The following is a 54,201-nucleotide window of genomic DNA, read 5'->3' as shown; positions in this document are numbered from 1 at the left end:
GAGGAACGTGGGCATGCCCCTGACCGGCACGAAGGCGTTCGAGATGAACGTCAGCGGGAAGAGCCAGATCAGGCCGCCGGAGGTGGCGGCTTCCGGGGTGCGCACCGACAGGCCGATGAGCGCGCCGATCCACGAGAACGCGTAGCCGAGCAGGAGCAGCAGGGCGAATCCCGCGAGCACCTTGGCGAAGTTCTCGTGCGTGCGCCAGCCGACGAGCAGGGCGACGACCGCGAGCACGACCAGCGTGAGAGCGGTCTGCACCAGGTCGGCGAGGGTGCGGCCGGTGAGCACCGCGCCGCGGGCCATCGGCAGCGAGCGGAAGCGGTCGATGAGGCCCTTGTGCATGTCGTCCGCGATGCCCGCGCCGGCGCCCGCCGTGGCGAACGTGACGGTCTGGGCGAAGATGCCCGCCATCAGGAACTCGCGGTACGCCTGGGCGTTCCCGGGGGGTGCGCCGGGGATGTTGATGGACCCGCCGAAGACGTACGTGAACAGCACCACGAACATGATCGGCTGGATCAGGCCGAAGATGACCATCTCCGGTATGCGGCTCATGCGGATCAGGTTGCGCTTGGCGACGACCAGGGAGTCCCTGATCGACTGGCCGATGCCACCGGATCCGGCGGGGGCCAGGCTCGGCACGGTGTCGGTCACGGCGCTCACTTGGCCGCCTCCTTCTGGGACTTGGCCTGGGACGCGGCCTCCTGGGATCCGGCCCCGTCCCCGTCGTCCTCCTCCTTCTCCGCGGCGTGGCCGGTGAGGGAGATGAAGACGTCGTCGAGGGTGGGGCGGCGCAGACCGATGTCGTCGATCTCGACGCCGCGCTGGTCGAGCTCGCGGATGACCTCGGCGAGCAGCTTGGCGCCGCCGACCACCGGGGCGATGAGTTTGCGGGTGTGCTCCTCGACCGCCGGGGCCGCGCCGTCCTTGGAGAAGGCGCGCAGCACCTCCGCCGCGATCGGCAGCTGTTCCCGGCCGTGCACGACGATCTCGACGCGCTCCCCGCCGGTCCGGGCCTTGAGCTCGTCCGACGTGCCGCGCGCGATGACGCGGCCGTGGTCGACGACGCAGATGTCGTGCGCCAGGTTGTCGGCCTCTTCCAGGTACTGGGTGGTGAGCAGGAGGGTCGTGCCGCTGCCCACGAGGTCCCGGATCACGTCCCACAGGGCCTGGCGGTTACGGGGGTCGAGGCCCGTCGTCGGCTCGTCCATGAACATCACGGGTGGCCTGACCACCAGGGCGGCGGCGAGGTCGAGGCGGCGGCGCATGCCTCCGGAGTACGTCTTCGCCTGGCGGTCGGCGGCGTCCGTGAGGTTGAACTGCTCCAGCAGCTCACCGGCCCGCTTCTTCGCGTCCCGCGCACTCATCTGGTAGAGCTGGCCGACCATCTGGAGGTTCTCCCGGCCGGTCAAGTACTCGTCCACCGCGGCGAATTGGCCCGACAGGCCGATGGAGCGGCGCACGCGGTTGGGATGCTTCAGGACGTCGATGCCGGCGACGAGAGCCGTGCCGCTGTCGGGCGTGAGGAGCGTGGTCAGACAGCGGACCGTCGTCGTCTTCCCCGCGCCGTTCGGCCCGAGGAGGCCGAGGACCGTGCCCTCCGGGACATCGATGTCGACGCCGTCGAGCGCTTTGACGTCACCGAAGGTCTTCACCAGACCTTCCGCGTAGATGGCGCCTGGCATGAGAGTTCTCCCAGCAGTTGGGTCACTTCTGAGGAAAAGCTTAGATTTGTCCGCCTCTGCCCGCCCGGCGGCAGCCCGCCCGACGCGACTCACCATAACGCGATGTATCGCGTCTCACAAGAGATTTTCCCCGAGGTGCGGGGCCCTCGGGGAGCCGCCCGCCCCGGGGAGCCGCCGCCCCTGCGCCCTGTCAGTCCATGACCGTGTAGCCGGACTTCCGCAGCGCCGTGCTCACTTCCGTGCAGTGCACGGGCCCCTTCGTCTCCAGCTGGAGCTCGACCTCGACCTCCGTGAGCCCGAGCCGCGGATCGGTCCTGACGTGGCTGATGTCGATGACGTTGGCGTCCACCTCGGACAGCACCCCGAGCAGCGTCGCCAGGGCGCCCGGCCGGTCCGTCAGGCGCAGCCGCAGCGACAGGTAGCGGCCCGCCGCGGCCATGCCGTGGCGCAGGATGCGCTGCATCAGGAGCGGGTCCACGTTGCCGCCCGACAGGAGCGCGACCACCGGGCCCTCGAAGCCGTGCGGATCGCTCAGGAGGGCCGCCACCGGGCTCGCACCCGCCGGCTCGACCACCAGCTTGGCCCGCTCCAGGCAGAGCAGCAGCGCACCGGACAGCGCGTCCTCGGAGACGGTGACGACGCCGTCGAGCAGCTCCTCGATGATCTCGAACGGGACGTCGCCGGGGCGGCCCACCTTGATGCCGTCCGCCATCGTCGAGGGGTTCACGACCGACACCGGGTGCCCGGCCGCGAGCGAGGGCGGGTAGGCGGCCGCGCCCCTGGCCTGCACGCCGATCACGCGCACGTCCGGGCGCAGCGTCTTCACGGCGACAGCGATCCCCGCGGCGAGCCCGCCGCCCCCGACGCCCACGAGCAGCGTGCGCACCTCCGGGCACTGCTCCAGGATTTCAAGGCCGACCGTGCCCTGGCCCGCGATGATGTCCGGGTGGTCGAAGGGGTGGATGAAGACGGCGCCCGTCTTCTCCGCGTACTCCTCGGCGGCGGCCAGCGTCTCGTCGACCACCTGACCGTGCAGCCGGACCTCGGCGCCGTAGTCGCGCGTCGCCGCGACCTTGGGCAGCGGGGCGCCTGCGGGCATGAAGACCGTGGCGCGCACGCCGAGCAGCGAGGAGGCGAGGGCGACGCCCTGCGCGTGGTTGCCCGCGCTCGCCGCGACCACGCCCGCGGCCCGCTCCTCCGGCATCAGGCCGGCGATCCGCACGTACGCGCCGCGCAGCTTGAACGAGCCGGTCCGCTGGAGGTTCTCGCACTTCAGGTGCACGGGGGCGCCCACCAGCTGGGACAGGTGGTGGCTGTTCGCCATGGCGGTGATCCGGGCCACGCCCGAGAGCATCTTCTGGGCACCGCGCACATCGTCGAGGGTCACCTTCGGCAAGGAGTCACGTGTGCGGTAGCTCATGACGGCAAGTCTCCCAGTTCACGCCGGGTGGCTCCTCCCGGGACCACGGGTCGAGACTGGTTTGTGCAGCGCAGGTACGGGCGGCGCCCCGGCCGCGTACCCTGTCCCCCACACCGACGCCCCTCTCCATGAAGCGAGCCCACGGCCATGCCCACAACTCCGGACATGACGACCGCCAGTGACACCGGCCTTCTCGACACCCTGCAGCACCAGGTGGCAGTTTTCGCCCGCCGTGCCGAGCAGACCCGCCTCGGCGGCGTCGGCCAGGTCCGCAACTCCATGGACCGCGCGGCATATCTGCTGCTCAACCGCCTGGACAAGGAAGGCCCGATGGGCGTCAAGGCGCTCGCCGCGAGCATGGGCATCGACTCCTCGACGGTGACCCGCCAGGTCGCGCCGCTGGTCGACACCGGTCTCGTCAAGCGCACCTCGCACCCGGAGGACGGGCGGGCGGTGGTGCTCCAGCTGTCGCCGCGCGGCCAGGCGCGCCTGGACGAGGTGCGTTCGTCGCGGCGCTCGCTCATGGCGGAGCTGACGGAGGACTGGGAGCCGGAGGAGCGCGAGAGCTTCTGCGCGCTCCTCACGCGCTTCAACTCCGCTCTCTCCGCACGCCAGTCCGCCCACGGGGCGGCGGTCGTGGAGCCCCAGGCCGACTGAGGCGCAGGTCGCCCCCTCCCGTAACTGAAGCCGGGATTCCGCTCGTTGCCCGCCCGCACCGCGGAGAATCAGCCACCTCCCGCCTCTTGACCCTGCCCCGCGGCTGGCCTCAGATGAGACCGAAGTCCCCTTCGGGAGGCGCGGTGCGCAGACGGCAGGCGTCCCAGAACGCCCGCCGTGCCCGGGAGTTCGAGGCGTTCGTCGCGGGCGCGGCAGGGCGGCTCCTGCATGCCGCGACGCTCCTCACCGCGGAGCCGCCGGACGCCAACCCACGCGCGCGGGCCCTCCTGACGGGCGCGCTCGCCCACACGTACGCGAGCTGGGACCGGCTGCGCGGCGAGGACCCGTACGACCGGGCCCGCCAGCAGCTGGCCATCCGGTTCCTGCGGGCCGCGTGGCGGATGCACCGGGGCCACGGCGGGATCCTGGCGCGACTCTCCCCCCAGGAGCGGCTCATTCTCGTGCTGCGGCTCTACGAAGGGGTGGCCGAGGAACAGACCGCGGCGCTCCTCGCACTGCCCACCGAGCGCGTCTCGGCCGTCTGCGCCCGCGCGACGGCCACCGTCCTGCACCCGCCGCGCGGCCCGGCGCCGAGCCGGGCCCTGGGCGAGGCGGCGCCGTCATGAGGGTTCCGGTGCGGGAAGAGAGCGTTCCGGTGCGGGAAGAGAGTGTTCCGGTGCGGGAGGCGGTGACCTCATGAGTCAGCACGAGCGCAAGGAGAGCGCGGTCCGCCGCATCCTGGACGCCGCCCCGCCCTCCGTGCCGCCCGAGCTCTACGAAGAGGCGGTGCGGCGCGGAGGGCGCATCCTGCGGCGCCGGACGCTGCTGCGGCGCGTCCTGTGGCTGCTGCTGTTCGCCGCCTCCGTGGCGTTCATCGTGTGGGCGGCGGCGGTGCACCCCTGGGTGGAGCCGCCGTCGGACACGACTCCACCCGTGACGGGCTGGTAACGCCCTTCTGCGGCAGCGGCGTTACGGATGTCAGCCCAGGGCCTGCTGCAGGTCGGCGATCAGGTCGTCGGCCGACTCGATGCCCACGGAGAGGCGCACGAGGTCGGCGGGGACCTCCAGGGCCGAGCCCGCCACCGAGGCGTGCGTCATGCGGCCCGGGTGCTCGATCAGGGACTCCACGCCGCCGAGGGACTCCCCGAGGGTGAACAGCTGCGCCTTGTTGCAGACCTCCACGGCGGCCTCCTCGCCGCCCTCGACCTGGAAGGACACCATGCCGCCGAACGCCCGCATCTGCTTGGCGGCGATCTCGTGGCCGGGGTGCTCCGGGAGGCCCGGGTAGAGGACGTTCGTCACGCGCGCGTGCCGGGAGAGCAGCTCGGCGACCTTCGTGGCGTTCTCGCTGTGCCGGTCCATGCGCACGGCGAGGGTCTTGATGCCGCGCAGCACCAGCCAGGCGTCGAAGGGCCCGGCGACCGCGCCCATCGCGTTCTGGTGGAACGCCAACTCCTCGCCCAGGGACGGGTCGTCGACGACGAGGGCGCCGCCCACGACATCGGAGTGCCCGCCCATGTACTTCGTCATGGAGTGCACGACGACGTCGGCGCCGAGCGCCAGGGGCTGCTGGAGGTAGGGGCTGGCGAAGGTGTTGTCGACGACGAGGCGGGCCCCGGCGTCCTTGGCGATCTGCGCGACCGCGGCGATGTCGGTGATGCCGAGCAGCGGGTTGGAGGGGGTCTCCACCCAGATCGCCTTCGTACGGGGGGTCACGGCGGCCCGGACCGAGGCGGGGTCGGAGGTGTCGGCCACGGACCACTCCACACCCCAGCGCGAGACGACCTTCGCGAAGAGCCGGAACGTGCCGCCGTACGCGTCGTTGGGGATGACCACGTGGTCACCGGGGCTGAGCAGCGTACGCAGGAGGCAGTCCTCGGCGGCGAGTCCGGAGGCGAAGGCGAGCCCACGGGTGCCCCCCTCCAGGGCGGCGAGGTTCTCCTCCAGGGCGGTGCGGGTGGGATTGGCGCTGCGGCTGTACTCGTAGCCGCCGCGCAGTCCGCCGACGCCGTCCTGCTTGTACGTCGACACCTGGTAGATGGGCGGAACGACGGCGCCGGTCAGCGGGTCGGCGGTGTTGCCCGCGTGGATGGCGACGGTCTCGAAGCTCTGGCCGGGGTGCGAGCTCTGGCTGCGGTGCGTATCGGTCATGCGGCCAGAGCGTAATGCGGCGGGGGTGCCCCGCGCCGGGCGAGGCGGCGGAAGGGCGGGCTCCGCGGGCGCAGGTTGGCCAATTGTCGGAGCAGTCTGGTTCGCTTGGAGGCATGGAGATTCTCTGGGTCCTGATGGCGGTGCTTCTGATGGGGGCGGCACTCGGCCCGTTCCTGCTGCGCAGGCGCGGGATCCGGCGGGTCGCCCCGGGCTCCCCGGACGCGGCGGACCCGGCGAACTACGGCTTCACACGCCAGGAGGACCTCGACATCCGCGTCCCCGGCCCGGACGACGACCTCCTCGAGGTCCTCTCCCTGGTCCAGCGCACCCAGGACTGGCGGGCCGCCTCCCAGCTGCTCGCGGGCACCGAGGTCCACGGCGAGCGCCGCTGGCAGCGCGTCCAGGCGTTCGCGGGCGCGGCCTCCCTGGAGCTCCAGCAGCGTCCCGGCGGGGTCAGCGACACCCCCGGCGGGCAGTGGCTGCGGGTCTGGCGGGCCGAGGCGCCCAAGGACGCCGGGGGCGCGGCGGTGCACGCGGAGTTCCTGGTCCAGCAGGCGTGGCGCACGTCGACGCGCGGGACGGACGAGTTCCGCATCATCCTGGAGGAGGCGAAGGAAGCCTGCTCCCAGGCCGCCCTCCTCTCCCCCGGCGACCCCATCCCGTACATCATCGAACTCTCCATCGCGCGCGGACTGGCGTACTCCCGCGAGGAGTTCGAGCAGCTGTGGCTGAAGATCCTCGACCGCGCGCCCGCGCACATGGGCGCGCATCTGGCGGCGCTGCACTACTGGTGCGAGAAGTGGCACGGCTCGCGCGACCTCGCGTACAACTTCGCGGAGGCGGCCGCGGCCCGCGCCCCGCAGGGCTCGCTCCTCGCCGCCCTCCCCCTCTTCGCGGTCCACGAGCACCTTCCGGAGGTGAACCTGGTCCGCGGCTTCTACCAGAGCGAGGTCGTGACGAAGGCGGTCGAGGGCGCCCTCTACGCGGTCCACTCCGCCCGCGCCGACGACCCGGTCCTCCCCCACGTACGCCACCTCCTGGTCCTCTTCCTTGTCCGCAGCGAGCGCTGGGCGGAGGCCATGAACCAGCTGCTCCAGGTGGACGGCCACGTCGGCGCGCTCCCCTGGACCCTCTCGGAGGACCCGGCGGCGGAGTACGCGGTCTACCGGGCCCTGGCGGTCGGCGGCTACGAGGCGAACGGGGGCAGCCCGGCGACGCTGCCGCACTGACGCCGTGGGCGGCACGCCCCTGGACGGCACGCCCTGGAATGCCCGCCACCCCCCAAACGTTGAAGTCCGTGCACGCAGTGCAACGCCAAGCACACCAAGCACACCAAGCAAAGCCGCCCCCTCCGGAGGACACCCGATGCTCATCGGCCGCCGCAGCCCGCAGCTCCCCACCCAGGAGGAGGCCCTGAAGGGCCGCCCCACCCCCGAGTTCGAGGTGCCCTCCCGCCACACCGTGCTCGGCAACGCACTCCTCGGCCCCTACCCCGACGGCCTGGAGGTCGCGGACTTCGCCCTCGGCTGCTTCTGGGGCGCCGAGCGCAAGTTCTGGCAGACGGAGGGCGTCTGGACGACGTACGTCGGCTACCAGGGCGGCTACACGGAGAACCCCTCGTACGAGGAGGTCTGCTCCGGCGTGACGGCCCACGCGGAGGCGGTCCGCGTGGTCTTCGACCCGACCCGCGTCTCCTACCCGGAGCTCCTGAAGCTCTTCTGGGAGTCCCACGACCCCACGCAGGGCTTCCGCCAGGGCAACGACGTGGGCACGCAGTACCGCTCCGCGATCTACACCCACTCCCCCGCCCAGCAGGCCGCCGCGGAGTCCTCCCGCGACGCCTACCAGAAGGTCCTCACGGCCTCGGGCCACGGCGAGATCACCACGGCCGTCCTCCCCGCCGAAGACCGCCCCTTCTGGCCGGCGGAGCCGTACCACCAGCAGTATTTGGACAAGAATCCGGCGGGGTACTGCGGGATCGGCGGGACGGGGGTCTCCTGCCCGATCGGTGTGGCGCCCGCCGACGGATGAGGAACTCAAGTTCTCCAGAGGTCGACGCTCTCGCCCGCCGGGCGCTCGACGCGCTGGACGAGCGCTACAGGAACGTCACAACAGCCGATGGGGGCGCCGAACTCGCCCAGTACTGGCGCCCCTTGGCGGAAGGCCGTGAGGGCCGTTGGTGGTGGCTGCGCAGGCCGGCGACGCTGCCGACGGGTTGGTGACGAGACCACTGCCCGCGCTTCGCACCCGGTGTCCCCGCAGCCGGCCAGGGGCGCCAGTTGAAGGCACGGCGCATGGTCAGCCGACGCCAGGTACGCACATCACGCCTGCCGCTGCTGCGCCCCCGCCCGGCTCGCGTCCGTCCCCCAGCTGGAGAGCAGCCGCAGCGCCTCCGCCGAGGAGGAGTCCGGCTCCGCGTGGTACGTGATCAGGGACTGGTCGTGGTCGTCGGGCAGGCGCAGCGTCTCGAAGGAGAGCACCAGCTCGCCCACCAGGCCGTGGTGCATCCGCTTCACCCCGTGCCCCTTCTCCCGCACGTCGTGGGTGGCCCACAGCGACCTGAACTCCTCGCTCTTGAGCGACAGTTCGCCGACGAGCGCGGCCAGCTGCGGGTCGTTCGGGTAGCAGCCCGCGTCCATCCGCAGATGGCTGACGATGTCCGACGCCTTCTTGTCCCAGTCCACGAACAGGTCCCGCATGGCCGGGTCGAGGAAGCAGAGCCGCGCCCAGTTCCGCTCCTGTGCGGGCAGCGCGCCCCAGTCGCCGAAGAGCGCCGCCGCGAGCCGGTTCCACGCGAGGATGTCCGCGCGCCGCCCCACCACGTACGCCGGGACGCCCTCCATCGCGTCGAGCAGCTGCCGCAGCGCGGGCCGCACCTGCTGCTGCGGGCGCACCTGCTTCTTCTTCTTGTGCTGCGGCGGCTTCGCCAGATGCGTGAGGTGCGCGTGCTCGGCGTCGGTCAGCCGCAGCGCCCGGGCGATCGCGTCCAGGACCTCCACCGAGACATTGCGGCCGTTGCCCTGCTCGAGCCGGGTGTAGTACGCCACCGAGACCCCGGCGAGCTGGGCCAGCTCCTCGCGGCGCAGGCCCGGGACCCTGCGGTGCCTGCCGAAGTCCGGGAGCCCGACGTCCGAGGGCTTCAGGCGGGCCCGGCGGGTGCGCAGGAACTCGCTGAGCTCGGCACGGCGGTCCAGGGTTCCCGGGGGCGCGGGAGCGCCGGGGCTTCCCGCGGTGCCCGGGTTCTCGGTGGGCTTCATGACTTCCAGTATCCAAGGTCGTACGCCGTCGAACCTGACCCCACCAGTAGTAGGACCGCTGGTCGTAGGCAGAACGGAGACCTGGGTGGCGGCCCGCCGAATCGGCAGCCTGGAGGCATGAGCGCAGCTACGGACAGCACCACCACGAACAGCACGAACGCCGCCGTCAGCGCGGACGGCACCCGCGTCGCCGCCTGGGCCGCCCCCTCCGCCAAGGCCCCGCTGGAGCGCACCACCATCCCGCGCCGCCCGGTCGGCGCCACGGACGTACGCATCGAGATCAAGTACGCCGGGATCTGCCACTCCGACATCCACCAGGCCCAGGACGGCTGGGGCGAGGGCATCTACCCGATGGTCCCCGGCCACGAGATCGCCGGTGTCGTGACGGAGGTCGGCCCCGCCGTCACCAAGTTCGCCGTCGGCGACCGCGTGGGCGTCGGCTGCCTCGTCGACTCCTGCCGCGAGTGCGACAACTGCAAGGCGGGCTTCGAGCAGCACTGCACCGGCGGCAACGTCGGCACGTACAACGCCATCGGCAAGGACGGCGAACCCACCTACGGCGGCTACTCCACGCACGTCGTCGTGGACGAGGCGTTCACGGTCCGCATCCCCGACGCCCTCTCCCTGGACGTCGCCGCACCGCTCCTGTGCGCGGGCATCACCACGTACTCCCCGCTCAAGCGCTGGGGCGCCGCCCCCGGCAAGAAGGTCGCCGTGATCGGCCTGGGCGGCCTCGGCCACATGGCCGTCAAGATCGCGCACGCCATGGGCGCCGAGGTCACCGTCCTCTCCCAGTCGCTGCGCAAGAAGGACGACGGCCTGAAGCTGGGCGCCGACCACTACTACGCGACCAGCGACCCGCAGACCTTCGAGGAGCTCGCCGGCTCCTTCGACGTGATCGTCTCCACGGTCTCCGCACCGCTGGACTTCGGCGCGTACCTGGGCCTGCTCGGGACGCGCGGCACCCTGGTGAACGTCGGCGCCCCCGAGGAGCCGGTCTCCCTCAACCTCTTCTCGCTCATCGGTGGCAACAAGACCCTCGCCGGTTCGGCGATCGGCGGCATCGCCGAGACCCAGGAGATGCTGGACTTCTGCGCCGAGCACGGCCTCGGCTCCGAGATCGAGCTGATCCGCGCGGACCAGATCAACGAGGCGTACGAGCGGGTCCTCGCCAGCGACGTCCGCTACCGCTTCGTGATCGACGCGGCGACGATCGGCTGATCCTTCCTGATGGCTTGTTCCGGCCTCCGACCAGGGGTCTAGGACGCGCGGAGCAAAGGGCGGGGACCGTTGGGAGGATGGCAACTCCCGGTCCCCGCCCTAGCGTTGTCCGTGCACCACAAGCAGCAGCAGTAGCAAGCAGTGGCCGCCGAAGGAGGCACGCACCATGTCCGTCGAGCTGAACCACACCATCGTCGCCGCCCACGACAAGAAGGCGTCGGCACACTTCGCCGCCGACCTGCTGGGCCTCGAAGTCGCCCCGCAGTACGGCCCGTTCCTGCCGGTCGTCACCGCGAACGGGGTCGCCCTCGACTACATGGAGGTGTCCGCCGACGAGCCGATCACGCCGCAGCACTACGCGTTCATCGTCGCGGACGAGGAGTTCGACGCGATCTTCGGCCGCATCAAGGACGCGGGCCTGACGTACTGGGCCGACCCCATGCACACGCGCGTGAACGAGATCAACACGAACGACGGCGGCCGGGGCGTGTACTGGGACGACCCGAACGGCCACGTCCTGGAGATCATCACGAAGCCGTACGGCAGCGGTTCCTGACCCCTTCCGCCGGAAGCCCGGTCATCGGGGTTTCGCCGGGGGCGGAACCCTGATCACTGCCGTACGGGAGCCATGGCTCCTACCCTGAGAGGGTGACAAGCCACGCGCCGTACCAGTCGGACTCGCCGGACCGAGCCGCCCGGATCATCCCCCTGCGCCCGGCCACGGGCCCGCACCGCCTGACCCGGAAGCCCCAGAAGCTCGGGCAGCCCGGGCGGCACGGGCAGCACGGGCAGCCCGCTGAGCCCTCGGGGGATGAGGCCAAGAAGCCTTCGAGGGAACCGCTGTGGCGGGACCTGGTGGGCGACGTCCTGCGCCGTGAACGGAAGGCGCAGAAGCGGACGTTGAAGGAGGTGGCCGAGGCCGCCCGCATCTCGATGCCGTACCTCTCGGAGGTCGAGCGCGGCCTCAAGGAGGCGTCTTCCGAGGTCCTGGCGGCCGCGGCCCAGGCGCTCGGCCTGAGCCTGGCCGACCTCCTGGGCCTGGTCCAGGGCGACTTGGTGAGCCTGACGCAGGCGCGGTACGACCGCCGCGACCGTGCGGCGGCCCCGCGTACGTCGGTGACCCGCACGTCGCTCTCGCGCACCCCGGCCTCCCGCACCTCGGTCTCGCCCACCTCCGTGTCCCGCACACCCGTGTCCCGCTCCCGTCAGGGAGAGGTCAGGCTCTCGCTGGTGGCGTGACGACGGTGGCTCTCAGGCGGCATACGTGCCGGCGGCGACCCCGCCCCCCAACTGCCGCCTGCTGAGCACCTGGTCGGCGACCCCGTACGCCACCGCTTCCTCGGCGGTCAGGATCTTGTCCCGGTCCATGTCGGCGCGCAGCGTCCCGGTGTCGTGCCCGGTGTGCCGTCCGAGCACCTCCTCGACCTGGGCCCGGATCCGCATCATCTCCTTGGCCTGGAGGCTGAGGTCGGACGCGGTGCCCTGTGACCCCCCGCTCGCGGGCTGCCCGAGCAGCACCCGCGCGTGTTCGAGCACGAACCGCCGCCCCGGGTCGCCCCCGGCGAGCAGCACGGCCGCGGTGGAGGCGGCCTGCCCCACGCAGAAGGTGGAGATGGGGGCGCTGATGAAGGACATCGTGTCGTAGATGGCCATCAGTGAAGTGAAGGAGCCACCGGGCGAGTTGATGTAGATGGCGATCTCGCGCTCGGGGCTCTCGGACTCCAGATGCAGCAGCTGGGCGATGACGACGTTGGCGACGCCGTCGTCGATCTCGGTCCCGAGGAAGATGATCCGCTCGTTCAGGAGCCGGCTGAAGACGTCGTAGGACCGCTCGCCCTGCGGGGTGCGCTCGACGACGTTGGGAATGGTGTAACTGCCCATGGCTCTCAGACCCCCAGTCCGATACGCGGCTTGTTCCCCGCCGCGGGCCGCACGTCGGCCAGCGACTCGACGACCCGGTCGACCATCCCGTACTCCTTTGCCTGCTCGGCCGTGAACCACCGGTCGCGGTCCCCGTCCCGCGAAATGGTCTCGGCCGTCTGGCCGGTGTGCTCGGCGGTGATCCGCTCGATGGTCGTCTTCGCGAACTCCAGGTTCTCCGCCTGAATGGCGATGTCGGCGGTCGTCCCGCCGATCCCCCCGGACGGCTGGTGCATCATGATCCGCGCGTTGGGCAGCGCGAACCGCTTCCCCGCGGTCCCCACGGTGAGCAGGAACTGCCCCATGCTGGCGGCGAATCCCATGGCCAGGGTGGACACGTCGTTCGGGATGAGCCGCATGGTGTCGTAGATCGCGAGGCCCGCGGTCACGGACCCGCCCGGGCTGTTGATGTACAGGCTGATGTCGGTCCGCGGATCCTCGGCGGACAGCAGCAGCATCTGCGCGCACACCCGGTTCGCGGACACCTCGTCGACCTGGGTGCCGAGGAACACGATGCGCTGGGCGAGCAGTTGGGCCGCGAGATGATCGTCGAACCGAGAGGGCGCCGTGTCCCCTTCCTCGGCCCGCGGGCCGGACCCGCGTCCCCAGCCGCGGTCTTCGTTCAGTGGAGCCATCGCTACGGACCTCCTCCGCGCAGTGGGGCGGCACTGTCACCGCCACCGTCCCCACCACTGTCGACGCGGAGCGCCGCCACCGTAAGGGATCTCTGCCGGGGGCAGATCTGCTGTGGGCAGACCGGGCGGAGTGGGCGGAGTGGGCGGAGGAGCACCGGCGCCCGGCCCGGCCCGGCACCGGCGCTCAGAGCCCGTCCGGGCGGCCCGACAGCCACCCCCGGTACCGCTCGCGCAGCCGGTCCCGCTCCCCGGGCGTGGCGAGGATGACGTCGGCGCCACCGTCGTACGGATGGTGGATGCGGCGCAGCCCCGTGTCCGTGACGAACACCCTGGCGAGGGTGTCATCGGCGACGGCGCGCAACAACCCGTCGGCACAGCCGCGCCGCCAGGGCCGCCGGTCGGCGTACAGGCGCGTGTACGTGTGGAACTCGGGGTCGGGATCGCTCTCGTCCGCCTCGGTCCACCAGCGGACACCGCCGGGATGGAGCGACTCCCGCGCCGAGGCGTGCCCGGCGGCTCCGGCGGGCGTGGACGCCCAGTCCGCGGTCACGACGAACACGGCCTGCCCCGCGAAGAGTTCGTCGAGTACGTCGTTGTACCGCCCGAGCACGACCGCGTACTCGTCCTCCGACTCCGGATACCGCTTCGCCCCGGGAAGACTGTGGAACCGCACCCAGCGCTCCGCGTACGTCGTGCGGAAGGTGTGGGCGACGGGGGGCGCGGAGGGGTGCCGGGCCCGCCACAACTCCCTTTCTAGCACGGCGGATTCGCCTCAGCACATGCCTGCCGGTGACGCTCCCGCACCACGTCGAGGAAGACCGAGCGCAGGTCGTCTCTCGTGCTGCCGCGAGTCTTGACGGCGTGGCAGTTCGGGCACAGGGCGATCATCTGGCTCGGGTGGTCGCGGCCGTCGCCCGCGATGTCGACGATGTGGTCGACCTCCAGAATCGGGCCGCCGGTGTCCGTCACGTCGTCGGGCTGACCGCCGCACCCCGGGTTCTCGCAGAGCCCTTCACTGCGGATGAGCACCGCCCGCCGGGCCGACCCCGACCGGATGGGGTCTCGGGAGACGCCCGCACGCCGACGTCCGCGCTGAGACTCCTCGCGGCGCTCCACGAGACTGCACAGTCGTTCATACTGTGCGGCCGAGGCGACCGGATCCACCGCGGAAGAAGCCGTGGAAGTACTCTCCGGACCACCGTGCAGGTCATCGGCGACCGACTCCTCGTACAGGCCGACCGCCTGGAGGAGCGGAGTCTCGTCGAGGCCGTCGAAGAATCGCTCCGTGATCGCCTGAATCACGGCGACGCGGGCCTGCCCGGAGACTCGCATGAGTTCGTGCACCGGCTCGACCAGGCCGCCGGCCGGCTGCTGTGCGGCGAACCAGCGACGAGGCACGGCATCGCCGTGCGCGGGCGGGACGGTCCCCTCGTAGTCGTGGAGCGACCACAGCCCGGCGTGGTACAGCGCCAGGACCGGGTAGTCGGGCCGGGGCCGCTCGCCCCGGAGGCCGCATCGCTCCAGCAGCCCGCTCAGGGATGTGCTCGTCTCCCTCCAGGACAGGGTGCGGGGCTCGCTGCGCAGCGCTCGTCCGATCGCCCACAGGAGGGCGATCGGCTGGTAGAGGCGGGGGCCGCCCTCCGCGTGAGCGACGCGGAGGTGGGCGATGCGGTCGACCAGACCGTCGGGGTCCGCTTCGGTGACCGCCCTCTGGGACACCACCTGGAACCCGAGCGCACCGAGCAGCTTCGCCGCGTGATCACGGCCACCGGAAAACTCCGAGGCCGCGAGCGGAGCCTGCCCGGCAAGGTGGCCATGGGCGGCTCCGACGACGGCTTTGGAGTCATAGAAGCGATCGTCGACGACCAGCAGATACGCACGAGACGCCTTGAAGCCGTACCGGCGCAGAAAGACGTCCCGGCCGAGCCGGTCGAACTCCTCGACGGCCCTCAGCACTTCCTGTCTGCCTATGTCGCCCAGCGCCATGCCACCCACGATAAACGGGCCACCGCCCGCCCTCAGGACTCAGTCCCGCACCCCCAAGTCCTCCCGCATCAACCTCCGCATCCCCGCCAGCGGCACCTCCGCCGCCTTGAGGTCGAGCAGCGCGGCCTGCGCCGACTCGCCCTCCCTCGGGACGCCCCGGTCGATCCGCTTGGCCACCGCGTCCATGCCCGCGAGGACCTTGTTCAGCTCGCGCGAGGCCGCGAGGATCCGCTCCGGGACGATCATCTGGGCCTCGGCGTAGCGGTCCCGGAAGTCCCGGCGGGCCTCTTCGAGGTGGGTGCGGTCCTCGTCGGTGTAGACGCCGTCGCGGAGGCGGTGCAGGGCGTCCTTGAGGAGGGTGTGGAACAGCTCGGAGGCGCGGTTCATCGCCGTGTACGCGGCCCTGCGCTCCTCGAACGTCCGCCGCCGCTCGGCGAGTTGCGCCTCGGCGGCCCGCTCCCGCGCGTTGAAGCGCTGCGGCAGCAGGGCACCGAGCAGCGCGCCGCCCACCCCTGCCGCCGCGGTGATCGCGGCCGCTATCGCTTCTGCCATACGGGGACCCTAGCGGCGCCCGCCACCCACACCTCGCCCACACCTCCCCCGCACCAGGGCCGACCCGCACCAGGGCCGACCCGCACCACGTCCGGACCCACACCCCGGCCGGAGTGAGCACTCACTCCACTCTTGACGGAGTGAGTGCTCACTCCGTAGCGTGGACGCATGACGCCGAAAGCAGAGACGAACCCAGCGAAGGAAGAACCCCGGCGGCGGGCTCCCGGCATGAGCCCCGAGCAGCGCCGCGCGATGATCGTCGCCGCCGCGCTGCCCCTCGTCGCCGAGTACGGCGGCGCCGTCACCACCGGGCAGATCGCGCGGGCCGCCGGGATCGGGGAGGCCACGATCTTCCGGGCGTTCAAGGACAAGGACGAGGTCCTGGACGCCGTGGTGGCGGCGGCCGTGAGTCCGGAGCACGTGGTGCGCGAGCTCGCTTCCGTACCGCTCGACCAGCCGCTCCGGGAGCGCCTCACCGAGGCCGCCGAAGCCCTGCGGGCCCACCTCGAGCGCATGGGCGCCGTCGTCGGCGGGCTGCACGCCTCAGGGCGCCGCCGCGGCCGCGCCGACCGCGAGGAGCCGCCGCGCGACAACCGCCGGGAGTTCGGCCGGGCCTTGCGCGACGGCCTCGCCGACCTCCTCGAACCCGACCGCGACGCCCTCCGCCTGCCCCCCGAGAAGATCGCGGGCATCTTCCTCGGCATGCTCTTCACCCAACTCCCCGGCAGCAGCGACGAGTTGGACCCGGCCACCGCGGATCTCATCGACGTACTCCTGGACGGGTCGCTGAAGAGGCTGGAGGCCACCGCGTGACCGTTTCCCTCAACCACACCATCGTCCCGGCCCGCGACCACCGGGCCGCCGCCCGCTTCTTCGCCGATGTCATGGGCCTCGAAGCGCTGCCGCCCGCCGGCCGGAACGGGCACTTCGCACCGGTCCGCGTCAATGAGTCCCTGACGCTCGACTTCATGGCGACGGGCGCCGACGTCGACGGGCACCATCTCGCCTTCGACGTCGACCCAGGCACGTTCGACGGCATCCTGGAGCGCGTCCGGCGCCTCGGCGTCCCGTACGGGAGCTCCCCGCTCGAACCCGACAACGGCCGCATCGACCATCCCCTGTGCCCCCGCGGCCTGTTCTTCACCGACGACGCCCACAACCTCTTCGAGGTCATGTCGCCCGCGTAGGACCCGCGCAGGACCCGCGTGGGACCCGCGCAGGAAGGGAGTTCAGGCCGCTACGGCTGGTACGGGGGCGCCGCGCCCCAGTTCCACGCCGGGACCGGCTGGTCCGTGGGGCGGGTCGCGTCGGGGCCCGAGAAGCAGACCGCCAGACGGGTGCCCCACTCCACGTAGGCGACGAAGGCCGAGCGGAACTCCGCGTCCGTCGGGAGGCCCGCCTCGTCCGCCGCGTCCTGGATCAGGTTGACCCAGCGGCGGCGCTGCGGCTCCGTGATGGACTTGCCGAAGTGCTGGGCGACCATGTGCGCGTGGCCGCCGCTGCCGCCACTGCCGCCGTGACCGTCCGAGTAGGCCGTGGGGCCGCCGAAGACCTCGCCCAGCCACAGGGCGACGTGCTCGGCGTGCTCGGGCGGGAGGTCCGCGAAGAGCGGGGAGAGCAGGTCGTCCCGCAGGACCTTCTCGTAGAAGATCCCGGTGAGCCGCGTGAAGGACTCCGCGCCGCCCGCCCAGGCGTACAGCGTCGGCGTGGACGCGCCCGTGCCGCGCACCGCCGTCGGCGTGTAGTGGCGCATCTCCTCGATGTTCTCGACGTACGGGCGGATGTGCGCGAAGAACTCCTTGAAGCGCTCCGAGCCCCGGAAGCCCTCCATGTGGTCCTTGGTGGAGGTCCAGGTGATGCGCAGGACGTAGTGCTCGAAGTCCTCCTCGCAGCGCGTCAGTTCATAGTCGACGCACTCCGGCGCCGCGGCCAGCGGCACCGCGGCATGCGTGTAGGCGGCCAGGAACTCGGCGGAGCGCTCCGCGGGGATGCGGTAGCGGATGTACTCGACGGTGCGCGGGGGCGTGGTGGTCATGGGGCGTCGGTGTCCTCTTCCGTGGAAGGCGGAGCGGGAGGCGGGCTGAGGGGAGGAGCCGGTGCGCTGTTCGCTCCCCAGTCCCACAGCGCCTGCAGGACCGGGCCCAGCTCGCGGCCCCTGGGCGTGAGTTCGTACGTGACCGTGGAGGGCCAGCCGGGGGTACGGGTGCGCCGGGCCACTCCGGCCGAAACCAGCTGGGCCAGCCGCTCCGCGAGCACCTTGTCCGACAACTCCGTTAGGGCGGAGGCCAGTTCGCTGTACGCATAGGCGCCGCCCCGCAGCATTTCGCGCACCACGAGCGTCGTCCAGCGCCCGCGCAGCACCGCCAGGGTCACCTCGACCGGGCAGCCGGGGTCGGGGGCCGTGACCCGCGCCCGGGGATCGTCGGGCAATCCCGGATCGGGCAGCCTCTGAGCCCCGTGAGCCCCGTGAGCCCCGTGAGGCTCGTGAGACCCGTGAGGCTCGTGAGCCCCGTAAGGCTCGTAAGACCCGTGGCTCACCGTTCGGTGAGCCGCGACGGTCCCTCCTACCGTGGCCCCCATGTCTGTTCCCACGCCTACGCCTACGCCCACGCCCACGCCCACGCCTTCCACTGTCCCGCCTGCCCTTCCCGCTCTGCCCACCCGCCCCGAAGACGTCCCCGCCGCGTTCGCCGAGCGCTTCAACAGCGGCGACCCGCGCGCCGTGCGTGAACTGTACGAGGACCACGCCGCCTTCGTTCCCGAGTCGGGGGACGCCGTGCACGGCGGCGCGCGCATCGCCGAGGCGAACGCGCCCTTCCTCGGCCTCGGCCTGCCGATCTCCGTGCGCCCCCGGCAGGTGCACGTCGCCGGTGACGTCGCGCTCCTCGTCGTCGACTGGGAGATCGCGGGTGCCGTGCGCGCCACCGCCACGGACGTGGCTCGGCGCGGCGCCGACGGGTACTGGCGATATGTGATCGACAGTCCCTTCGGAGTCGCCGCCGCACCGCCGCCTTCGGACGGTCAACCCTCTCCGCCGGAGGGCTACTTGCCGTAGTACGCCCCGCCGCCAGCGCCACCGCCACAGCCGCCGCGACGGCCGCCCCGCCCGCTGTCCTCACTTGTCTGCGCAACTCTCCCCCTGGAGACGAGATTTCGGGGATCTCCCCTGCATCTGCCCGCTGCAGGAAGTGAGTTCCGCTCAGTACTGAGGAGATGGTGACGTGCCCGTCAGCGAGGCGTCCGGCCCCGCGAGCCGCCCCTCCCGGACCGTCACGACCCGCGGCACCCGGCGGGCGATCGCGCGGTCGTCCGTGACCAGCACATAGGTCAGTCCGTGCTCCCGCCAGGCGCCGTCGAGCAGCTCCATGACCTCGTCGCGCGCGGCCGGGTCGAGATCGCCGGCGGGCTCGTCGGCGAGCAGCACCTTCGGGCGCTTGACCAGCGCGCGGGCGATCGCAACCCTCCGCTGCTGACCATCCGTGAGCTCGGCGGGCAGCCGGCGGCGGCGCGCCGCGAGACCCACCGACTCCAGGGCGTCGGCGGCCCGTTCGCGGCGGGCGGCGGGCCCGAGGCCGAGCGGCACGAGCGCCGTCTCGACGTTCTCCTCGGCGCTGAGCGTGGGGACGAGCCCGAAGGACCGGAGGACGAACCCGATCGACTCGGCGCGCACCCGGCTGAGCCGGGCCTCGGGCAGCGCGGCCAGGTCGGTCCCGTCGAGTTCGACGCGGCCCGCCGTGGGCCGGTCGAGCCCGCCGAGCACCTGGAGGAGCGTGGACTTGCCGCCTCCGGCCGGGCCCTGGACGACGAGCCGGTCGCCGTCGCCGACGACCAGGTCCACGCCCGCGAGCGCGTCGACCGTGCCCTCGCCCCGGCGGTACTGCTTGGTGACGCCGCTGAGCTGGTACATGGCCGCGAAGGTAGGAGAGCGCGATGACGAAGGCTTAAGGCGGTGCTGAGAGCGCCATGAGAAACGCGAGCGGCCCGCATCTCCACCGAGATGCGGGCCGCTGCCTACGTCCTACGGAAGCCGCAGCGTACGTCGTACGGAAAGCCGCAGCGTACGTCCTGCGGAAAACAGCCGGCCTAGACGGCCGAACCCGCCTTCCACTGCGCCCAGTCCATGTTCCAGCCGTTCAGGCCGTTGTCCGGGGCGACGGTCTTGTCGCCGGTGTTGCGGATGTCGACGACGTCACCGGTGATGGAGTTGTCGTAGAACCAGGCACCCGGCGTGTTCTTGTCGCCCGCGCCCTTGGCGTCCTGGAGGCCGACGCAGCCGTGGCTGGTGTTGGCCGTGCCGAAGATGCCCTTGCCCCAGTAGTTGCCGTGGATGAAGGTGCCGGAGTTCGACAGGCGCATGGCGTGCGGGACGTCCTTGATGTCGTACTCGCCCTTGCCGTCGTCGTCGGTGAAGCCCACCGTCGCGCCGTTCATCCGGGTCTCCTTGAACTTCTCGGAGATCACCATCTGGCCCTTGTACGTCTTGTTCTCGGGCGAACCGGCGGAGATCGGGATGGTCTTGACGACCTTGCCGTCCCGCGTGACCTTCATGGTCTTGGTCTTGGCGTCGACGATCGAGACCTGGTTGCGCCCGATCTTGAAGGTGACGGTCTTCTCTTGGACGCCGGTGACCCCGTCGGCCCCCTCGACGCCGTCGAGGTCCAGCTTCAGCGTGACCGTGGAGTTGCTCTTCCAGTACTCCTGGGGCCGGATGTCCAGGCGGTTGTTGCCGAACCAGTGGCCGACGACTTCCTGGTTGCTGGTGGAGCTGACCTTGATGTGGGACTGAACGTCCTTCTTGTTGGTGATCGCCTTGTCGAAGTTGATCGACACCGGCATACCCACGCCGACGGTCGAGCCGTCCTCCGGGGTGAAGTTCGCGATGAAGCTGTTGGCCTGCGAGACGGTCGTGAACGACGAGTTCTCGTGCGCCTTGCGGCCGTCGGAGTCCTTGGCGGTGGCGACGATGGTGTACTTCGTTGCCCGCTCCAGCTGCTTGGCGGGCTTCCAGCTCTTCTTGTCGCCGGATATCTGCCCGGAGACGACGGTCCCGGCGTCGGTCTTCATCGTGACGTCGGTCAGGGTGCCGTCGCTCACGGTGACCTTGGCGTCACTGTTGATGCTCGCGTTGTCGGAGCCGTTCTTCGGCGAGATCTTGATCTGCGCGGCGGAGGTCTTCTTGGCCGCGGCCTCGTCGACCTGGTTCTGCGACTCCTTGCCGCCGGAACCGCCGTCGTCGCCGTCGCTGCTGCAGGCCGAGAGCACCAGGACGCCGCCGACCAGGGCGGACACGGCCGCTATCCCCTTGTGCCGACCGGTGCGCCGAACGCGCGGGCGCCTACTGTCCGTCATCACACGCTTCTCCATCGTTGCCGAATCCCCAACCCCGAGAGTCCCCGCAACCCCGCATAACGCATTGCCGGATCATCCCGTTCCATTACTGCCGAAGATGTGGGGAACGCCACGTCGTGCGATGCCCCGGTGACGGCCGTGCACCCCTGAGACGACGGAACCCCAGGCGCCGGTTGCCGCACCTGGGGTCACGTCCACCTCACGGGCGACTCAGACCGACCCCGAGCGCACTCCCCGCGCCTCTTCCTGCTCTTCGGCCTCTTCTGCTTCTTCCGCTTCTTCTGCTTCGCGTACGTCTTCTGCGTACCCCATTGCGTCTTCGTCTCCCTCATCATCCTCGTCGGGATCCCAGTCGGGCGAATCAGGGTCGTAGTCGATCAGTTCGCTGCTCCAGGACGCCTGGGTGAGCTCCACCCCCGGGATGTCGCTCACCAGGTCGAAGGGGTCGACGAGATAGGCGAGCGCCTCGGCCTCGTCCTCCTTCACGGCGGCCTCGGCGTGGACGCGCTCCTCGGCGGGCATGTGCTCGTCCTCGCCGATCCGCCGCAGGGCGGCGCCGGTCACCCCGCCTCCGCCGCCGCCCTCGCGCACCTCGACGACCATTTCGACGCGCAGCCGCACAAACCGTGACGTGTCTTCTCCAGTCATGCCCCGGAGCGTAGGGCCCACGTGAGCCGCGACTTTCCCGCGACCCGCGCCTTTCACTAGCATCAGCCCTCACGGTCAATTCGCCAGCGCCACAAGGGGGATCCATCTCCGTGACCGCACGCCGATCGCTGCTCACCACCGCCGCCGCCGGGGCCCTCCTGGCAGCGATGTGGTTCGTCCCGTCCGCCAACGCGACGGCGACGCACCCGTCCGCACAGCACGAGCAGCGCGTACGCACGGTGGCGGCCGCTTCGGACGACGCCCCGGACGCCCCGGACGCCCCGGACGAGGCTTCGGGCCGGGCCGCCCACGAGCGGAGCGAGCAGACCGCGACCGCGCCGGACGGCCGCCTCGCCGACACCGGCACGGGCGTCGACACCACCCCGTACGTGATCGGCGGCACGGCGTTCCTGGGCCTGGGCGCGGGGTTCGTGGCGTTCTCGGTGCGCCGGGACCGGACCGGGCCGGCAACTGCCCGCTGACCGGCGCCACTTGAACTCACCCGCCATGCCCCCGGCTCCGGCCCCGTCCACACCCCCGCCCCCGTCCCGGGCCGCCCGGCGCCGCCGTATCGCCCTGGGCGCCGCGGTCGTCGCCCTCGCGGCGGCCGCCGCCATCGCCTACGAGTACGCGGCCTCGCCCGCCCGCGACCTCAAGGCAGCCCCGCGCGCCCACTCCGCCGCGTGCGCCCGGCTCGCCGCCGCCTTCCCCGACCGGCTCGCCGACGCGGACCGCGACTCCACCGACGTAGCGGGCGCCGCCGTGTGGGGCGACGGCGCGGTCACCGTCCGCTGCGGCCTGCCCACGCCCCTGCCCACCGGCGACCCCTGCTCCGAGGTCGACGGCGTGGACTGGGTCTGGCGCGCCCGGCAGGACGAGCCGGACAGCAGGCTCCTGATCACATACGGGCGCTCACCGGCCGTCGAGGTCCGCGTGGACACCCGGCACGCGGCCCCCGACGCCGTCCTGATCGACCTGAGCCGCCTGGTCAAGCCGATCCGCCAGGTCCGCGAGTGCCTCTAGGGCCTGTCCGGCGGATCAGGCCGCAGATGTGCGTGCCAGACCCCGCGACCGCGGCAGGATCCGCCGGACAGGTCCTAGCGCCCCGCGCGTGCGGCTAGAAGTTGTTCTTCAGCGCCCGCAGCCCCGCCTTGTCCCACTTCGTGTACTCCCCCGCGTGCGCCTTCGTCCGCGCCACGCTCCCGCCCTTGCCCATCGCGTAGCCGCCGTTGGGCGAGCACAGCACCGGCAGGTCCTTGCTGCTGTTCGTCGCGCACTCGTACTTGTCGGCCGTCCTGTTCGCGTCGCGCCCGTCCACGTTCGGGTGGTCGAGGCCGACCGCGTGCCCCAGCTCGTGGCTCACCAGGTTGGAGAACCGCCACGGGTCGATCTTGTAGATCTCCGGCATCCAGTACTCGCTGTCGATCCAGATCCAGCCGCCCCACGCGCTGTGGTTGGCGCTCGCCGCGCACGGCCAGGTCCGGGACATGCCGCGCTTGTGACCGGGGTACGGGCGCCAGCGCAGGCCCACCACGATGACGTGGCGCTCGGCGCTCGCGCAGGAGCTCTCCGCGCGGTGATAGCCCTTGGCCACCGTGAACTTGGTGCCCGTGATCTCGGTCAGCTGTGCCGCCGAGCGCTTGAGGTCCCTCCGCAGCTGTGCCTCCGCCGCCTTGTTCCGCGCCGGGGTGAGCCGGTTGGACGAGGTGGGCTTCACCAGCTTGATGACGTACGGGTCGGGGCTCAGCGACTGGATGCCCTGGTCGGTCAGGATCTTCCACCCGGTGCCCCGGTACACGTCCGGTTCGGCGTGGGCCGGGAATCCGACCACCGCGGCGAGACCGACGGCGGCGGCGGACGCGGCAAGCACGCGGGTGCTCTTCTTCACGGTGACTGGCTCCTCAGTCCGGGGGACACGACCGCCCCATCATCCCGGCCCGCCCCAACAACTCCCCAACACCCCATCCCTCAAAGGAGGAAGAGGCCCTCACCTCCGCTCGAACACCACGTCCCGAGCCGTCCCCAGCGCCGTCGCCACCGCGCCGAGCACCACCGCGTCCTCCCCCAACTCCCCCGGCACGATGCGCGGCCGCAGCGGCGTCAGCTCCCGCAGCGCCGCCCGCATGGGGTCGAGCAGCAGGTCCACGCTGTGGCCGACGCCGCCGCCGAGCACGACCAGATCGGGGTCGAGCACGGCGCTCGCCGCCGCCACCGTGTGGGCGATGCGCTCCGCCTCCAGGCCCACCGCCTTGACCGCCGCCGCGTCCCCGGCCCGCGCGGCCTCGAACACGGCCTTCGCGGTCAACTGGCCGCCCACGAGCCCGAACCGGCGCGCGGACTCCACCACCGCGACCCCCGAGACCGCGTCCTCCAGGGTGTCGGGCCCCGTCCCCCGCCCGCCCCAGGGCAGCAGCCCGATCTCCCCCGCACCCCCGTGCGCCCCCGTGAACAGGCGCCCCGCGCTCACCACGCCCATCCCGAGCCCGGTGCCGATCATGATGTACGCGAAGAGGCGGCTGCCCGCGCCCACCCCGAAGGCGTACTCGCCGAGCGCCGCGAGGTTCGCGTCGTTGTGCACCTCCAGGGGGACGCCGAGCCGCTCGCTCATCCCGTCGAAAAGGCCCGCGCGGCCCCAGCCGGGCAGGTGGTTGGCGTAGCGGACCCGGCGCCGCTCCGGGTCGTAGACGCCGGGCGTGCCGACCACCGCGTGCGCGACCCGCCCCCCGGGGACGCCGGACTCGTCGGTCACCCGGCGGCAGGTGTCGACCACGAGGTCGGCGAGGGCCGCGGACGTACGGGCCTTGTTGCGCACGTCGGCCCGGCTCACCACGTCCCCGTCCAGGTCCGCGAGGGCCACCCGCAGCCAGCCCCGCCCGATGTCCACCCCGAGGGCGTACCCGGCCGCCGGGTCGGGGGCGTACAGGACGGCGACGCGGCCGCGCTCGGGGGCGTGCGTGCCGGCCTCGCGGACCAGCCCCGCGGCCTCCAGTGCGGCGAGCGCGCTCGACACCGTCGGCTTCGACAGGCCGGTGTCGCGGGCGAGTTGGGCGCGGGACGCGGGCCCCGCGGCGCGCAGGCGGTCGAGCAGCAGCCGCTCGTTGGTGTCCCGCAGCCGCCGCCGGTTCCAGGTTCGCTGCTCCGCGCCGCCGCGGGCGCCGTGGTCATTGCCGGGCATCGGCCCATTCTCGTACGTCATTCACGCCCTCTTGACGCACATAGTAAGTCTCCTTAACTTTATCGCCCAGGCGTCGCCGGCCACCCCTTCCCCCGCCTCTGGAGGCCCCATGTCCGCACCCGGAAAGCCTCCTTCCTCCGCGGAGAAGGGCAGCGGCTTCGTCCGCCGGGTGGGGCCCTTCCAGGCCACCGCCATCAACATGAGCCAGATGTGCGGCATCGGCCCCTTCGTCACGATCCCGCTGATGGTCGCCGCGTTCGGCGGTCCGCAGGCCGTCATCGGCTTTCTCGCGGGCGCGCTGCTCGCGCTCGCCGACGGGCTCATCTGGGCCGAGCTGGGCTCCTCGATGCCGGGCTCCGGCGGGAGTTACGTCTATCTGCGGCAGGCGTTCCAGTACCGGACGGGCCGCCTCATGCCGTTCCTCTTCGTGTGGACGGCGATGCTGTTCATCCCGCTCGCGATGTCCACCGGGATCGTCGGCTTCGTGCAGTATCTGGGCTATCTGGCCCCGGACCTGGGGCAGACGTCCGGCGATCTGATCGGGCTCGGCGTGATCGCGCTCGTGGTCGCGCTGCTGTGGCGGGGCGTCGAGCACATCGCGCGCCTGTCCACCGCGATGTGGGTCGTCATGATCGCCTCGGTGAGCCTCGTCATCCTCGCGGCGTTCACGCACTTCAGCGCGGACCGGGCCTTCACCTACCCCGCGCACGCCTTCGAGCTGACCAGCAACCACTTCTGGATCGGCTTCGCCGGGGGCCTGACCATCGGCATCTACGACTACCTCGGCTACAACACCGCCGCCTACATGGGCGCCGAGGTCAGGAATCCGGGCCGCACGCTGCCCCGCTCCATCATCTTCTCGATCCTCGGCATCATGGCGATCTATCTGCTCCTTCAGATCGGCACGCTCGGCGTCATCGACTGGCAGCGGATGACCGACCCGGGCGACATCGCCTCGACCTCCGTGGCCTCGGCGGTCCTCGAAGAGACCTGGGGCAAGGGCGCCGCCGACGTGGTCACGGTGCTCATCCTGATCACCGCCTTCGCCTCGGTCTTCGCGGGCCTGCTCGGCGGCTCCCGGGTGCCCTACGACGCGGCGCGCGACCGCGTCTTCTTCCGCCCGTACGCGAAGCTGCACCCCCGCCACCGCTTCCCGATGCTGGGGCTCGCGACGATGGGCGTGGTGACGGCGGTCGGCTTCCTCATCGGGCGGCACACCGACCTCGCCACCCTGATCCAGCTCCTGACCACCGTCATGGTGATCGTCCAGGCCCTCGCCCAGATCGTCGCCGTGACCGTGCTGCGCCGCCGCCAGCCCACCCTCCGCCGCCCCTACCGGATGTGGCTGTACCCGCTGCCGAGCCTGGTCGCCCTCGTCGGCTGGCTCGTCATCTACGGGTACGCCGACAAGAACTCGCCGGGCCGCCACCCCATCGAGTGGTCCCTGGCCTGGGTGGCGCTCGGCTGCGCGGCGTTCGCGGTGTGGGCGCGGTTCGAGAAGGTGTGGCCGTTCGGGCCCAAGGAGATCAGCGAGGACTTCCTCGAGCCCGAACCGCCCACGGAGAAGGCGGGCAGCCCCGCCTAGGGCCCGCCCGCCGAGAAGGCGGGCGGCACCCGGCTCCTCCTAGGCCAGCGGACCCGTCACCGGCTCAACCGCCGCGACCAGGGCGCCCGTTCGCACGAACTCCTCCGCCTGCGCGAGGTCGGGCGCGAGGAAGCGGTCCGGGCCAGGACCCTCGACGCCCGCCTTGCGCACCGCTTCGAGCACGGCGCGGGTCGCGGGGGCCGGGGTCAGGGCGGGCGACTGGCAGCGCAGCTCGACGGCGCGCGTGGCCGCGTACAGCTCGACGGCCACGATCCGGGTCAGGTTGGCGACGGCCGTGCGCAGCTTGCGGGCGGCGGACCAGCCCATCGAGACGTGGTCCTCCTGCATCGCGGAGGACGGGATGGAGTCGGCGGAGGCGGGCACCGCGAGCCGCTTCATCTCGCTCACCAGGGCGGCCTGCGTGTACTGGGCGATCATCAGGCCCGAGTCGACACCGGCGTCGTCGGCGAGGAACGGCGGCAGCCCGTGCGAACGGTTCTTGTCGAGCAGCCGGTCGGTGCGGCGCTCGGCGATCGAGCCCAGGTCCGCCGCGGCGATCGCGAGGAAGTCCAGGACGTACGCGACCGGGGCGCCGTGGAAGTTGCCGTTGGACTCGACGCGGCCGTCGGGCAGCACGACGGGGTTGTCCACGGCGGCGGCCAGCTCGCGCTCGGCGACCAGGCGGGCGTGCGCCATGGTGTCCCGGCCCGCGCCCGCGACCTGCGGGGCACAGCGCACCGAGTACGCGTCCTGGACGCGCGGCGCGTCGTCCTGGTGGTGGCCCGTGAGACCCGAACCGGCAAGGACGGCAAGCATGTTGGCGGCCGAGTCGGCCTGCCCCGGGTGCGGGCGGATGGCGTGCAGCTCGGGCGCGAGGACCTTGTCGGTGCCGAGCAGGGCCTCCAGGGAGAGGGCCGCGGTGATGTCGGCGGACTTGTAGAGGGTGTCGAGGTCGGCGAGCGCCATGACCAGCATGCCGAGCATGCCGTCGGTGCCGTTGAGGAGCGCGAGCCCCTCCTTCTCGCGCAGCTCGACGGGGGTGATGCCGTGCGCCGCGAGCAGCTCCCCGGCGGGCCGGACCTCTCCGTTCGGACCCTCCGCGTCGCCCTCGCCCATGAGCGTGAGCGCGCAGTGGCTGAGCGGGGCGAGGTCGCCGGAGCAGCCGAGCGAGCCGTACTCGTGGACGACCGGGGTGATCCCGGCGTTGAGGACGTCGGCCATGGTCTGCGCGACCTCGGGGCGCACTCCGGTGTGCCCCGAACAGACGGTCTTGAGACGCAGGAACATCAGCGCGCGCACCACCTCGCGCTCGACGCGCGGCCCCATCCCGGCGGCGTGCGAGCGCACGATGTTGCGCTGCAGCTGTGCCCGCAGGTCGGGGCCGATGTGCCGGGTGGCGAGGGCGCCGAAGCCGGTCGAGACGCCGTAGACCGGCTCGGGCTTGGCGGCCAGGGCGTCGACGATCTCGCGCGCGGCGGCGAGGCCGGAGCGGGCCTCGTCCGTCAGCTCGATGCGCGCGTTGTCGCGGGCGACGGCGATGACGTCGGCCGCGGTCGTCCCGGTCGTCCCAAGGGCCACAGTGTGCATATCCATATTCAGCAGCGTACGGATTGAATCGGTGCGTGTCACGGGTGGGTTGGGTTCGGACCTCTTACCGGTGAGGGCCTGGCGGTGGGGCGGGGTGGGGACGCGGCGGTATGTCCGTCCTCGAAACGCCTCGGGCGCCGAACGAGTACACAAGTACTGGCCTGGGTGGGGTGCTGTACTGCGGGCGGACATACCGCCGCGTCCCCACCCCTTGCGCCGTCGCCCGTCTGCAGGCCGTCTCCCTTCGGTCCCGGGGTGTGTGTCTTTTAGCCCGTCCGGCGTTTGAGGACGAGGCGCGTTCAGCGCCGATGGGGGGTCTGGGGGCGCAGCCCCCGGGTGGGCGCCCCCAGGGGCGACGGAGTCGCCGTATCGGGAAGGGGCGGGATTGGGGAAAAGCCCCCGGCAGGGGCGACCCGCACCCTCACAACGCCCCCCGCCCCCGGAACCGCCTCCGCTCCCCCTCACCACCCCGCTCCGACGCCGCGTCCGCGAGCCGGACCACGGGGTCGCTCTCCCCGCCCTGCCCCTCCCGCCCCGCGACCACCGGCTTGACCGAGCGGGCCGCCTTCGCCCGGTACTGCGCCGCATCCGCGAGCCGGAACAGCCGGCGAGCGGACCGCACCGCCCCGATCGGGTCGTCCGTCGACGCCACCCCGCACGCGACCCCCTCACCCAGCTCCAACTCGGCCGCCCGCACGCACAGTTCATCGGCGACCCGCACCACCTCGTCGGCCGAGGGCCCCACCGAGAGCAGACAGAACTCGTCGCCGCCGAGCCGTGCGGCCACCGTCCCGGGCAGCATCGCCCCGCACAGTGAGAGCACCGAGCCGAACCGTTCGAGCAGCCGGTCGCCGACGGCGTGGCCGAGGGTGTCGTTGACCCGCTTCAGCCCGTTGACGTCGCAGATGACGAGGGAGACGGGGACGCCGTCCTGCCGGTGCCGCTCCACCGCCTCGTCCAGGCGCAGATCGACGGCGCGGCGGTTGGCGAGCCCTGTCAGGGCGTCCGTGAAGGCGAGCCGACGGGCCTCTTCGAGCCGCTCGGTCTGCGCGATCCCGGCGGCGACGACGGCCGCGAGCACGGTCGCGAAGTCGGCGTCCGCGCGGTCGAAGACGGGCGCCCCCACGGGCCGCGCCACATAGAGCTCGCCCCAGGCCCGGCCGTGCAGCACGATGGGCGCGACCACGCAGCAGCCGCGGCCGCGGCGGCGCAGGGCGGCCACGCGCTGATGGCAGTACCCGGCGGAGCCGACACCCCCCGGCCCCCGCGCGGTCTCGACCCACGCGTGCGGCTCGCCGCCCCCGGCCCAGCGCTCGTGCAGGAACTCGGTGATCTCCGGGAACTGGTGCACCGGATAGGACTCCGCCTCGGGGAACTCGTCCTCCCCCTCGGCCCGTTCGCCCACGTTCACCAGGACCCGGAGCCGCCCCAGGTCCCGCTCCCACACGGACAGCGCGGCGAAGCTCCCCGCGAGGGCGTGCCGGGCACCCTGCGCGGCCGCGCGCCAGGACTCCCGTGGAGTGTGCGCGGCGGCCATCCCCTGCGCCAGCTCCACGACGGCCCGCAGCCGGACATCCTCACCCATTACCCCAGGTTAGGAGGTTTACGGAGATTTAGGGCACTCGGTCTACTCCCCCGGCCACTGCGGCGTGCGCTTCTCGTTGAAGGCGGCGACGCCCTCCGCCCGGTCGCCGGAGAAGGCCACGGAACGCCACGCGGCGTCCTCGACCTCAAGGCCCGCCCGCAGGTCGAGCCCGTGCCCGAGCCGCAGCGCACGCTTGGCCGCGCGCAGCCCGACCGGGGAGTTCGCGGCCATCCGGGCGGCGAGAGCGAGCGCCTCGTCCCGGTCGTCCCCCTCCCCCACGAGCTGGTCCACGAGCCCCAACTCCCGCGCCTCGCCCGCCTCCACGCGCCGCGCCGTGAACACCAGCTCGGCGGCGCGCGCGGCCCCCACGCGCCGGGGCAGCAGCTGCGTGCCGCCGCCCCCGGGGATGACGCCGACGGAGACCTCCGGCAGCCCGACGACGGCGGTGGCGTCGGCCACGATCACGTCGCAGGCGAGCGCGAGCTCGAAGCCGCCGCCGAGCGCGAAGCCGTGCACGGCCGCGACGGTCGGCATCGGCAGTTCGAGGACACCGGTGTAGGCGGCGCGCGCGGTGGGCCGCTGACGCACCAACTCGGCGTCGGAGAAGGAGTTCCGCTCCTTCAGATCGGCCCCGACGCAGAAGGCCCGCTCGTGCGTGGAGGTGAGCACGACGACGCGCGCGTCCCGGTCGTCCGCGAGGGCGGCGCAGGCGGCGGCGAGGGAGTGGGCCATCTCGGTGGAGACGGCGTTCATGGCCTTGGGCCGGTCGAGGGCGAGCTCGGCGACGTACCCGTGCCGCCGCACCACGACGAACTCCCCGAACCGTTCCTCAGCCATAGCCCTACCTCCACGTCCGACGGTTAACGACCGTTACCGTCCGGATCATGTCAGGAGCGCACCCCGTACGAAAGGGGCAGCCGCCGCCCGAAGAGACGGCGCAGATCAGCCGCGCCGCGCGAGCAGCCAGGGCTCGATGACGCCGAGCCCGCGCACGGGCCGCTGCCACATCGGCTGCAGCGCGAACCGGTACGAGGGGGGCTCCTCGCCCTCCTTCTCGGCGGCCGCCGCAGCCTCCGCCGCGGCCGCCTCGGAGGCGGGCGCGGCCTGCGTCCTGGTCAGCTCCTCGGCGAACGCCCCGTCCACCAGGACGGCGTCCCGCGGCGCTATCGAGGTCAGCCGGCTGGCCAGGTTCACCGTCGTCCCGAAGACGTCGCCCATGCGCGTCGTGACCGTCCCGAAGGCGATGCCGACGCGCAGCTCCGGCATCGTCTCGTCGCCCGCCATCGTCTCGATGAGGCGCAGCGCGATCTCGGCGGCGACGCCCGCGTCGTCGGCGGCGAAGAGCACCTCGTCCCCGAGCGTCTTGATCAGCCGCCCCCCGTGGGCGGCGACGAGGTCGGCGGCCGTCGTCTCGAACGCCTCGACGAGCTCCCCGAGCTCCTCCTCCTCCATACGACGGGTCAGCCGCGTGAACCCGACGAGGTCGGCGAAGCCGACGGCGAGCCGCCGGTCGACCATCTCTTCGTCGTCGGCGGCCTGCACGACCCGCCCGGTGGCGGCCGCGAGCTGCCGCCGCCACACGTAGACGAGGAACTCCTCCAGCTCCGGCAGGAGCAGCTCTATCAGCGGATACGTGACCTCGGTACGGGTCATGCCCGGCTCGGGCGGCTCGGTGAGCCCCTCCAGGAAGGAGTCGATCTGCCACTCGGCGAGCCGGGCGGTGGTCTGCCCCGTGGACCGGGCCACCTGCACGGCCATGGCCTCGCTGAGCAGCCCGGCCTCGACCAGACCCGCGAGCCGCCGCAGGGCGAGCACATCGGCCTCGGTCAGGGCCTTGGCCTGGCCGATGTCGGGGAAACCCATGGCCCGCCAGAACCGCGACGCCAGCTCCATGGAGACCCCGGCGCTGCGCGCGGCCTGGAAGGGGGTGTAGCGCCGGTCGGCCCCGAGGATCAGCTGCTCGAGCCGGAGAGCGAGCGGGTCCTCGACGGCCTCATCGGGCTTCTCGGGCACCTCACCGTCGGCGGAGGGAGCGGCCCCCTCACCGGAGCCCGTGTCGTCGACGGTCACGCCAGCTGCCCTTCCGATCTGCCACGGTCACGTATCGACCGGCGCCAACTTTACGGCAGGTGTGCCCCAGCTCACTCCCAAGTCGGGCGAGCTCAGCCCACGTATTGAGCTCGGGCTCGGGGCACCGGGTGCGGACCCGGCTCAGGCCACCGGCCGCACATGGACGATGTCGCCCGCCCCCACCGGCTGCTGCACCCCGTCCTCCGTGGCCAGCACGAGGCGCCCGTCGCCGTCCACCGCGACCGCCTCGCCCACCAGCGTCCGGTCCCCGGGCAGCTCGGCGCGGACCCGGCGGCCCAGCGTCGCGCACCCGGCGGCGTAGGTCTCCTGGAGGCCCGAGGCGGCCGGGTCGCCCTTGGCGGCGCGCCAGTCCCCGTACCACTGCTCCAGGGAGCGGAGCACGGCCCGCAGCAGCGGGTCGCGGTCCGTGCCGGTCGCCCCGGCGAGCGCGAGGGAACCGGCCTGCGGCACGGGGAGTTCGTCGGCGCGCAGCGTGACGTTGATGCCGATGCCGACCACGACGCCCGCGTCCCCGGAGCGCTCCGCGAGGATGCCGCCCGCCTTGCGCTCCTCGCCGTCCACGGTCACCAGCAGGTCGTTGGGCCACTTGAGTGCGGTGTCGACGCCCGCCGCCCGGGAGAGCCCGGTGGCGACGGCCACCCCGGTGAGGAGGGGGAGCCAGCCCCAGCGCTCGACCGGCACCTCCGAGGGGTTCAGGAGCACCGAGACGAAGAGGCCGGAGCGCGCGGGCGCGGACCACTGCCGGTCGAGGCGGCCGCGCCCGGACCGCTGCTCCTCGGCCACCAGGACCGCGCCCTCGCGCGCGCTCCCGTCGGCGGCGCGGGCCACCAGGTCCGTGTTGGTCGACCCGGTCTCGGGGACCACGTCGAGCGAGGTCCACAGGCCGCCCTCGCGGATCAGGGCACGCCGCAGCGCGGTGGCGTTCAGCGGCGGCCGACCGAGGTCGGACCAGGGATTCTCCGGGGGTTCAGCATCATTTCGCGGCGTCATGCAAGCCACCCTAGGTGTGGTAAACGCCGCACTGCGCAGGCGTATCCACGCCGATACGCTACGAGTCAGTAGCAAGCCGACACTCGCCCACGCCCCGCCCCGCAGCCAGGGAGCCACGCCTCGATGTCCGAGCCGCAAGAAACCGACATCCACACCACCGCGGGAAAGCTCGCGGACCTGCAGCGCCGCATCGAGGAGGCGAAGCACGCCGGCTCCGCGCGCGCGGTCGAAAAGCAGCACGCCAAGGGCAAGTTGACGGCCCGTGAGCGCGTCGACCTGCTGCTCGACGAGGGCTCCTTCGTCGAGTTCGACGAGTTCGCGCAGCACCGCTCGACCGACTTCGGCCTGGAGCAGAACCGCCCGTACGGGGACGGGGTCGTCACCGGCTACGGCACGGTGGACGGCCGCCCGGTCGCCGTGTTCTCGCAGGACTTCACCGTCTTCGGCGGCGCCCTCGGCGAGGTCTTCGGGCAGAAGATCGTGAAGGTCATGGACTTCGCCCTGAAGACGGGCTGTCCGGTCGTCGGCATCAACGACTCGGGCGGCGCCCGCATCCAGGAGGGCGTCATGGCCCTCGGCATGTACGGCGAGATCTTCCGCCGCAACACACACGCCTCGGGCGTGATTCCGCAGATCAGCCTGGTCGTCGGCCCGTGCGCGGGCGGCGCCGTCTACTCCCCGGCGATCACGGACTTCACGGTCATGGTCGACCAGACGTCGCACATGTTCATCACCGGCCCGGACGTCATCAAGACGGTCACCGGCGAGGACGTCGGCTTCGAGGAGCTCGGCGGCGCCCGCACCCACAACTCCACGTCGGGTGTGGCGCATCACATGGCGGGTGACGAGAAGGACGCCATCGAGTACGTCAAGTCGCTGCTGTCCTACCTCCCGTCCAACAACCTCTCCGAGCCGCCCGCCTTCCCCGAGGAGGCGGACCTGGAACTGTCGGACGAGGACCGGGAGTTGGACACCCTCATCCCGGACAGCGCCAACCAGCCGTACGACATGCACTCCGTCATCGAACACGTCCTGGACGACGCGGAGTTCTTCGAGACGCAGCCGCTGTTCGCGCCGAACATCATCACCGGCTTCGGCCGGATCGAGGGCCACCCGGTGGGCATCGTCGCCAACCAGCCGATGCAGTTCGCCGGCTGCCTCGACATCGACGCCTCCGAGAAGGCCGCCCGCTTCGTGCGCACCTGCGACGCCTTCAACGTCCCGGTCATCACCTTCGTCGACGTCCCCGGCTTCCTGCCGGGCGTCGAGCAGGAGCACACCGGCATCATCCGCCGCGGCGCCAAGCTGATCTTCGCGTACGCGGAGGCGACGGTCCCGCTGATCACGGTCATCACCCGCAAGGCGTTCGGCGGCGCCTACGACGTCATGGGCTCCAAGCACCTGGGCGCCGACCTCAACCTGGCCTGGCCGACGGCGCAGATCGCCGTCATGGGCGCGCAGGGCGCCGTGAACATCCTGCACCGCCGCACGATCGCCGAGGCCGGTGCCGACGTCGAGAGCGTCCGCGCGGAGCTCATCCAGGCGTACGAGGACCGGCTCCTCAACCCGTACACGGCCGCCGAGCGCGGCTACATCGACGCCGTGGTCATGCCGTCGGAGACCCGCCGCCACCTGGTGCGGGGCCTGCGTCAGCTGCGCACGAAGCGGGAATCACTGCCCCCGAAGAAGCACGGCAACATCCCCCTCTAGAGCCCAGGAGCGGTCATGATCAAGGTCGTACGGGGCAACCCCACCCCCGAGGAGCTGGCCGCCGCCCTGGCGGTGGTCAGGGCGCGCGCCGCGGCGGCGGCGAGCGCGCCGTCCGGCGCGCCCTCCGTGCCGGACGCCTGGGCGGACCCCGCCCGCGTCGCCCGCGACCGGCTGCCCGCTCCGGGCCCGGCCGCGTGGGGCCGCACCTACTGGCCTGCGTAAGGCAGTTGGCCCGCCGCCGACCTGAGTGGAACGGGCCGGGGAACTTGAGTACGCGTACTCAGGTGCCCCGGCCCGCCGCGCTCCACCATCGTTTCCATGCTGTGGTCGGATCCGGAGAACGATCCTCCGAAGGACATGCGGGACATGCAGGCGAAGATGAGCCGCGCCGGTGTCGTGCTCGCCCTGGCGATGGTGGTGGCCATGTTCGTGCTCGGACTGCTGTGAGTCCGTGCCCGCACCGCTGCGCGGCGGACGGGGAGCGCCCCTTGGTTACCCTGACGCCATGAGTGATCCGCGCCGCCGTCTCGTCCTCGCCTCCCAGTCGCCCGCCCGCCTCGGCCTGCTGCGCCAGGCAGGTCTGGCCCCCGAGGTGATCGTCAGCGGGGTCGACGAGGACGCCGTCTCCGCCCCTACCCCGGCCGAGCTCGCCCTCGCCCTCGCCGAGGCCAAGGCGTCGGTGGTGGCGGCCCGCCCGGACGCCCGGGGCGCCCTGGTGATCGGCTGCGACTCGGTCCTCGAGCTGGACGGGCAGGCGCTCGGCAAGCCCGCCGACGCCGAGGAGGCCACCGCCCGCTGGAAGGCCATGCGCGGCCGTGCGGGCACGCTGCAGACCGGCCACTGCGTCTACGACACCGCCGCCGAACGGCACGTCGCGGCCGTCGCCTCCACCGTCGTGCACTTCGGCGAGCCGACGGACGCGGAGATCGCCGCGTACGTCGCGAGCGGCGAACCCCTGTACGTGGCGGGCGCGTTCACCCTCGACGGCCGCTCGGCGCCCTTCGTCGACCGCATCGAGGGCGACCACGGCAACGTCATCGGCCTCTCGCTGCCGCTGCTGCGCCGCCTGCTTGCCGAACTGGGCGTCGGCATCACGGAGTTGTGGGCGCAGCCCTAGGAGCCCCTCAGACCGGCTGCCCCTAGAAGCACCTCAGACCGGCTGCGGGGCGCCGTTGTCGGGTGCCCCGTTGCTCGCGCTCCCGGTGTCGCTGCCCTTCTGGTCCTCGCCGTCCTTCTTGTCGTACGCGACGAGCGTCAGCACGATCAGGCCGAGCACGACCATCATGAAGACGAACGCGAGCCAGCCCACCAGGCCGATGGAGAAGGCGCCGAGCAGTCCGTGCACCACGGCGCAGCTGATCAGGAGCAGCCGGCCGAAGCCGCCGGGCGCCCGGTCCCGCGCCGCCGCGAGCGCCAACGTCAGCCCGCAGAAGGCGAGATAGAGCCCGAAGACGATCCCCGCGATCCACGTGGAGACGGACATCGCGCGCGGGTCGAGCCCCGCGAGGGACATGTCCTGCTTGTCGACGACGAGCCCGAGGAACCAGTTCAGGAGCGCGATCCCGACCGCCTCCGCCAAGAGCACCACCGCGCCCACCCACGCCACCGGTCTGCGCGCCACGGCGCCCACCCACTCTCTTCGAGCCGCTGTTACCCGAGGTACCTTTCGAGACACCCGAACGCTACTAACGGGTAAACCCCGGGACAAGGGTCCGGCCGAAGGCAAAGAATCGTTGGGCCATTCGTAGGGACTCCACAAAGAAAGGCGCCCTGCCGCAGCACGCCCTCACAGAGACCTTGACCACACCGGGACGCTAGTCTGCCGCAAAGGGACCCTGCGTACCGTGGTGTCACAAGGGAATTCGCGGACCGGGCAGACCTCGGATCACGCTCCGTGTGGGCAAGCTCACCACCGGGGACGGGTCGTAAGGCCGTGTCGGCAGTCCCTAAACTCGGCTTGTTTCAAGGAGGGAGCCATCGTGCGCAAGGTGCTCATCGCCAACCGTGGCGAAATCGCTGTCCGCGTTGCCCGGGCATGCCGGGATGCGGGGATCGCGAGCGTTGCCGTCTACGCGGATCCTGACCGGGACGCGTTGCATGTCCGTGCGGCTGATGAGGCGTTCGCGCTGGGTGGTGACACTCCGGCCACCAGCTATCTGGACATCGCCAAGGTGCTGGCCGCGGCCGCCGACGCGGGCGCGGACGCGGTCCACCCCGGTTACGGATTCCTGTCGGAGAACGCGGAGTTCGCCCAGGCGGTCCTGGACGCGGGCCTGATCTGGATCGGCCCGCCCCCGCACGCCATCCGCGACCTGGGCGACAAGGTCGCCGCCCGCCACATCGCCCAGCGCGCCGGGGCCCCGCTGGTCGCGGGCACCCCCGACCCGGTGGCCGGCGCGGACGAGGTGGTGGCCTTCGCCGAGGAGCACGGCCTGCCCATCGCCATCAAGGCGGCCTTCGGCGGCGGCGGCCGCGGCCTGAAGGTCGCCCGCACCCTCGAAGAGGTCCCCGAGCTGTACGAGTCGGCGGTCCGCGAGGCGGTGGCGGCCTTCGGCCGGGGCGAGTGCTTCGTGGAGCGCTACCTGGACAAGCCCCGCCACGTGGAGACCCAGTGCCTGGCCGACACCCACGGCAACGTGGTCGTCGTCTCCACCCGGGACTGCTCGCTGCAGCGCCGCCACCAGAAGCTGGTGGAGGAGGCCCCGGCCCCCTTCCTGTCCGAGGCGCAGGTCGAGCAGCTGTATGCCGCCTCCAAGGCCATCCTCAAGGAGGCCGGGTATGTGGGTGCGGGCACGGTGGAGTTCCTGGTCGGCGCGGACGGCACGATCTCGTTCCTGGAGGTCAACACGCGGCTGCAGGTGGAGCACCCGGTGACCGAGGAGGTCGCCGGGATCGACCTGGTCCGGGAGATGTTCCGCATCGCCGATGGCGAGGAACTGGGCTACGGCGACCCCGAACTGCGCGGTCACTCCTTCGAGTTCCGCATCAACGGCGAGGACCCCGGCCGCAACTTCCTGCCCGCCCCGGGCACGGTGACGCGCTTCGAGGCCCCGACGGGCCCGGGCGTGCGCCTGGACGCGGGCGTGGAGTCCGGCTCGGTGATCGGCCCGGCCTGGGACTCGCTCCTTGCGAAGCTGATCGTGACCGGCCGCACCCGCAAGGAAGCCCTGGAGCGTTCGGCGCGTGCTCTGGCGGAGTTCGAGGTGGAGGGCATGGCCACGGCCATCCCGTTCCACCGCAAGGTCGTCACCGACCCGGCCTTCGCCCCCGAACTGACCGGCTCCAGCGACCCGTTCACGATCTACACCCGCTGGATCGAGACCGACTTCGTCAACGACATCCCGCCCTTCGCCGCGACGGCGGACGCGGAGGGCGAGGACGAGCCCGGCCGCGAGACGGTCGTGGTCGAGGTCGGCGGCAAGCGCCTCGAGGTCTCCCTGCCCTCGTCCCTGGGCATGTCCCTCGCCCGTACGGGCCTGGCGGCGGGCGCGAAGCCGAAGCGGCGCGCGGCGAAGAAGTCGGGCCCGGCGGCGTCGGGTGACTCGCTGGCCTCCCCGATGCAGGGCACGATCGTGAAGGTCGCGGTCGAGGAGGGCCAGGAGGTCAAGGAGGGCGACCTCATCGTGGTCCTGGAGGCCATGAAGATGGAACAGCCCCTGAACGCGCACCGCTCGGGCACCGTCAAGGGCCTGACCGCGGAAGTCGGCGCGAGCCTCACGTCGGGCGCCGTCATCTGCGAGATCAAGGACTAGCTCCTGGTGGCCCGTTGGGCCCCCGAACCCGGTCAGGCCCGCGATGGGGCCCGGCCGGGTTCTTCTTTTCCCCGATCCCGCCCCTACCCGGATCCGCCGCTGCGGGGAAAGAGGAAACCGCTCCGCCCACTCACACGTCCTCCCCCACAGAAAGCTGAACCACCAGGCAGGGGGGCCACCGTGGGCAAGGCAAGGAACATCGCAGAGGGCACCGCCGCCCTGCTGGCCGCAGGCGTCATCGCACTCAACATCCACTACGCCTCCACCACCCCCACCGGCCACCACTACGAGGCGGGCCTCACCCTCGGCCTGGCCATCGCCCTCTCCGTGGCCCTGCTCCGCCGCTTCACCCACCTCCCCCTCGGCCGCACCCGTCCCTACGCCTTCCAACTCCCGGATCCGGCACCCGACTGGCGTGCCCCGGTACCCGATCCACGGGGCGACCCCGAGTCCCTGCGCCCGTACGCGGAGACCCGCGCCGCGCTGCTCAGCAACGCCTCGGCGCTCGTGGACGCGCTGCACCACAGCTGCGCGCTCCCCGACGAAGAACGCAGGAGGCTCCAGCGGATGGCCTCGGCGGCGTCCGTCCAGGCGAGCAACGCGGTGGTGATCCAGGCCGAGGGCGGGGGCGACGCGGCGTATGTGATCGGGGAGTTGACCGCGGCCGTGGAGTTCGCGCGGATCGGCATGCGGGCGGTGGAGGCGCTCACGGCGGAGCGCCCGCTGGTCGCGGACCCGCCCTGCTACTTCAACCCGCTGCACGAGCGCGGGCACGCGCGCGTGGACTCCCCGCTCGCCGTGGACGGTGCCACGGCGCAGGTCGCGGCCTGCCGGGGCTGCGCGGCGGCGGGCCCGGCACCACTGCTGGTGCCGACGCCGGACGAATCAGGCGGTGCGGTGCGAAGCACCTCCTTGGAGGGGCGGCGGGAGACGGGCGGGTGGGTGCCGTACTACGAGAGCGAGGCCGTGGAGCCCCGCTGGCGGCTGCGCGGCTACGGCGCGGTGCTGCCGGAGGACGACGGCTCCGCGATGCTCACGGCCGCGCACGACGGCTATCGGACCGACGCCTCGAAGAACCCCACCGAACCCCGTACGAAGGTGGGTTGACGGACATGGGAGATCTGCTCAGCGGCGTGCTCTCCGGGCTCGCCATCGGTACCTGCGTCACCTACCCGCTGCTCCTCTGGCTCACCAGGAACCTCAGGGGTTTGCCGCCGAGCCGGAGGGAGCGCAGGGCCCGCGCGGAGCTGGACACCTTCTTCAAGGGACAGCTCCCGTAGGCCCGTACGGAAACGGCGCTCCCAGTCAGCGGCGGCGCAGGTCGGCGACCCGTGCCGCCCGCTCGTTCGGCGGCTGCTCCCCGAGCACGGCCGCGGAGCGCAACTGCGCGCCGGGGCCGGGTCCGTGGGTGCGGCGCTGGCCCGGCAGCGGCACGTCCCGGCGCGGCTGCCGCCCCGCCGGGACGGAATCCACGCCGGGCCCCGAACCCGAGCCGGGTCCCGCCCCCGTCGCCGTGCCCGCCACCGCGATCTGCACGCCCTGGTCCGCCAGGGCCTGCAACTCGGTGGCCGCACGGTCGTCGTGGGCCGGCGGCTCGTCCGTGACGAGGCGGGTGATCACGTCCGTCGGCACCGTCTGGAACATCGTGTCGGTGCCGAGCTTGGTGTGGTCGGCGAGGACGACCACCTCGGCGGCCGCCTGGACCAGGGCGCGGTCCACGCTCGCCGAGAGCATGTTGGACGTGGACAGGCCCCGCTCGGCGGTCAGACCGCTGCCGGAGAGGAAGGCACGGGACACCCGCAGCCCCTGCAGGGACTGTTCGGCGCCGCTGCCCACCAGGGCGTAGTTGGATCCGCGCAGCGTGCCACCGGTCATGACGACCTCGACGCGGTTGGCATGGGCCAACGCCTGTGCCACCAAGAGGGAGTTGGTGACGACGGTGAGACCGGGCACGCGCGCGAGCCGGCGTGCCAGCTCCTGCGTGGTGGTGCCCGCACCGACGACGATGGCCTCGCCCTCTTCGACGAGGCCCGCCGCCAGGTCGGCGATGGCGGTCTTCTCCGCGGACGCGAGATGTGATTTCTGCGGAAAGCCGGACTCCCGCGTGAATCCGCCCGGCAATACCGCACCGCCATGTCGGCGGTCGAGGAGTCCTTCTGCCTCCAGCGCGCGCACGTCCCGCCGTACGGTCACTTCGGAGGTCTGGACGACGCGGGCGAGCTCACGGAGCGATACCGCTCCGTTGGCCCGCACCATTTCGAGGATCAATTGGCGACGTTCTGCAGCGAACACGAAACTGACAGTAACCCCAACGACCGTCTGCTTTCAGCAGTTTGCGCCGAATTACAGAAGTTGTTCGCACAGCAGGGTGGGAAGTGGTATAGGCGCCTATCCACCCCGCCTATGCCCGGCGAATGGGCGGCAACTGCGCGTGACCTGCGGGGAGTTCTTCCCGGCCACGTATTTGATCTGCGGCGATCTCCCGTCAGCCACGGGAGACCGCCCCCCGCGCTCAGCCCTCGCCGGCCGTCTTACGGGTGTGAAGTTGACGCGCCACCTCGGCGATCGACCCCGAAAGCGACGGGTACACCGTGAACGCATTCGCGATCTGCTCGACCGTCAGATTGTTGTCGACCGCGATCGAGATGGGGTGGATCAGTTCCGAAGCGCGCGGTGCGACGACCACGCCGCCGACCACGATGCCCGTACCGGGACGGCAGAAGATCTTGACGAAGCCGTCGCGGATGCCCTGCATCTTCGCGCGCGGGTTGCGAAGGAGCGGCAGCTTGACGACGCGGGCGTCGATCTTCCCGGCGTCCACGTCGGCCTGGGAGTAGCCGACGGTGGCGATCTCCGGGTCGGTGAAGACGTTCGACGACACGGTCTTCAGGTTCAGCGGCGTCACCGCGTCGCCCAGGAAGTGGTACATCGCGATGCGCCCCTGCATGGCGGCGACGGAGGCGAGCGCGAAGATCCCGGTGACGTCACCGGCCGCGTACACGCCGGACGCGGACGTCCTGGAGACCTTGTCGGTCCAGATGTGCCCGGAGTCCTTGAGCTTGACCCCGGCCTCCTCCAGGCCCATGCCCTCGGTGTTGGGGATGGCGCCGACGGCCATCAGACAGTGCGTGCCGGAGATGACGCGCCCGTCGGCGAGCGTCACCTCGACGCGGTCGCCCACGCGCTTGGCGGAGGAGGCGCGCGTACGCCCCATGACGTTCATGCCGCGCCGCCGGAACACGTCTTCGAGGACGGCGGCGGCGTCCGGGTCCTCACCGGGCAGCACCCGGTCACGGGACGACACGAGCGTGACCTTCGAACCCAGCGCCTGGTAGGCGCCCGCGAACTCGGCGCCGGTGACACCGGACCCGACCACGATGAGCTCCTCCGGGAGCTCGTCCAGGTCGTACACCTGCGTCCAGTTGAGGATCCGCTCGCCGTCGGGCTGGGCGTCGGGCAGCTCGCGCGGGTGCCCGCCGGTCGCGATGAGGATGGCGTCGGCGGTCAGCAGCGTCTCGGTGCCGTCGGCGGCGGTGACGATGACGTCCCGGGTGCCGTCGATGCCCTGCGGGCCCCCGAGGCGGCCGCGGCCGCGCATGACCTTGGCGCCCGCGCGGGTCACGGAGGCGGTGATGTCGTGCGACTGCGCGAGCGCGAGTCGCTTCACGCGCCGGTTCACCTTGCCGAGGTCGACGCCGACGACCCGGGCGGCCTGGTCGATGTGCGGGGTGTCGTCCTCGACGATGATCCCCAGCTCTTCGTACGACGAGTCGAAGGTGGTCATCACCTCGGCCGTCGCGATCAGAGTCTTCGACGGTACGCAGTCGGTGAGCACCGACGCCCCGCCCAGACCGTCGCAGTCGACGACGGTCACCTCCGCGCCGAGCTGGGCGGCCACCAGGGCCGCCTCATATCCGCCGGGTCCGCCGCCAATGATCACGATCCGAGTCACGTACTCCATTGTCCCGCACGCTTCAAGACCGTTCCCCTCGGGGGTTCCGTTAGGGGCAACGGGCGCCCGCTCCGCCGCCCCGACCACGGGTCGGTCACCGGCGGAAGCACCACCGGTCCCTGCCGTACCCTCGACCACATGTCGCTCTACGCCGCGTACGCCGGCAATCTCGACCCGCGGCTCATGTCACGCCGCGCCCCGCACTCACCGCTGCGCGCGACCGGCTGGCTGAACGGCTGGCGGCTCACCTTCGGCGGAGAGCACATGGGCTGGGAGGGCGCGCTCGCGACGATCGTCGAGGCCCCCCGCTCCCAGGTCTTCGTCACGCTGTACGACATCGCGCCCATGGACGAGGACTCCATGGACCGCTGGGAGGGCGTCGGCCTCGACATCTACCGGCGCATGCGCGTGCGCGTGCACACCCTGGAGGGCGAGGAGCCGGCCTGGGTGTACGTCCTCAACGGCTACGAGGGCGGCCTCCCCTCGGCCCGCTACCTGGGCGAGATCGCCGACGCCGCGGAGAGCGCGGGGGCGCCGCACGACTATGTGATGGAGCTGCGGAAGCGCCCCTGCTGAACCCGCTGCCCCACCGCCCCGCCGCGGGCGGGCGGCCCGGAGAAAGCCCCGCACACCCCTACGGCAGAATCTGAGCCCATGACGACGCCCGAGCCCGCAGAGCCCGAGTACCAGGACCGCACCTACCGTTCGCCCGCCGCCATCGCCGGCGGCGTGCTGCTGCTGGCCCTGGGCGCCTGGCTCGGCATCGACGCCCTGGTGCGCGGCGCGGGCCGCACCCCCTGGCTCGCCCTCGCGGGCCTGCTGTTCGCCGTGCCGCTGGTGGTCGCCTACACGATCCGGCCCGCCGTGTACGCGAACGACGAACGGCTGCGCATCCGCAACCCGTTCCGCACCATCACGCTCCCCTGGGGCGCCGTCTCGGGCCTGCGCTCCGGGTACACGAACGAGGTCTTCAGCCAGTCCGGCACCAAGTTCCAGCTCTGGGCCATCCCCGTGTCGCTGCGCGGCCGCAAGCGCGCGGCCCGCCGCCAGGCCCGGCAGACCGCAGCGGACGACCCGCAGGCCGGGCGCCCGCACCTCACCTCGCCGAGCAATCTGCGCTCGGCGGGCGACCAGGCCATGGACGACCTCCGGGAGATCTCCGAGCGCCAGGAGAACGCCGAGTCGGCCCAGGGCGAGCCGACGGTGCGCTGGTCCTACGAGACCCTCGCGCCCTGCCTGGCCGGAGCGGTCCTGCTGGTGATCCTGCTCGCGGTGACCTGAGACCCGCGGCACCGACAGCGCCCGCTCACACGGCACCGAAAGCGCCCGCTCACGGCGGCCCCATCCAGGCGAGCAGCATGTGCCCGCCGAACGCCGCCGACACCACCGCCGCCGCGCCCAGGACGGTCAGCGTCACATGCGGCCGCGCCCGGGCGAGCGCGACCGCCAGGGGAAGCAGCAAGGGGAAGCCGGGCATCAGGAAGCGGGCCCGCGGGAAGTACACGCCCTTGCTGCCGAGGACGATCGCGAGCAGCAGCCCCGTGAAGACGAGCAGCGGCAGCGGCTGGCGGTCCCCCACCGACAGCACGAACAGCAGCGCCGCCACGAGCAGCACGGCCGTCACCATCGCCAGGAACAGCTGGGGCCGCTCGATCCGGAACAGGTCCCACATCTCGCGCAGCGTCCCGACCCCGCCGTCCCACTCGTTGTGCCACAGCTTCTGGACGGCGAAGTACCCGTCCCAGCGCCCGAGCCGGAACCCGACCCACCCCACGTACAGGAGCCAGCCGAACGGCGCGAGCAGGGCGCCCGCGAGCGCCCGCCCGTCGAAGCCGCGGCGCAGCGCGAGCAGCGCCGTCAGGGAGACCGCCGCGGCGAGCGCGACGCCCGTCGGCCGGGTGAGCCCCGCGAGCGCGGCGAGCGTCCCCGCCCACACCCAGCGCCCGCTGAGCACGGCGTACAGGGACCATGCGGTGAGGGCCGTGAACAGGGACTCGGTGTAGCCCATCCACTGCACGAGGGCGATCGGCAGCGAGCCCCACAGGACGACGAGGACGGTGCCCACGCGGCGCCCGTAGAGCCGGGAGCCGACCGCGAAGACGCCCCACGCCGCGAGGAACGAGCACACCAGTGAGATCCCGAGCCCGACGGCGCCGCGCGGCTCGGGGGCGAGCATCTCGCCCGCCCTGATCAGCGCCGGGTAGAGCGGGAAGAAGGCGAGGTTGTTCGCGTCGAACTGGGTGCCGAGGACGTGCGCGTAGCCGTGCTCGGCGACCTTCAGGTACCAGTCGCAGTCCCAGGACTCGGCGAGCAGATGCCAGACCCCGCGGTGCTTGCGGTGCGCCCACGCGGCGAAGAGCAGGACTCCGAGGACGCGCACGGCCCCGTACGCGAGGAGGGCGGGCGAGGCGTACAGCAGGGCCCGCAGCGCGCGGGCGGAGCGCTCGCCGGGGGCGGGGCCCGGGGCGGGCCGGGGGCGGCGGGACAGGGGAACCCGGGACGGCGCGAGGGTGGCGGTCGAGGGCTCGGATGTCGGTCGTCCGTCGTACGGCACTGCGGCGGCTCCCGGAACGTGAACGTGCGCTACCGGTCGTCCCTTCCTGGGGGACCGGCAGCGCACCGGACCGCTGCGTCACCTGCCGTACGGGAACCACCCGGAAGGGTGGCTCCCGCAGGAATCCACGGGTACCGGGGGGCTCAGATGCCCGCCGCCTCCGAGAGGTCCCGCTTGAGCGCGCCGAGGAGTTCGGCGCCCCGCGCGCGGGCGGCCGGGAGCTCGTCGGCCGAACCCACCGGGACGACGACCTCCAGGTAGCACTTGAGCTTGGGCTCGGTGCCGCTCGGGCGCACGATGACGCGGGCCTTGTAGGCACCGTCGAGGTGGTAGCGCAGCCCGTCGGTGGGCGGCAGCTTCTCGGTGCCCCGGGTGAGGTCCTCGGCGGAGACGACCGTCAGGCCCGCGAGCGCGGTCGGCGGCTGCTCGCGCAGGCGCCGCATCGCGTCGGCGATCAGGGAGAGGTCCTGGACGCGCACGGACAGCTGGTCGGTGGCGTGCAGGCCGTGCTCGACGGCGAGGTCGTCGAGCAGGTCGAGCAGGGTCCGGCCCTCCTCCTTCAGCTCGGACGCCAGCTCCGTGATGAGCAGCGCCGCCGTGATCCCGTCCTTGTCGCGGACGCCCTCGGGGTCGACGCAGTAGCCGAGCGCCTCCTCGTACCCGTAGCGCAGGCCGTCGACGCGGGCGATCCACTTGAAGCCGGTCAGGGTCTCCTCGTACGGGAGTCCGGCCTTCTCCGCGATCCGGCCGAGCAGGGAGGACGAGACGATGGACTCGGCGAACGTACCCTGGGCGCCGCGCCGTACGAGGTGGGCAGCGAGCAGCGCGCCGACCTCGTCGCCGCGCAGCATCCGCCACTGCTCGCCGTCCTTGACGGCGGCCGCGCACCGGTCCGCGTCCGGGTCGTTGGCGACGATCAGGTCCGGCCGCACCTCGCCCGCCTTCGCGAAGGCGAGGTCCATCGCGCCCGGCTCCTCCGGGTTGGGGAACGCGACGGTCGGGAAGTCCGGGTCGGGCTCGGCCTGTTCGGCGACGAGCACCGGCTCCGGGAACCCGGCGCGCGCGAAGGCCGCGAGCACCGTGTCCTTGCCGACTCCGTGCATGGCCGTGTAGACGGTGCGGGCGGTGCGCGGCGACCCGGCGGCGAGCACGGCGTCGGTGCGCGCGAGATAGGCGTCGAGGACCTCGTCCCCGAGCGTCTCCCACCCGGACTCGGGCCGCGGCACGTCGTCCAGACTCCGGATGGCGTCGATCTCGGCGGCGATGCCGGTGTCGGCGGGCGGCACGATCTGCGAGCCGTCACCGAGGTAGACCTTGTAGCCGTTGTCACGCGGCGGGTTGTGGCTGGCGGTGACCTCCACGCCCGCGACGGCGCCCAAGTGCCGTATGGCGAAGGCGAGTACGGGCGTCGGCAGCGGGCGCGGCAGGACGGCGGCGCGCAGCCCGGCGCCGGTCATCACGGCGGCGGTGTCGCGCGCGAAGTCGGCCGACTTGTAGCGGGCGTCGTAGCCGATGACGACGAGCCCGTCGGTGTGGCCGGTGGACTTGAGGTACGCCGCGAGCCCGGCCGCGGCCCTGATGACGACCGACCGGTTCATGCGCATCGGCCCGGCGCCGAGCTCGCCGCGCAGCCCCGCGGTGCCGAACTGGAGGGTGCCGGCGAAGCGCTCGGCCAGCTCCTCGGTGTCCTGGGCGTCGATGAGCTTGCCGAGTTCCTCACGGGTCTCGGCGTCCGGGTCCTCGGCCTGCCAGGCCCGGGCCCGCGCGATGAGTTCTGCGTCGTCCTGCACGTCTCTTCAGCCTCTCGTGTACGTACGTACGTTCCCGTGGGCGTGCCGTGTGGGCAACAGCTAACAGCTACCCACACGGCACGGATCCCGGCGGCGCCCTTGGGCACCCACTGGCTAGATACGGCCGAGCACCTGGCCGAGGAGCTCGCCCATGCGCGTGGCGGAGTCCCGCCCGGCCTGGAGGACTTCCTCGTGGTTGAGGGGCTCGCCCGTCATGCCCGCGGCGAGGTTGGTGACGAGGGAGATGCCGAGCACCTCGGCGCCCGCCTCACGGGCGGCGATGGCCTCGAGCACGGTCGACATGCCCACGAGGTCGGCGCCGATGGTGCGGGCCATGCGGATCTCGGCCGGGGTCTCGTAGTGCGGGCCGGGGAACTGGGCGTACACGCCCTCTTCGAGGGAGGGGTCGATCTCCTTGCAGAGCGCGCGCAGCCGCGGCGAGTACAGGTCGGTCAGATCGACGAAGTTCGCGCCGACGATGGGCGAGGTGGCGGTGAGGTTGAGGTGATCGCTGATGAGCACGGGCTGCCCCGGACGCATGCCTTCACGAAGCCCTCCGCACCCGTTGGTGAGCACGATGGTCTTGCAGCCCGCGGCCACGGCGGTGCGCACGCCGTGGGCGACGGCGGCGACGCCCCGGCCCTCGTAGTAGTGGGTGCGCCCCAGGAAGACGAGGGCGCGCTTGTCCCCCACCTTGAACGAGCGGATGCGGCCGCCGTGGCCCGCGACGGCGGGGGGCGGGAAGCCGGGCAGCTCGGTGACGGGGAACTCGGCCTCGGGGGTGCCGAGCGCGTCCACGGCGGGCGCCCAGCCGGAGCCCATCACAAGGGCGACGTCATGGGACTCGGCCCCCGTCAGCTCACGAAGGCGCGCTGCGGCGGCGTCGGCGGCGGCGTAGGGGTCGGCGTCGCCCTGGATGTCGTCCGGAATCACTGAAGCGTTCACGTGGAGGAGAGTAGCCGGTCTTCCCCTACGCGCGTAGATGACGATGCTGACGGGATCGGGATCGTTGCGTTGTCGTTTCCCACGAGGCTGTGGCGGACGGGCTCCCCACCCCTCCCCAACCCCTCCCCACACGAAGGCGGCCCCCTCCAGCCTCGGGGAGGGGTGCCCTCCAGCCCGTCCGGCGTTTGAGGACGAGGCGCGTTCAGCGCCGATACGGGGGTCTAGGGGCGAAGCCCCAGGAAGGCCCACCCAGGGGCGACGGAGTCGCCGTATTCGGGAAGGGGCGGGGTTGGGGAAAAGGCCCCCGGCAGGGGCCACCCGCCGCCCCCGCACCAAGGGACCGCACACCCGCCCACCCCAAGGGCCCCCTGCCCAAGAGGGGACCGACCCCTGTACAGCCGCTACGCGCGTAGATATGCTCAGCTCGTGACCATGCCCACTGCACCCGCCCAAGGCCAAGGCCCCCTCGCAGAAGCGACCACGTCAGACCACACCCTCCGCCGTTTCCTGCACGGCCTCCCCGGCGTGGACCCGGTCGGCCTGGAGACTCGCGCGGCGGCCCTCGGCACCCGCTCGATCAAGACCACGGCGAAGGCGTACGCCATCGACCTGGCCATCTCGATGATCGACCTGACGACCCTGGAAGGCGCGGACACCCCGGGCAAGGTCCGGTCCCTGAGCACCAAGGCGCTCAACCCGGACCCGACCGACCGCTCCGCCCCGCGCACCGCGGCCGTCTGCGTCTACCCGGACATGGTGGCCACCGCCAAGGCCGCCCTCGCCGGCAGCGACGTCAAGGTCGCCTCCGTGGCCACCGCCTTCCCCGCCGGCCGCGCCGCCCTCGACGTGAAGCTCGGTGACGTGCGCGAGGCCGTCGCCGCGGGCGCCGACGAGATCGACATGGTCATCGACCGCGGCGCCTTCCTCGCGGGCGACTACATGAAGGTCTACGAGGAGATCCGCGCGGTCAAGGAAGCCTCGGGCCGGGCCCGTCTCAAGGTCATCTTCGAGACCGGGGAGCTGTCGACGTACGACAACATCCGGCGCGCCAGCTGGATCGGCATGCTCGCGGGCGCCGACTTCATCAAGACCTCGACGGGCAAGGTCGGCGTCAACGCCACTCCCGCCAACACGCTCCTCATGCTCGAAGCCGTGCGTGACTTCCGCGCCCAGACCGGCGTCCAGGTCGGCGTGAAGCCCGCCGGCGGCATCCGGACCACCAAGGACGCCATCAAGTTCCTCGTGCTGGTGAACGAGACGGTGGGCGCCGACTGGCTGGACAACCACTGGTTCCGCTTCGGTGCGTCGAGCCTTCTCAACGACCTGCTGATGCAGCGGCAGAAGCTGGCCACCGGACGCTACTCCGGTCCCGACTACGTGACGGTGGACTGAGACCCCATGGACATGGAAATGCCGACTTCTCCCTTCGCCTACGCACCGGCGCCCGAGTCCCGCTCCGTCGTGGACATCGCGCCCAGCTACGGCCTGTTCATCGACGGCGAGTTCACCGAAGCCGCCGACGGCAAGGTCTTCAAGACGGTCTCGCCGTCCACGGAAGAGGTCCTCTCCGAGGTCGCACAAGCCTCCTCCGAAGACGTCGACCGGGCCGTGAAGGCCGCCCGCAAGGCGTTCAGCGGCTGGTCCGCGCTGCCCGGCGCCGAGCGTGCCAAGTACCTGTTCCGGATCGCCCGCATCATCCAGGAGCGCAGCCGCGAGCTCGCCGTCCTGGAGACGCTCGACAACGGAAAGCCCATCAAGGAGACGAGGGACGCCGATCTGCCCCTCGTCGCCGCGCACTTCTTCTACTACGCGGGCTGGGCCGACAAGCTGGACCACGCGGGCTTCGGGCCGAACCCGAAGGCCCTCGGCGTCGCGGGCCAGGTCATCCCCTGGAACTTCCCGCTGCTCATGCTGGCGTGGAAGATCGCCCCGGCTCTCGCCACCGGCAACACCGTCGTCCTGAAGCCCGCCGAGACCACGCCGCTGTCGGCGCTGTTCTTCGCCGACATCTGCCGCCAGGCCGGTCTCCCCAAGGGCGTCGTCAACATCCTTCCCGGATACGGGGACGCGGGCGCGGCCCTGACCGCCCACCCGGACGTGAACAAGGTCGCCTTCACCGGCTCCACCGCCGTCGGCAAGCAGATCGCCCGCACCGTCGCCGGTACGGACAAGAAGCTCACGCTCGAACTCGGCGGCAAGGGCGCCAACATCGTCTTCGACGACGCCCCCGTCGACCAGGCGGTGGAAGGGATCGTCACCGGGATCTTCTTCAACCAGGGCCAGGTCTGCTGCGCCGGCTCCCGCCTCCTCGTACAGGAGTCGGTGCAGGACGAGGTGCTCGAGCGGCTCAAGGCGCGGCTCTCGACCCTGCGCCTCGGCGACCCGCTCGACAAGAACACCGACATCGGCGCCATCAACTCCGCCGAGCAGCTCGCCCGCATCACCGCGCTCGCGGAGACCGGCGAGGCCGAGGGTGCCGAGCGCTGGTCCGCGCCCTGTGAACTGCCCGGCTCCGGCTACTGGTTCGCGCCGACGCTCTTCACGAACGTCACGCAGGCCCACACCGTCGCCCGCGACGAGATCTTCGGCCCGGTCCTCTCGGTGCTCACGTTCCGTACGCCGGACGAGGCCGTCGCCAAGGCCAACAACACCCAGTACGGCCTGTCGGCGGGCATCTGGACCGAGAAGGGGGCGAGGATTCTCGCCGTGGCGAACAAGCTGCGCGCGGGCGTCGTCTGGGCCAACACGTTCAACAAGTTCGACCCGACCTCGCCCTTCGGCGGCTACAAGGAGTCGGGCTTCGGCCGCGAGGGCGGCCGCCACGGTCTGGAGGCTTACCTCGATGTCTGAGAAGTCCGAGAAGAAGGCCGAGCAGGCGCGGCTGTCCGTCTTCAAGACCTACAAGCTGTACGTGGGCGGGAAGTTCCCGCGTTCCGAGAGCGGCCGGGTGTACGAGGTGACCGACTCAAAGGGCAACTGGCTGGCGAACGCGCCGCTTTCGTCCCGCAAGGACGCCCGGGATGCCGTGGTCGCCGCGCGCAAGGCGTTCGGCGGCTGGTCGGGCGCGACCGCGTACAACCGCGGTCAGATCCTCTACCGCATCGCCGAGATGCTGGAGGGCCGCAAGGACCAGTTCGTCCGTGAAGTCGCCGACGCCGAGGGGCTGTCGAAGACCAAGGCCGCCGCCGTCGTGGACGCCGCGATCGACCGGTGGGTCTGGTACGCGGGCTGGACCGACAAGATCGCCCAGGTCGTGGGCGGGGCGAACCCGGTCGCGGGCCCGTTCTTCAACCTCTCGACCCCGGAGCCGACGGGTGTGGTGGCCGTGGTCGCCCCCCAGGAGTCGTCCTTCCTGGGCCTGGTCTCCGTCGTCGCCCCCGTGATCGCGACCGGCAACACCGCGGTCGTCGTCGCGAGCGAGAAGTCCCCGCTGCCCGCCCTCTCCCTGGGCGAGGTCCTGGCCACCTCGGACCTGCCGGGCGGCGTCGTGAACGTCCTGTCGGGCAGGGCCGCGGAGATCGCCCCGTCGCTCGCCGCGCACCAGGACGTGAACGGGATCGACCTCGCGGGCGCCGACGACGTCCTCGCCAAGGAGCTGGAGATCGCGGCCGCCGACAACCTGAAGCGGGTCCGCCGTCCACAGCCTGTGGACGACTGGTCGGCCGCCCCCGGCACGGACCGTCTGACGTCCTTCCTGGAGACCAAGACGGTCTGGCACCCCACGGGCTCCCTCGGCGCCTCCGGCTCCGCCTACTGAGCCGACGCGTGCTCAGGCCCCCTGAGCACGCCAGAAGCCCCGGCCTCCGCCGTCCAGGAGTCCGGGGCTTCGTCGCGCACGCAGTCGCGCACGCAGTCAGGCACGCAGTCAGGCGCGCAGTCGGGCGCGGGCGCTAGCCGGGCAGCAGCCCGGTCGCCCGACCCACCACCGGCACGTCGTCCAGGGAGCCGCCCTGCGTGAGCGGTCCGGTCAGGGCCGCCGAGCTCACCGGCTTGAAGTCCGCGACCTGGGTGCCCAGCGAGTTGTCCAGCGGGTCGACGCCCGTACCGGCGAGCGGGTCGAGCCGCAGGTGCTTGGCGGGAGCGAGGCCGCCCGCCGTCGAGCGGTGCACCGCCTCCGTCACGGCCTGCCCCGGCGTCGCCGCGTCGAAGTGGCCGACCGGCGTGGCCAGGCCCACGGCCTGCGACATCGACACCGGCGCCGCGCTCGCCGTCGCGGCGCCGCCGACACCGAGCGCCGCACCCGCGACACCGAAGGTCAGCCCCGCACGCAGGAGGGCGCGGGAGGGGGGTTGGGGACTTGCGTGTCGTCCTGCCATGGCTGCTGTTCCACCTGTCCTCGACGATGCGCACAGAACAGTAATCGAGCGCGCACGTAGAGTAGTTGAGGCGTGACGCAGAGACAAAGAGGCACCTTCGCCGCGCATGTGGGGTGGGCCGCGGCTTCTCGTGACTGTCGATGCTGTTGCGCAGGGCACCTTGGAGGCAGGGGGGCCTGGCGGGCTCATCCGTATGCGTGCGCCACGTGGTGCAGCCGGTCAGCGCGCGGACTCGTATGCACTGCTGCACTGTGAACGGGGCTCCACACGAGCCCAGGTGGATGACACGGAAGACGTGTCGACCGACATCCAGTCAGGCAGGATGTGACCATGCAGGCGGCTCTGGCCGACAGCGGGCCTCCTCTTCTGCGCGTCCTCTCTGGGACTGGAGACCCGCTGTCTTGAACACCGATCTTTGACGCTAAGCACCGGCATGGACTGCCCCTGACCTCTGGCGTCCGGAAAGCCGCGTCGGCCCGGACTCACTTGCCCGCGCTCCCACCCCGACGGACGACACCGGGCCCTTGGCCCCGCCGAACACGATGACGGACATCGGCTGCCCTCTCGCGGGTGACGGCGCACTGGCGGGTGTGCGGGCCCGTCCACAAGCCAACCCAGGCACGCGAGCTACACCCGAAGTGCGGTGGGCGCCGTTTCGCCCAGAGTCGGCGACCAACCACTCTCGACGGCGCCGACGAGGCCCGGGTAGCCCTTTCCAGTGCTCGCCAGGTCGCACGACACATTGCACTTAGTTACTTTCACGATACCTACAGCAACATCGCGGTGCTCGGGAAGTCCTTTACCAGCTCCCGGCCTCGCCGATATCCGTGTGACGTCCAGAAAGGATCCCCTATGCAAGGCTTCACCCGCCCCTTGGTCGTGCTGATCGCCGCCGCTGCCTTCACATCCGGTACCACGACAGCCATGGCCTCCGCCGCCACCGCCCAGCCTGCTGCAGCAGAACGAACGAACCACACAGCGGACCGCCAAAGTTGCCAGAAGGCCCTGGAGGAGTTCGGCGATTCCCTTCGGGAATTCTCCGCAGACGTGAGCCAAGAGACCCGGGCGGCTGTCCGCAAGGACATCGCCGATGCCATCGCTAAACTCCGTTCGGGCCAGCACCTCGACCGAAAGAGCCAAGAGAAGCTGGTGAACCATCTGTCCCAGGCCCGCAAGCAGCTCGGTGCAAGGCAGTTCGCCCGGCTGGCCGCCGCCTCAAGGCCAGTGGTGGCCGAATGCGCCTCTCTCCTCTCCCATGACGGGTCCTGACACGCCGGCCAGCCAGAGAAGACGATCAGCGAAAACAGGCGGAGCAACTGCCGGAACTGGCTGTGCTGTTCACGTCCTGCCTGATCCCCGGCCTCGTCAGAGCGCCGCTACCGACTCGGTGCTCCGCTTGCGTTGTGCGTGTACGCAGGGGTCGGCATCGCCCGTTTCACGAACGGCCTGGACGCCAGCTCATCAACCCACCGACAAACCCCGGTGAGGGAGCAGTGGCTCTGCGGGCCGTCACAGTGGACGGCAAAACCCTGCCTTCCAGCCCTCTGAGAAATGGGATCTCGCATGAAGTGCTACGACTGCGCGCAGATCGGACAGTTGGTGGATGCCGTCGCCGTGTGCCGCCGCTGCGGCGGCGGCATCTGCGTCGCACACGCCTCTGTCACCGACGAGGAGGTGCGCCACCTGACTGGCATGGGGCTAAGCCACGGGCCGCGCTCCGCACGCCGCATGACATGCACGGTCTGCCACGAGGCCGAGTCACTCGTGCCCGCCACACCCGCACCGCACGGAACCTGCGCCGATGTCGGTGTGAGGTCTCAAGGCGTCCTTGACGGTTCGTCGTCAGGAGATTCTTGACGGTTCTTCTGGGTTCCCATGCCTTTGATGTAGAGCCTGGTGATCGGTCCGAGCTTCTTGCGGGGGCGGACAGCGAGTTCGTCCTCGCCGTGCAGGATCCGGCAGTGAGTGTCCTCGATGACGACAGTGACGATCTTTCCGGCATGGCGTGGGCCGAGCTTGATGAACTGGCCGTGACGAGTTCGCAGGCGGCGAGGATGGCCGTGCCGCCTCGGGCCCTGGGCAGGGCGGCGGGCACGGGCTCGGGACCGGCCGGACAAGCGCCGTAGCGCATGGTCAGGTAGGCGCTGTCCTCCGGTCTCAGCCGGGACGGGACCGTAGTGACGCGGTGCCCGTCGAGGAGGAAGTGGACGCTGCGGTGGTTCGCCCAGACCGTCAGCGTCCGGCCGGCTAGCGCCTGGTGGATGCCGACGCGCTGCCTGCCCGTCACCAGGGTGATCTCACCGCTGGGAGGCACCCGCACCTCGAACTCGATCGCGGTGCGCTGCGGCGGCAGAACAGGCGGCTCGACGTCCTCGATGGACAACTCCGGCTCGGCGACTGCCCGTTCAGGATGTCCGTCGTCCTTTCGGGCAGCGGCGTGAGGCCGAAAGAGGCTGATGGGGGTGGCCATGTCCCATGCCTGGTGCGGGCGCTGCTGGCTGTAGGCGTGCACCCAGCCGTCGATCGCTTCCTGGGAACTGGTGCGCGCCTGCCGGGCAGCCGTACCCTCGCCGTCGCCAGCAACGGCCCCCGGGAACTGCTGGACACGGCACTGTGGTCGGCCGGTTCGACCACGACTCGCTGGGCACCAGCTTGGCCGGACCCGAATTGCTGGACTGGGCCCGGCAA

The 54,201-nt window shown here is 71.7% G+C and carries 58 protein-coding genes (1 of these 58 only partly in view); 29 read left to right on the top strand and 29 right to left on the bottom strand.

The window, feature by feature from the left end:
- From ACQB60_RS33645 to ilvA, 3 genes are all read right to left on the bottom strand, one after another.
- Positions 1-663: the 5' portion of an ABC transporter permease gene (locus ACQB60_RS33645; RefSeq protein ID WP_496929897.1), read on the bottom strand. It extends 207 nt beyond the left edge of the window; 663 of the gene's 870 nt are visible here — the first part of the coding sequence; it begins with the start codon at positions 661-663; the stop codon falls past the left edge of the window.
- The gene (locus ACQB60_RS33640) at positions 660-1,685 is read right to left on the bottom strand and encodes an ATP-binding cassette domain-containing protein (protein WP_496929896.1); all 1,026 of its coding nucleotides are present in this window, start codon (positions 1,683-1,685) and stop codon (positions 660-662) included. The genes ACQB60_RS33645 and ACQB60_RS33640 overlap by 4 nt, the downstream gene beginning before the upstream one ends.
- 190 nt (positions 1,686-1,875) lie before the next feature.
- Positions 1,876-3,105 carry a threonine ammonia-lyase gene (ilvA, locus tag ACQB60_RS33635; RefSeq protein ID WP_496929895.1) on the bottom strand — a complete coding sequence of 410 codons (1,230 nt, stop codon included), beginning with the start codon at positions 3,103-3,105 and terminating at the stop codon, positions 1,876-1,878.
- 147 nt (positions 3,106-3,252) lie between these two features.
- Here ilvA and ACQB60_RS33630 point away from each other — a divergent pair, with 147 nt between their 5' ends.
- The 3 genes from ACQB60_RS33630 to ACQB60_RS33620 all read left to right on the top strand — a co-directional run bounded on the left by ACQB60_RS33630 (position 3,253) and on the right by ACQB60_RS33620 (position 4,710).
- The gene (locus ACQB60_RS33630; RefSeq protein WP_496929894.1) at positions 3,253-3,762 is read left to right on the top strand and encodes a MarR family winged helix-turn-helix transcriptional regulator; all 510 of its coding nucleotides are present in this window, start codon (positions 3,253-3,255) and stop codon (positions 3,760-3,762) included.
- A gap of 143 nt (positions 3,763-3,905) precedes the next feature.
- Positions 3,906-4,388, top strand: coding sequence for a sigma factor-like helix-turn-helix DNA-binding protein (locus tag ACQB60_RS33625; protein ID WP_496929893.1), 483 nt, complete (start codon positions 3,906-3,908; stop codon positions 4,386-4,388).
- Positions 4,389-4,458: 70 nt separating this feature from the next.
- Positions 4,459-4,710 carry a hypothetical protein gene (locus ACQB60_RS33620; protein ID WP_496929892.1) on the top strand — a complete coding sequence of 84 codons (252 nt, stop codon included), beginning with the start codon at positions 4,459-4,461 and terminating at the stop codon, positions 4,708-4,710.
- Between the two features lie 30 nt (positions 4,711-4,740).
- Here ACQB60_RS33620 and ACQB60_RS33615 read toward each other — a convergent pair whose 3' ends face one another.
- Positions 4,741-5,913, bottom strand: coding sequence for a cystathionine gamma-synthase (locus ACQB60_RS33615; protein WP_496929891.1), 1,173 nt, complete (start codon positions 5,911-5,913; stop codon positions 4,741-4,743).
- A 113-nt stretch (positions 5,914-6,026) separates the two neighbouring features.
- Here ACQB60_RS33615 and ACQB60_RS33610 point away from each other — a divergent pair, with 113 nt between their 5' ends.
- Both ACQB60_RS33610 and msrA read left to right on the top strand, forming a co-directional pair.
- A complete protein-coding gene (locus ACQB60_RS33610) occupies positions 6,027-7,142 on the top strand; it encodes a hypothetical protein (RefSeq protein WP_384846436.1) in 1,116 nt (371 codons plus the stop codon).
- A 136-nt stretch (positions 7,143-7,278) separates the two neighbouring features.
- Positions 7,279-7,944: a peptide-methionine (S)-S-oxide reductase MsrA gene (gene msrA / locus ACQB60_RS33605; RefSeq protein WP_496929890.1), complete on the top strand. Its 666-nt coding sequence runs from the start codon at positions 7,279-7,281 to the stop codon at positions 7,942-7,944.
- Between the two features lie 290 nt (positions 7,945-8,234).
- Here the strand turns inward: msrA and ACQB60_RS33600 are convergent, their stop codons facing one another.
- Complete coding sequence (locus tag ACQB60_RS33600) at positions 8,235-9,170, bottom strand: helix-turn-helix domain-containing protein (protein ID WP_496929889.1); 936 nt, start codon at positions 9,168-9,170, stop codon at positions 8,235-8,237.
- Positions 9,171-9,287: 117 nt separating this feature from the next.
- Here ACQB60_RS33600 and ACQB60_RS33595 point away from each other — a divergent pair, with 117 nt between their 5' ends.
- The 3 genes from ACQB60_RS33595 (at position 9,288) to ACQB60_RS33585 (ending at position 11,630) form a co-directional block, all read left to right on the top strand.
- Positions 9,288-10,391 carry an NAD(P)-dependent alcohol dehydrogenase gene (locus tag ACQB60_RS33595; RefSeq protein ID WP_496929888.1) on the top strand — a complete coding sequence of 368 codons (1,104 nt, stop codon included), beginning with the start codon at positions 9,288-9,290 and terminating at the stop codon, positions 10,389-10,391.
- 166 nt (positions 10,392-10,557) lie between these two features.
- Complete coding sequence (locus tag ACQB60_RS33590; RefSeq protein ID WP_384846446.1) at positions 10,558-10,947, top strand: VOC family protein; 390 nt, start codon at positions 10,558-10,560, stop codon at positions 10,945-10,947.
- A 92-nt stretch (positions 10,948-11,039) separates the two neighbouring features.
- Positions 11,040-11,630, top strand: coding sequence for a helix-turn-helix domain-containing protein (locus tag ACQB60_RS33585; RefSeq protein WP_496929887.1), 591 nt, complete (start codon positions 11,040-11,042; stop codon positions 11,628-11,630).
- A 12-nt stretch (positions 11,631-11,642) separates the two neighbouring features.
- Here ACQB60_RS33585 and ACQB60_RS33580 read toward each other — a convergent pair whose 3' ends face one another.
- The 5 genes from ACQB60_RS33580 to ACQB60_RS33560 form a co-directional block, all read right to left on the bottom strand.
- Complete coding sequence (locus tag ACQB60_RS33580; RefSeq protein ID WP_496929886.1) at positions 11,643-12,272, bottom strand: ClpP family protease; 630 nt, start codon at positions 12,270-12,272, stop codon at positions 11,643-11,645.
- 5 nt (positions 12,273-12,277) lie between these two features.
- Entirely contained in the window at positions 12,278-12,946 is a 669-nt protein-coding gene (locus ACQB60_RS33575) for an ATP-dependent Clp protease proteolytic subunit (RefSeq protein ID WP_496929885.1), read from the bottom strand.
- A gap of 184 nt (positions 12,947-13,130) precedes the next feature.
- On the bottom strand, positions 13,131-13,706 hold the full coding sequence (locus tag ACQB60_RS33570) for a DUF3885 domain-containing protein (RefSeq protein ID WP_496929884.1): 576 nt from the start codon (positions 13,704-13,706) through the stop codon (positions 13,131-13,133).
- Positions 13,700-14,932 carry an HNH endonuclease signature motif containing protein gene (locus tag ACQB60_RS33565; RefSeq protein ID WP_496929883.1) on the bottom strand — a complete coding sequence of 411 codons (1,233 nt, stop codon included), beginning with the start codon at positions 14,930-14,932 and terminating at the stop codon, positions 13,700-13,702. Before ACQB60_RS33565 ends, ACQB60_RS33570 begins: the two co-directional genes overlap by 7 nt.
- Before the next feature lie 39 nt (positions 14,933-14,971).
- On the bottom strand, positions 14,972-15,484 hold the full coding sequence (locus tag ACQB60_RS33560; RefSeq protein WP_496929882.1) for a hypothetical protein: 513 nt from the start codon (positions 15,482-15,484) through the stop codon (positions 14,972-14,974).
- A 252-nt stretch (positions 15,485-15,736) separates the two neighbouring features.
- Between ACQB60_RS33560 and ACQB60_RS33555 the strand changes: the two genes are divergently transcribed.
- Both ACQB60_RS33555 and ACQB60_RS33550 read left to right on the top strand, forming a co-directional pair.
- Positions 15,737-16,297, top strand: a complete 561-nt coding sequence (locus tag ACQB60_RS33555) for a TetR/AcrR family transcriptional regulator (protein ID WP_496930031.1) — start codon at positions 15,737-15,739, stop codon at positions 16,295-16,297.
- On the top strand, positions 16,294-16,671 hold the full coding sequence (locus tag ACQB60_RS33550; protein ID WP_496929881.1) for a VOC family protein: 378 nt from the start codon (positions 16,294-16,296) through the stop codon (positions 16,669-16,671). The genes ACQB60_RS33555 and ACQB60_RS33550 overlap by 4 nt, the downstream gene beginning before the upstream one ends.
- Positions 16,672-16,721: 50 nt before the next feature.
- On the opposite strand, the gene ACQB60_RS33545 is transcribed toward ACQB60_RS33550, so the two are convergent.
- On the bottom strand, positions 16,722-17,519 hold the full coding sequence (locus ACQB60_RS33545; RefSeq protein WP_496929880.1) for a group II truncated hemoglobin: 798 nt from the start codon (positions 17,517-17,519) through the stop codon (positions 16,722-16,724).
- Positions 17,516-17,914 carry a winged helix-turn-helix transcriptional regulator gene (locus tag ACQB60_RS33540; protein ID WP_496929879.1) on the bottom strand — a complete coding sequence of 133 codons (399 nt, stop codon included), beginning with the start codon at positions 17,912-17,914 and terminating at the stop codon, positions 17,516-17,518. Before ACQB60_RS33540 ends, ACQB60_RS33545 begins: the two co-directional genes overlap by 4 nt.
- 148 nt (positions 17,915-18,062) lie before the next feature.
- Between ACQB60_RS33540 and ACQB60_RS33535 the strand changes: the two genes are divergently transcribed.
- Positions 18,063-18,539, top strand: a complete 477-nt coding sequence (locus tag ACQB60_RS33535) for a YybH family protein (protein ID WP_496929878.1) — start codon at positions 18,063-18,065, stop codon at positions 18,537-18,539.
- Positions 18,540-18,683: 144 nt separating this feature from the next.
- Here the strand turns inward: ACQB60_RS33535 and ACQB60_RS33530 are convergent, their stop codons facing one another.
- The 3 genes from ACQB60_RS33530 to ACQB60_RS33520 all read right to left on the bottom strand — a co-directional run bounded on the left by ACQB60_RS33530 (position 18,684) and on the right by ACQB60_RS33520 (position 21,481).
- Complete coding sequence (locus tag ACQB60_RS33530; protein WP_496929877.1) at positions 18,684-19,391, bottom strand: ABC transporter ATP-binding protein; 708 nt, start codon at positions 19,389-19,391, stop codon at positions 18,684-18,686.
- A 176-nt stretch (positions 19,392-19,567) separates the two neighbouring features.
- Positions 19,568-20,833: a L,D-transpeptidase gene (locus ACQB60_RS33525; protein ID WP_496929876.1), complete on the bottom strand. Its 1,266-nt coding sequence runs from the start codon at positions 20,831-20,833 to the stop codon at positions 19,568-19,570.
- 210 nt (positions 20,834-21,043) lie between these two features.
- Complete coding sequence (locus ACQB60_RS33520; RefSeq protein ID WP_496929875.1) at positions 21,044-21,481, bottom strand: hypothetical protein; 438 nt, start codon at positions 21,479-21,481, stop codon at positions 21,044-21,046.
- 104 nt (positions 21,482-21,585) lie between these two features.
- Here ACQB60_RS33520 and ACQB60_RS33515 point away from each other — a divergent pair, with 104 nt between their 5' ends.
- Both ACQB60_RS33515 and ACQB60_RS33510 read left to right on the top strand, forming a co-directional pair.
- Complete coding sequence (locus ACQB60_RS33515) at positions 21,586-21,963, top strand: hypothetical protein (protein WP_496930030.1); 378 nt, start codon at positions 21,586-21,588, stop codon at positions 21,961-21,963.
- 25 nt (positions 21,964-21,988) lie between these two features.
- Positions 21,989-22,504, top strand: a complete 516-nt coding sequence (locus ACQB60_RS33510; protein ID WP_496929874.1) for a DUF3515 family protein — start codon at positions 21,989-21,991, stop codon at positions 22,502-22,504.
- Positions 22,505-22,598: 94 nt separating this feature from the next.
- Here the strand turns inward: ACQB60_RS33510 and ACQB60_RS33505 are convergent, their stop codons facing one another.
- The gene (locus tag ACQB60_RS33505; RefSeq protein WP_496929873.1) at positions 22,599-23,369 is read right to left on the bottom strand and encodes a zinc metalloprotease; all 771 of its coding nucleotides are present in this window, start codon (positions 23,367-23,369) and stop codon (positions 22,599-22,601) included.
- A 99-nt stretch (positions 23,370-23,468) separates the two neighbouring features.
- Complete coding sequence (locus ACQB60_RS33500; RefSeq protein ID WP_496929872.1) at positions 23,469-24,656, bottom strand: ROK family protein; 1,188 nt, start codon at positions 24,654-24,656, stop codon at positions 23,469-23,471.
- A 109-nt stretch (positions 24,657-24,765) separates the two neighbouring features.
- Between ACQB60_RS33500 and ACQB60_RS33495 the strand changes: the two genes are divergently transcribed.
- Positions 24,766-26,241, top strand: a complete 1,476-nt coding sequence (locus ACQB60_RS33495) for an APC family permease (RefSeq protein WP_496929871.1) — start codon at positions 24,766-24,768, stop codon at positions 26,239-26,241.
- Between the two features lie 39 nt (positions 26,242-26,280).
- Here ACQB60_RS33495 and hutH read toward each other — a convergent pair whose 3' ends face one another.
- The 5 genes from hutH to ACQB60_RS33470 all read right to left on the bottom strand — a co-directional run bounded on the left by hutH (position 26,281) and on the right by ACQB60_RS33470 (position 32,494).
- On the bottom strand, positions 26,281-27,828 hold the full coding sequence (gene hutH, locus ACQB60_RS33490) for a histidine ammonia-lyase (protein ID WP_496930029.1): 1,548 nt from the start codon (positions 27,826-27,828) through the stop codon (positions 26,281-26,283).
- Between the two features lie 421 nt (positions 27,829-28,249).
- Positions 28,250-29,413, bottom strand: a complete 1,164-nt coding sequence (locus ACQB60_RS33485; RefSeq protein ID WP_496929870.1) for a GGDEF domain-containing protein — start codon at positions 29,411-29,413, stop codon at positions 28,250-28,252.
- A gap of 42 nt (positions 29,414-29,455) precedes the next feature.
- Positions 29,456-30,250 carry an enoyl-CoA hydratase/isomerase family protein gene (locus ACQB60_RS33480; protein WP_496929869.1) on the bottom strand — a complete coding sequence of 265 codons (795 nt, stop codon included), beginning with the start codon at positions 30,248-30,250 and terminating at the stop codon, positions 29,456-29,458.
- Positions 30,251-30,355: 105 nt separating this feature from the next.
- Positions 30,356-31,483, bottom strand: a complete 1,128-nt coding sequence (locus ACQB60_RS33475) for an adenylate/guanylate cyclase domain-containing protein (protein ID WP_496929868.1) — start codon at positions 31,481-31,483, stop codon at positions 30,356-30,358.
- Positions 31,484-31,624: 141 nt separating this feature from the next.
- Entirely contained in the window at positions 31,625-32,494 is an 870-nt protein-coding gene (locus ACQB60_RS33470) for a biotin--[acetyl-CoA-carboxylase] ligase (protein WP_496929867.1), read from the bottom strand.
- A 123-nt stretch (positions 32,495-32,617) separates the two neighbouring features.
- Between ACQB60_RS33470 and ACQB60_RS33465 the strand changes: the two genes are divergently transcribed.
- The 4 genes from ACQB60_RS33465 (at position 32,618) to ACQB60_RS33450 (ending at position 35,321) form a co-directional block, all read left to right on the top strand.
- Positions 32,618-34,204 carry an acyl-CoA carboxylase subunit beta gene (locus tag ACQB60_RS33465; protein WP_384851285.1) on the top strand — a complete coding sequence of 529 codons (1,587 nt, stop codon included), beginning with the start codon at positions 32,618-32,620 and terminating at the stop codon, positions 34,202-34,204.
- Positions 34,205-34,219: 15 nt separating this feature from the next.
- Positions 34,220-34,426, top strand: a complete 207-nt coding sequence (locus ACQB60_RS33460) for an acyl-CoA carboxylase epsilon subunit (protein ID WP_496929866.1) — start codon at positions 34,220-34,222, stop codon at positions 34,424-34,426.
- A 96-nt stretch (positions 34,427-34,522) separates the two neighbouring features.
- Positions 34,523-34,651, top strand: a complete 129-nt coding sequence (gene mmpB / locus ACQB60_RS33455) for a morphogenic membrane protein MmpB (RefSeq protein WP_384851281.1) — start codon at positions 34,523-34,525, stop codon at positions 34,649-34,651.
- 58 nt (positions 34,652-34,709) lie between these two features.
- Positions 34,710-35,321, top strand: a complete 612-nt coding sequence (locus ACQB60_RS33450; RefSeq protein ID WP_496929865.1) for a nucleoside triphosphate pyrophosphatase — start codon at positions 34,710-34,712, stop codon at positions 35,319-35,321.
- Between the two features lie 33 nt (positions 35,322-35,354).
- Here the strand turns inward: ACQB60_RS33450 and ACQB60_RS33445 are convergent, their stop codons facing one another.
- The gene (locus tag ACQB60_RS33445; RefSeq protein ID WP_496929864.1) at positions 35,355-35,834 is read right to left on the bottom strand and encodes a hypothetical protein; all 480 of its coding nucleotides are present in this window, start codon (positions 35,832-35,834) and stop codon (positions 35,355-35,357) included.
- Positions 35,835-36,183: 349 nt separating this feature from the next.
- On the opposite strand from ACQB60_RS33445, the gene ACQB60_RS33440 reads away from it, so the two are divergent.
- The 3 genes from ACQB60_RS33440 to ACQB60_RS33430 all read left to right on the top strand — a co-directional run bounded on the left by ACQB60_RS33440 (position 36,184) and on the right by ACQB60_RS33430 (position 39,236).
- Entirely contained in the window at positions 36,184-37,956 is a 1,773-nt protein-coding gene (locus ACQB60_RS33440; protein WP_496929863.1) for an acetyl/propionyl/methylcrotonyl-CoA carboxylase subunit alpha, read from the top strand.
- A gap of 180 nt (positions 37,957-38,136) precedes the next feature.
- A complete protein-coding gene (locus ACQB60_RS33435; RefSeq protein ID WP_496929862.1) occupies positions 38,137-39,063 on the top strand; it encodes a hypothetical protein in 927 nt (308 codons plus the stop codon).
- Positions 39,064-39,068: 5 nt separating this feature from the next.
- Positions 39,069-39,236 (top strand): hypothetical protein, encoded by a 168-nt coding sequence (locus tag ACQB60_RS33430; protein WP_496929861.1) that lies wholly within the window; start codon positions 39,069-39,071, stop codon positions 39,234-39,236.
- A 25-nt stretch (positions 39,237-39,261) separates the two neighbouring features.
- Here the strand turns inward: ACQB60_RS33430 and ACQB60_RS33425 are convergent, their stop codons facing one another.
- Positions 39,262-40,248 carry a DeoR/GlpR family DNA-binding transcription regulator gene (locus ACQB60_RS33425; RefSeq protein ID WP_496929860.1) on the bottom strand — a complete coding sequence of 329 codons (987 nt, stop codon included), beginning with the start codon at positions 40,246-40,248 and terminating at the stop codon, positions 39,262-39,264.
- A 220-nt stretch (positions 40,249-40,468) separates the two neighbouring features.
- On the bottom strand, positions 40,469-41,917 hold the full coding sequence (locus ACQB60_RS33420) for an NAD(P)H-quinone dehydrogenase (RefSeq protein WP_496929859.1): 1,449 nt from the start codon (positions 41,915-41,917) through the stop codon (positions 40,469-40,471).
- Positions 41,918-42,046: 129 nt separating this feature from the next.
- On the opposite strand from ACQB60_RS33420, the gene ACQB60_RS33415 reads away from it, so the two are divergent.
- Together ACQB60_RS33415 and ACQB60_RS33410 are read left to right on the top strand one after the other, a co-directional pair.
- On the top strand, positions 42,047-42,484 hold the full coding sequence (locus ACQB60_RS33415; RefSeq protein ID WP_496929858.1) for a gamma-glutamylcyclotransferase family protein: 438 nt from the start codon (positions 42,047-42,049) through the stop codon (positions 42,482-42,484).
- Positions 42,485-42,562: 78 nt separating this feature from the next.
- Positions 42,563-43,189, top strand: coding sequence for a PH domain-containing protein (locus tag ACQB60_RS33410; RefSeq protein WP_496929857.1), 627 nt, complete (start codon positions 42,563-42,565; stop codon positions 43,187-43,189).
- Between the two features lie 49 nt (positions 43,190-43,238).
- On the opposite strand, the gene ACQB60_RS33405 is transcribed toward ACQB60_RS33410, so the two are convergent.
- From ACQB60_RS33405 to ACQB60_RS33395, 3 genes are all read right to left on the bottom strand, one after another.
- Entirely contained in the window at positions 43,239-44,462 is a 1,224-nt protein-coding gene (locus ACQB60_RS33405; protein ID WP_496929856.1) for a putative hexosyltransferase, read from the bottom strand.
- 143 nt (positions 44,463-44,605) lie between these two features.
- A complete protein-coding gene (locus ACQB60_RS33400; RefSeq protein ID WP_496929855.1) occupies positions 44,606-46,252 on the bottom strand; it encodes a phospho-sugar mutase in 1,647 nt (548 codons plus the stop codon).
- 114 nt (positions 46,253-46,366) lie between these two features.
- A complete protein-coding gene (locus ACQB60_RS33395; RefSeq protein ID WP_384851312.1) occupies positions 46,367-47,197 on the bottom strand; it encodes a purine-nucleoside phosphorylase in 831 nt (276 codons plus the stop codon).
- Between the two features lie 432 nt (positions 47,198-47,629).
- On the opposite strand from ACQB60_RS33395, the gene deoC reads away from it, so the two are divergent.
- The 3 genes from deoC to ACQB60_RS33380 are packed head-to-tail and all read left to right on the top strand — an operon-like array spanning position 47,630 to position 50,954.
- Positions 47,630-48,589 (top strand): deoxyribose-phosphate aldolase, encoded by a 960-nt coding sequence (deoC, locus tag ACQB60_RS33390; protein WP_496930028.1) that lies wholly within the window; start codon positions 47,630-47,632, stop codon positions 48,587-48,589.
- 12 nt (positions 48,590-48,601) lie between these two features.
- Complete coding sequence (locus tag ACQB60_RS33385; RefSeq protein WP_496930027.1) at positions 48,602-50,047, top strand: aldehyde dehydrogenase family protein; 1,446 nt, start codon at positions 48,602-48,604, stop codon at positions 50,045-50,047.
- Complete coding sequence (locus ACQB60_RS33380) at positions 50,040-50,954, top strand: aldehyde dehydrogenase family protein (protein ID WP_496929854.1); 915 nt, start codon at positions 50,040-50,042, stop codon at positions 50,952-50,954. Before ACQB60_RS33385 ends, ACQB60_RS33380 begins: the two co-directional genes overlap by 8 nt.
- Positions 50,955-51,087: 133 nt before the next feature.
- Here the strand turns inward: ACQB60_RS33380 and ACQB60_RS33375 are convergent, their stop codons facing one another.
- On the bottom strand, positions 51,088-51,513 hold the full coding sequence (locus tag ACQB60_RS33375; RefSeq protein ID WP_496929853.1) for a hypothetical protein: 426 nt from the start codon (positions 51,511-51,513) through the stop codon (positions 51,088-51,090).
- Positions 51,514-52,365: 852 nt separating this feature from the next.
- Between ACQB60_RS33375 and ACQB60_RS33370 the strand changes: the two genes are divergently transcribed.
- From ACQB60_RS33370 to ACQB60_RS33360, 3 genes are all read left to right on the top strand, one after another.
- Positions 52,366-52,782, top strand: coding sequence for a hypothetical protein (locus ACQB60_RS33370; RefSeq protein ID WP_496929852.1), 417 nt, complete (start codon positions 52,366-52,368; stop codon positions 52,780-52,782).
- A 282-nt stretch (positions 52,783-53,064) separates the two neighbouring features.
- Positions 53,065-53,370 (top strand): DUF2180 family protein, encoded by a 306-nt coding sequence (locus ACQB60_RS33365; protein ID WP_496929851.1) that lies wholly within the window; start codon positions 53,065-53,067, stop codon positions 53,368-53,370.
- Entirely contained in the window at positions 53,367-53,639 is a 273-nt protein-coding gene (locus tag ACQB60_RS33360; RefSeq protein ID WP_496929850.1) for a hypothetical protein, read from the top strand. Before ACQB60_RS33365 ends, ACQB60_RS33360 begins: the two co-directional genes overlap by 4 nt.
- Positions 53,640-54,201: the final 562 nt, after the last annotated feature.

The organism is Streptomyces odontotermitis (assembly GCF_050510915.1).
GTDB lineage: Bacteria > Actinomycetota > Actinomycetes > Streptomycetales > Streptomycetaceae > Streptomyces.
This window is presented reverse-complemented; position numbering and strand designations above follow the sequence as displayed.

Bases quoted from the DNA above. Each gene is read 5' to 3' on its own strand.
- ACQB60_RS33520 (WP_496929875.1), bottom strand. From the start codon at position 21,481: ATGACTGGAGAAGACACGTCACGGTTTGTGCGGCTGCGCGTCGAAATG.
- ACQB60_RS33480 (WP_496929869.1), bottom strand. From the start codon at position 30,250: ATGGCTGAGGAACGGTTCGGGGAGTTCGTCGTGGTGCGGCGGCACGGG.
- ACQB60_RS33375 (WP_496929853.1), bottom strand. From the start codon at position 51,513: ATGGCAGGACGACACGCAAGTCCCCAACCCCCCTCCCGCGCCCTCCTG.
- ACQB60_RS33365 (WP_496929851.1), top strand. From the start codon at position 53,065: ATGGGATCTCGCATGAAGTGCTACGACTGCGCGCAGATCGGACAGTTG.
- ACQB60_RS33545 (WP_496929880.1), bottom strand. From the start codon at position 17,519: ATGACCACCACGCCCCCGCGCACCGTCGAGTACATCCGCTACCGCATC.
- hutH (WP_496930029.1), bottom strand. From the start codon at position 27,828: ATGCACACTGTGGCCCTTGGGACGACCGGGACGACCGCGGCCGACGTC.
- ACQB60_RS33370 (WP_496929852.1), top strand. From the start codon at position 52,366: ATGCAAGGCTTCACCCGCCCCTTGGTCGTGCTGATCGCCGCCGCTGCC.
- ACQB60_RS33450 (WP_496929865.1), top strand. From the start codon at position 34,710: ATGAGTGATCCGCGCCGCCGTCTCGTCCTCGCCTCCCAGTCGCCCGCC.
- ACQB60_RS33420 (WP_496929859.1), bottom strand. From the start codon at position 41,917: ATGGAGTACGTGACTCGGATCGTGATCATTGGCGGCGGACCCGGCGGA.
- ACQB60_RS33590 (WP_384846446.1), top strand. From the start codon at position 10,558: ATGTCCGTCGAGCTGAACCACACCATCGTCGCCGCCCACGACAAGAAG.
- msrA (WP_496929890.1), top strand. From the start codon at position 7,279: ATGCTCATCGGCCGCCGCAGCCCGCAGCTCCCCACCCAGGAGGAGGCC.
- ACQB60_RS33525 (WP_496929876.1), bottom strand. From the start codon at position 20,833: ATGACGGACAGTAGGCGCCCGCGCGTTCGGCGCACCGGTCGGCACAAG.
- ACQB60_RS33410 (WP_496929857.1), top strand. From the start codon at position 42,563: ATGACGACGCCCGAGCCCGCAGAGCCCGAGTACCAGGACCGCACCTAC.
- ACQB60_RS33565 (WP_496929883.1), bottom strand. From the start codon at position 14,932: ATGGCGCTGGGCGACATAGGCAGACAGGAAGTGCTGAGGGCCGTCGAG.
- ACQB60_RS33485 (WP_496929870.1), bottom strand. From the start codon at position 29,413: ATGGGTGAGGATGTCCGGCTGCGGGCCGTCGTGGAGCTGGCGCAGGGG.
- ACQB60_RS33610 (WP_384846436.1), top strand. From the start codon at position 6,027: ATGGAGATTCTCTGGGTCCTGATGGCGGTGCTTCTGATGGGGGCGGCA.
- ACQB60_RS33560 (WP_496929882.1), bottom strand. From the start codon at position 15,484: ATGGCAGAAGCGATAGCGGCCGCGATCACCGCGGCGGCAGGGGTGGGC.
- ACQB60_RS33510 (WP_496929874.1), top strand. From the start codon at position 21,989: ATGCCCCCGGCTCCGGCCCCGTCCACACCCCCGCCCCCGTCCCGGGCC.
- ACQB60_RS33500 (WP_496929872.1), bottom strand. From the start codon at position 24,656: ATGCCCGGCAATGACCACGGCGCCCGCGGCGGCGCGGAGCAGCGAACC.
- ACQB60_RS33385 (WP_496930027.1), top strand. From the start codon at position 48,602: ATGGAAATGCCGACTTCTCCCTTCGCCTACGCACCGGCGCCCGAGTCC.
- ACQB60_RS33465 (WP_384851285.1), top strand. From the start codon at position 32,618: ATGTCCGAGCCGCAAGAAACCGACATCCACACCACCGCGGGAAAGCTC.
- ACQB60_RS33640 (WP_496929896.1), bottom strand. From the start codon at position 1,685: ATGCCAGGCGCCATCTACGCGGAAGGTCTGGTGAAGACCTTCGGTGAC.
- ACQB60_RS33535 (WP_496929878.1), top strand. From the start codon at position 18,063: ATGTCTGTTCCCACGCCTACGCCTACGCCCACGCCCACGCCCACGCCT.
- ACQB60_RS33380 (WP_496929854.1), top strand. From the start codon at position 50,040: ATGTCTGAGAAGTCCGAGAAGAAGGCCGAGCAGGCGCGGCTGTCCGTC.
- ACQB60_RS33430 (WP_496929861.1), top strand. From the start codon at position 39,069: ATGGGAGATCTGCTCAGCGGCGTGCTCTCCGGGCTCGCCATCGGTACC.
- ACQB60_RS33595 (WP_496929888.1), top strand. From the start codon at position 9,288: ATGAGCGCAGCTACGGACAGCACCACCACGAACAGCACGAACGCCGCC.
- ACQB60_RS33495 (WP_496929871.1), top strand. From the start codon at position 24,766: ATGTCCGCACCCGGAAAGCCTCCTTCCTCCGCGGAGAAGGGCAGCGGC.
- mmpB (WP_384851281.1), top strand. From the start codon at position 34,523: ATGCTGTGGTCGGATCCGGAGAACGATCCTCCGAAGGACATGCGGGAC.
- ACQB60_RS33555 (WP_496930031.1), top strand. From the start codon at position 15,737: ATGATCGTCGCCGCCGCGCTGCCCCTCGTCGCCGAGTACGGCGGCGCC.
- ACQB60_RS33575 (WP_496929885.1), bottom strand. From the start codon at position 12,946: ATGGCTCCACTGAACGAAGACCGCGGCTGGGGACGCGGGTCCGGCCCG.
- ACQB60_RS33600 (WP_496929889.1), bottom strand. From the start codon at position 9,170: ATGAAGCCCACCGAGAACCCGGGCACCGCGGGAAGCCCCGGCGCTCCC.
- ilvA (WP_496929895.1), bottom strand. From the start codon at position 3,105: ATGAGCTACCGCACACGTGACTCCTTGCCGAAGGTGACCCTCGACGAT.
- ACQB60_RS33460 (WP_496929866.1), top strand. From the start codon at position 34,220: ATGATCAAGGTCGTACGGGGCAACCCCACCCCCGAGGAGCTGGCCGCC.
- ACQB60_RS33415 (WP_496929858.1), top strand. From the start codon at position 42,047: ATGTCGCTCTACGCCGCGTACGCCGGCAATCTCGACCCGCGGCTCATG.
- ACQB60_RS33620 (WP_496929892.1), top strand. From the start codon at position 4,459: ATGAGTCAGCACGAGCGCAAGGAGAGCGCGGTCCGCCGCATCCTGGAC.
- ACQB60_RS33630 (WP_496929894.1), top strand. From the start codon at position 3,253: ATGCCCACAACTCCGGACATGACGACCGCCAGTGACACCGGCCTTCTC.
- ACQB60_RS33470 (WP_496929867.1), bottom strand. From the start codon at position 32,494: ATGACGCCGCGAAATGATGCTGAACCCCCGGAGAATCCCTGGTCCGAC.
- ACQB60_RS33615 (WP_496929891.1), bottom strand. From the start codon at position 5,913: ATGACCGATACGCACCGCAGCCAGAGCTCGCACCCCGGCCAGAGCTTC.
- ACQB60_RS33580 (WP_496929886.1), bottom strand. From the start codon at position 12,272: ATGGGCAGTTACACCATTCCCAACGTCGTCGAGCGCACCCCGCAGGGC.
- ACQB60_RS33530 (WP_496929877.1), bottom strand. From the start codon at position 19,391: ATGTACCAGCTCAGCGGCGTCACCAAGCAGTACCGCCGGGGCGAGGGC.
- deoC (WP_496930028.1), top strand. From the start codon at position 47,630: ATGCCCACTGCACCCGCCCAAGGCCAAGGCCCCCTCGCAGAAGCGACC.